At 60.3% G+C, this 47,880-nt stretch carries 40 protein-coding genes and 1 riboswitch; of the genes, 8 read left to right on the forward strand and 32 right to left on the reverse strand.

What is annotated here, in order from left to right; translation table 11 throughout:
* Positions 1-1,428 (forward strand): AhpA/YtjB family protein (locus tag ACIOWE_RS22770; protein ID WP_401396116.1); only part of this gene is annotated, 1,428 nt, incomplete at its 5' end.
* A gap of 233 nt (positions 1,429-1,661) precedes the next feature.
* On the opposite strand, the gene ACIOWE_RS22775 is transcribed toward ACIOWE_RS22770, so the two are convergent.
* The 9 genes from ACIOWE_RS22775 to ACIOWE_RS22815 form a co-directional block, all read right to left on the reverse strand.
* Complete coding sequence (locus ACIOWE_RS22775; protein WP_166218747.1) at positions 1,662-2,372, reverse strand: membrane integrity-associated transporter subunit PqiC; 711 nt, start codon at positions 2,370-2,372, stop codon at positions 1,662-1,664.
* Between the two features lie 177 nt (positions 2,373-2,549).
* A complete protein-coding gene (gene parC, locus ACIOWE_RS22780; protein WP_201235807.1) occupies positions 2,550-4,814 on the reverse strand; it encodes a DNA topoisomerase IV subunit A in 2,265 nt (754 codons plus the stop codon).
* Between the two features lie 7 nt (positions 4,815-4,821).
* Complete coding sequence (locus ACIOWE_RS22785; protein WP_007915776.1) at positions 4,822-5,346, reverse strand: TIGR02281 family clan AA aspartic protease; 525 nt, start codon at positions 5,344-5,346, stop codon at positions 4,822-4,824.
* Positions 5,343-6,332, reverse strand: a complete 990-nt coding sequence (locus tag ACIOWE_RS22790) for an esterase-like activity of phytase family protein (protein WP_401396119.1) — start codon at positions 6,330-6,332, stop codon at positions 5,343-5,345. Before ACIOWE_RS22790 ends, ACIOWE_RS22785 begins: the two co-directional genes overlap by 4 nt.
* The gene (gene parE, locus ACIOWE_RS22795; RefSeq protein WP_103304642.1) at positions 6,332-8,239 is read right to left on the reverse strand and encodes a DNA topoisomerase IV subunit B; all 1,908 of its coding nucleotides are present in this window, start codon (positions 8,237-8,239) and stop codon (positions 6,332-6,334) included. The genes ACIOWE_RS22790 and parE overlap by 1 nt, the downstream gene beginning before the upstream one ends.
* Positions 8,240-8,280: 41 nt before the next feature.
* Complete coding sequence (locus ACIOWE_RS22800; RefSeq protein WP_401396122.1) at positions 8,281-8,889, reverse strand: YqiA/YcfP family alpha/beta fold hydrolase; 609 nt, start codon at positions 8,887-8,889, stop codon at positions 8,281-8,283.
* A gap of 158 nt (positions 8,890-9,047) precedes the next feature.
* On the reverse strand, positions 9,048-9,863 hold the full coding sequence (gene cpdA, locus ACIOWE_RS22805) for a 3',5'-cyclic-AMP phosphodiesterase (protein WP_401396124.1): 816 nt from the start codon (positions 9,861-9,863) through the stop codon (positions 9,048-9,050).
* A 99-nt stretch (positions 9,864-9,962) separates the two neighbouring features.
* Positions 9,963-10,415: a DUF1249 domain-containing protein gene (locus ACIOWE_RS22810; protein WP_053116744.1), complete on the reverse strand. Its 453-nt coding sequence runs from the start codon at positions 10,413-10,415 to the stop codon at positions 9,963-9,965.
* A complete protein-coding gene (locus tag ACIOWE_RS22815) occupies positions 10,406-11,023 on the reverse strand; it encodes an NUDIX domain-containing protein (RefSeq protein ID WP_166218737.1) in 618 nt (205 codons plus the stop codon). Before ACIOWE_RS22815 ends, ACIOWE_RS22810 begins: the two co-directional genes overlap by 10 nt.
* Positions 11,024-11,251: 228 nt before the next feature.
* Between ACIOWE_RS22815 and ACIOWE_RS22820 the strand changes: the two genes are divergently transcribed.
* Positions 11,252-11,998 (forward strand): RsiV family protein, encoded by a 747-nt coding sequence (locus ACIOWE_RS22820; RefSeq protein ID WP_401396127.1) that lies wholly within the window; start codon positions 11,252-11,254, stop codon positions 11,996-11,998.
* Here ACIOWE_RS22820 and cytX read toward each other — a convergent pair.
* Entirely contained in the window at positions 11,967-13,259 is a 1,293-nt protein-coding gene (cytX, locus tag ACIOWE_RS22825; RefSeq protein WP_401396130.1) for a putative hydroxymethylpyrimidine transporter CytX, read from the reverse strand. The genes ACIOWE_RS22820 and cytX overlap by 32 nt on opposite strands.
* Before the next feature lie 140 nt (positions 13,260-13,399).
* Positions 13,400-15,289, reverse strand: coding sequence for a phosphomethylpyrimidine synthase ThiC (thiC, locus tag ACIOWE_RS22830; protein ID WP_401396133.1), 1,890 nt, complete (start codon positions 15,287-15,289; stop codon positions 13,400-13,402).
* Positions 15,290-15,435: 146 nt separating this feature from the next.
* A riboswitch (TPP riboswitch) is annotated at positions 15,436-15,541 on the reverse strand.
* 206 nt (positions 15,542-15,747) lie between these two features.
* On the opposite strand from thiC, the gene ACIOWE_RS22835 reads away from it, so the two are divergent.
* Entirely contained in the window at positions 15,748-17,181 is a 1,434-nt protein-coding gene (locus ACIOWE_RS22835) for a TolC family outer membrane protein (RefSeq protein ID WP_401396136.1), read from the forward strand.
* A 191-nt stretch (positions 17,182-17,372) separates the two neighbouring features.
* Here the strand turns inward: ACIOWE_RS22835 and waaA are convergent, their stop codons facing one another.
* A complete protein-coding gene (gene waaA, locus ACIOWE_RS22840) occupies positions 17,373-18,647 on the reverse strand; it encodes a lipid IV(A) 3-deoxy-D-manno-octulosonic acid transferase (RefSeq protein ID WP_401396139.1) in 1,275 nt (424 codons plus the stop codon).
* 11 nt (positions 18,648-18,658) lie between these two features.
* Positions 18,659-19,561, reverse strand: a complete 903-nt coding sequence (locus ACIOWE_RS22845) for a LysR family transcriptional regulator (RefSeq protein WP_401396202.1) — start codon at positions 19,559-19,561, stop codon at positions 18,659-18,661.
* Between the two features lie 102 nt (positions 19,562-19,663).
* On the opposite strand from ACIOWE_RS22845, the gene ACIOWE_RS22850 reads away from it, so the two are divergent.
* The 4 genes from ACIOWE_RS22850 (at position 19,664) to ACIOWE_RS22865 (ending at position 23,177) form a co-directional block, all read left to right on the forward strand.
* Positions 19,664-19,996 (forward strand): multidrug efflux SMR transporter, encoded by a 333-nt coding sequence (locus tag ACIOWE_RS22850; RefSeq protein WP_103304632.1) that lies wholly within the window; start codon positions 19,664-19,666, stop codon positions 19,994-19,996.
* A 199-nt stretch (positions 19,997-20,195) separates the two neighbouring features.
* Positions 20,196-21,371 carry an NAD(P)/FAD-dependent oxidoreductase gene (locus ACIOWE_RS22855; protein WP_401396142.1) on the forward strand — a complete coding sequence of 392 codons (1,176 nt, stop codon included), beginning with the start codon at positions 20,196-20,198 and terminating at the stop codon, positions 21,369-21,371.
* Positions 21,368-22,180, forward strand: a complete 813-nt coding sequence (locus tag ACIOWE_RS22860) for an aldo/keto reductase (protein ID WP_401396145.1) — start codon at positions 21,368-21,370, stop codon at positions 22,178-22,180. Before ACIOWE_RS22855 ends, ACIOWE_RS22860 begins: the two co-directional genes overlap by 4 nt.
* Positions 22,181-22,211: 31 nt before the next feature.
* Positions 22,212-23,177 (forward strand): metal ABC transporter ATPase, encoded by a 966-nt coding sequence (locus ACIOWE_RS22865; protein WP_401396148.1) that lies wholly within the window; start codon positions 22,212-22,214, stop codon positions 23,175-23,177.
* 4 nt (positions 23,178-23,181) lie between these two features.
* Here ACIOWE_RS22865 and ACIOWE_RS22870 read toward each other — a convergent pair whose 3' ends face one another.
* The 7 genes from ACIOWE_RS22870 to msbA all read right to left on the reverse strand — a co-directional run bounded on the left by ACIOWE_RS22870 (position 23,182) and on the right by msbA (position 31,428).
* On the reverse strand, positions 23,182-23,982 hold the full coding sequence (locus ACIOWE_RS22870) for a hypothetical protein (protein ID WP_401396151.1): 801 nt from the start codon (positions 23,980-23,982) through the stop codon (positions 23,182-23,184).
* Positions 23,983-24,034: 52 nt separating this feature from the next.
* On the reverse strand, positions 24,035-24,721 hold the full coding sequence (locus ACIOWE_RS22875) for a hypothetical protein (RefSeq protein WP_401396154.1): 687 nt from the start codon (positions 24,719-24,721) through the stop codon (positions 24,035-24,037).
* Positions 24,722-25,696: a glycosyltransferase gene (locus ACIOWE_RS22880; protein ID WP_401396157.1), complete on the reverse strand. Its 975-nt coding sequence runs from the start codon at positions 25,694-25,696 to the stop codon at positions 24,722-24,724. It abuts the gene before it with no gap.
* Between the two features lie 130 nt (positions 25,697-25,826).
* The gene (gene hldE, locus ACIOWE_RS22885; RefSeq protein WP_401396160.1) at positions 25,827-27,248 is read right to left on the reverse strand and encodes a bifunctional D-glycero-beta-D-manno-heptose-7-phosphate kinase/D-glycero-beta-D-manno-heptose 1-phosphate adenylyltransferase HldE; all 1,422 of its coding nucleotides are present in this window, start codon (positions 27,246-27,248) and stop codon (positions 25,827-25,829) included.
* Positions 27,249-27,312: 64 nt separating this feature from the next.
* The gene (locus tag ACIOWE_RS22890; protein ID WP_401396163.1) at positions 27,313-28,713 is read right to left on the reverse strand and encodes a PIG-L deacetylase family protein; all 1,401 of its coding nucleotides are present in this window, start codon (positions 28,711-28,713) and stop codon (positions 27,313-27,315) included.
* A 4-nt stretch (positions 28,714-28,717) separates the two neighbouring features.
* Positions 28,718-29,614 (reverse strand): GNAT family N-acetyltransferase, encoded by an 897-nt coding sequence (locus tag ACIOWE_RS22895; protein ID WP_401396166.1) that lies wholly within the window; start codon positions 29,612-29,614, stop codon positions 28,718-28,720.
* Complete coding sequence (msbA, locus tag ACIOWE_RS22900) at positions 29,608-31,428, reverse strand: lipid A export permease/ATP-binding protein MsbA (RefSeq protein ID WP_201235829.1); 1,821 nt, start codon at positions 31,426-31,428, stop codon at positions 29,608-29,610. The genes ACIOWE_RS22895 and msbA overlap by 7 nt, the downstream gene beginning before the upstream one ends.
* A 125-nt stretch (positions 31,429-31,553) precedes the next feature.
* On the opposite strand from msbA, the gene ACIOWE_RS22905 reads away from it, so the two are divergent.
* Positions 31,554-32,207 carry a toluene tolerance protein gene (locus tag ACIOWE_RS22905; protein ID WP_401396169.1) on the forward strand — a complete coding sequence of 218 codons (654 nt, stop codon included), beginning with the start codon at positions 31,554-31,556 and terminating at the stop codon, positions 32,205-32,207.
* Positions 32,208-32,210: 3 nt separating this feature from the next.
* On the opposite strand, the gene ACIOWE_RS22910 is transcribed toward ACIOWE_RS22905, so the two are convergent.
* The 12 genes from ACIOWE_RS22910 to glnE form a co-directional block, all read right to left on the reverse strand.
* Entirely contained in the window at positions 32,211-33,671 is a 1,461-nt protein-coding gene (locus ACIOWE_RS22910) for a hypothetical protein (protein ID WP_401396172.1), read from the reverse strand.
* 54 nt (positions 33,672-33,725) lie between these two features.
* Positions 33,726-34,634, reverse strand: a complete 909-nt coding sequence (locus ACIOWE_RS22915) for a glycosyltransferase family 2 protein (RefSeq protein WP_401396175.1) — start codon at positions 34,632-34,634, stop codon at positions 33,726-33,728.
* Positions 34,627-36,381, reverse strand: coding sequence for a carbamoyltransferase (locus ACIOWE_RS22920; protein ID WP_401396178.1), 1,755 nt, complete (start codon positions 36,379-36,381; stop codon positions 34,627-34,629). The genes ACIOWE_RS22915 and ACIOWE_RS22920 overlap by 8 nt, the downstream gene beginning before the upstream one ends.
* Before the next feature lie 172 nt (positions 36,382-36,553).
* The gene (locus ACIOWE_RS22925; RefSeq protein ID WP_201232254.1) at positions 36,554-36,889 is read right to left on the reverse strand and encodes a YceK/YidQ family lipoprotein; all 336 of its coding nucleotides are present in this window, start codon (positions 36,887-36,889) and stop codon (positions 36,554-36,556) included.
* Positions 36,890-37,143: 254 nt separating this feature from the next.
* The gene (locus tag ACIOWE_RS22930; protein WP_401396181.1) at positions 37,144-38,595 is read right to left on the reverse strand and encodes a lipopolysaccharide kinase InaA family protein; all 1,452 of its coding nucleotides are present in this window, start codon (positions 38,593-38,595) and stop codon (positions 37,144-37,146) included.
* Positions 38,595-39,347: a lipopolysaccharide kinase InaA family protein gene (locus ACIOWE_RS22935; protein ID WP_401396184.1), complete on the reverse strand. Its 753-nt coding sequence runs from the start codon at positions 39,345-39,347 to the stop codon at positions 38,595-38,597. The genes ACIOWE_RS22930 and ACIOWE_RS22935 overlap by 1 nt, the downstream gene beginning before the upstream one ends.
* On the reverse strand, positions 39,344-40,078 hold the full coding sequence (locus tag ACIOWE_RS22940; RefSeq protein WP_401396186.1) for a lipopolysaccharide kinase InaA family protein: 735 nt from the start codon (positions 40,076-40,078) through the stop codon (positions 39,344-39,346). The genes ACIOWE_RS22935 and ACIOWE_RS22940 overlap by 4 nt, the downstream gene beginning before the upstream one ends.
* On the reverse strand, positions 40,078-40,884 hold the full coding sequence (gene rfaP, locus ACIOWE_RS22945) for a lipopolysaccharide core heptose(I) kinase RfaP (RefSeq protein ID WP_401396188.1): 807 nt from the start codon (positions 40,882-40,884) through the stop codon (positions 40,078-40,080). Before rfaP ends, ACIOWE_RS22940 begins: the two co-directional genes overlap by 1 nt.
* Positions 40,884-42,005, reverse strand: coding sequence for a glycosyltransferase family 4 protein (locus tag ACIOWE_RS22950; protein WP_401396191.1), 1,122 nt, complete (start codon positions 42,003-42,005; stop codon positions 40,884-40,886). The genes rfaP and ACIOWE_RS22950 overlap by 1 nt, the downstream gene beginning before the upstream one ends.
* Positions 42,005-43,066: a lipopolysaccharide heptosyltransferase I gene (gene waaC, locus ACIOWE_RS22955; RefSeq protein ID WP_401396194.1), complete on the reverse strand. Its 1,062-nt coding sequence runs from the start codon at positions 43,064-43,066 to the stop codon at positions 42,005-42,007. Before waaC ends, ACIOWE_RS22950 begins: the two co-directional genes overlap by 1 nt.
* 1 nt (position 43,067) lies before the next feature.
* The gene (gene waaF, locus ACIOWE_RS22960) at positions 43,068-44,102 is read right to left on the reverse strand and encodes a lipopolysaccharide heptosyltransferase II (protein WP_401396196.1); all 1,035 of its coding nucleotides are present in this window, start codon (positions 44,100-44,102) and stop codon (positions 43,068-43,070) included.
* A gap of 462 nt (positions 44,103-44,564) precedes the next feature.
* Positions 44,565-47,504 carry a bifunctional [glutamate--ammonia ligase]-adenylyl-L-tyrosine phosphorylase/[glutamate--ammonia-ligase] adenylyltransferase gene (glnE, locus tag ACIOWE_RS22965; RefSeq protein WP_401396199.1) on the reverse strand — a complete coding sequence of 980 codons (2,940 nt, stop codon included), beginning with the start codon at positions 47,502-47,504 and terminating at the stop codon, positions 44,565-44,567.
* Positions 47,505-47,880: the final 376 nt, after the last annotated feature.

The raw sequence follows: 47,880 nt of genomic DNA on the forward strand, positions 1-47,880 counted from the left end.
ATTGCATTGCGCATTGCCAGCCATAACGTGATCCTGGTCGCTCTGGCCCTGGTGATCTATGCCGGCGTGATGGGTTTGCAATTCAAGCAGGCCATGCACGAGCAGGCCGATGCGCTGGGCGAAAGCCTGACCACGCAGACCGCCACTTCCGCTACGGAGCTGCTGGTGTCCAACGACATCCTCAGCCTCAACGTGCTGCTCAATAACCTGACCAAGAACAAATTGGTGGCCCACGCGGCGATCTATAGCGTGGATAACCGCATCCTCGCCGAATCCGGTCAGCGCCCCAAGCACAGCCTGTTGGGCGAAGCCGAAGGCATGTACGAGAGCAAGATCACTTTCCAGGACGTGACCGCCGGGCAACTGCGCATCAGCCTCGACATGGATCAGTTCCAGCAGCCGATGACCATCAGCCTGCAAAGCATGGGCATTTTGAGTGCGATTCTGTTGGCGCTGTCGCTGGCCTTGAGTCTGCGTATGGGCCGTTACCTGTCGACGCCGTTGCTGCAGTTGCGCGTCTGGTTGCGCCGGATCGACGAACACACGCCGGGTATAGACCGTCAGGATGAAATCGGCGATCTGGCTCGTCAGCTGCACGCCAACTACGCGCCGGAACCTGCACCTGTAGCGGAACCCGAGTTCGAAGACGAGGACGACGAGCCCGAGTTCGAAGTGCGCAACCTGCGTGATCCGAGCTTCGACGAGACTCGTCCGCTGGCTGCGCAAAAGCCCGCACCACGCCATGTGGTCAGCACCGTCGAGGACGATGAGGACGATGACGCGTTCGCCGATCTGCGTGACGAATCGCTTGCTGAAACCGCGCAACCGGTGATTCGCAAAGCGACGCCAAGCGTGCCACAACACACCGCGGTGCTGGCGGTGCAACTGGGTTCGCAAGAGCAACTGCGCCGCTTGCCTAAAGCGCGACTGGACGAATTGCAGGAACGCTATCGTGACTGCCTCGAACAAGCCGCTTCGCTGTATCAGGGCGAAATCGAAACCCTGAACGACGGCAGCACATTGATGCTGTTCCACACTGAAGACTGCGGTGACGACTACCTGACCAACGCCATCTGCTGCGGCGAGTTGCTGCGGGCGCTGGGCCATCAGTTGCAGATTGAAGTGGCGGACAGCGGTATTACCCTGCAATTGCAGCTGGGTCTGACCCTGGGTGATGAGTTGTTCGGTCTGAGCCAGATTGATCTGCTGCTGACCGATTCGGCCCAGGATGCACTGGCCCTGTCGCAGCACAGCCGCAATCTGCTGCTGGTTGAGCGCAAGATCAGTGATGACGCGCTGATTCGCCAGCGTGCGCGGATCCGCCCGATCGCCAGCCCTGAAGGTGCCTGCTGTGTAGAGCGCTTGATGGAGCCTTACCCGTCGATGCTCGAACGGCAACTGGCGCGGATGCATGAGCGCCGGGCGTAAGCCTCAGGCCTGAAACATCGAAGCCCGCAGACGAGTGATTGTCTGCGGGCTTTTTTGTTGCCTGTGCCATCCCCTTCGCGAGCAGGCTCGCTCCCACACTTGATCAGCAACGCCCACATTCCCTGTGGGAGCGAGCCTGCTCGCGAAGGCGTCAGCACCGGCCACAAAGATCACCAGCCCACAGACACAACAAAGCCCGCACAAGGCGGGCTCTGTCTTGACTCGATCCAGGCTTAGAAGCGGAACACTTCCATATCCGTACGAATTGGTGATGCCATCGGAATCTTCGGCTGCTTCTCGGCTTCTGCCGCTGGCGCCGCCGGTTTCGGTGCCGCTTTACGCGGTGCCTCGGCCACTGGTGGCTGATTGGCCAACGGTTTCAGCGCAACCGACAGTTGCTCGGCCAGACGCTGCAACAGAATCCCTTGCGCCTGAACCTGCGAGGCCGTGCTGCCGGCGTGCAGTTCCTGCAGGTGAATGATGCGGTTGTCGCGCACCTGACCACGACGGTCGATCAAACGCCACTGCGCATCGAGAATCGCCGGTTGTTTTACACCGGAGTCCAGACGCGTGATGGTCAGCAATACCTGCACGTCCGGGGTAAACCCGGTTGTAGCCGGAGCCAGTACCACGCGCTGGCTGTCCAGATGACCGGCAACCTGACGCATCAACAACTGATCGATATCCGACGAAAGGCTGCCCGCCCAACGACCATCTGTCGCCGCTTGCAGACTGCCGTCCGGTTGACGTTGCAGCAAAGTCTCACGTTGCAGGTAATCGGCTACGACTACCGGGCCTAACAAAACCGCCATGCCTGCGCTTTGCGCAGGCTGAACCGGACTTCCGCTGTCCAGTTGATACAGCGACACCGGCTGGTGAACGCTGCAACCCGCCAGGCCCAAAACGCCGGCGAGCAGGAAAATAAGGGGGCGCAGAGCAGTCATCATCCCGTCCAGGTGGCCGCCACAAGGCTGACCACAGTGAAAATACTCAATAAATATGAAGAACGCTCGGCCACGCCGGCGCTTGGAAAGGCCATATCATCCGTGAATATGCGTTCCGACTCCAGCGCCAAAGCGCCGATCTACGCGTTAAATCGTAGATACGGCGCTCTAGGACGCCTAATTGAGGTTTTCGACGAGCAGCGCATCGACCCGCTGGAAGCCACGCGGCAACTTGTTGCCACGACGCCCACGCTCACCCTTGTAGTGTTCGAGGTCGTCGGCTTTCAGTGACAGGGTCCGTTTCCCGGCTTGAAGCACCAAAGTGGCGCCTTCCGGAAGCACGGCGATGTCCGTGACATATTCTTCGCGACTGGCCACGCGCTCACCGGAAATACCGATGATCTTGTTGCCTTTGCCCTTCCCTAATTGTGGCAGATCGCTGATTTTGAAGATCAGCAGGCGACCCTCGGTCGTGACCGAGGCCAGCCAATTCTGCTCACGATCGACCACCGGACGCGGCGCAATAACCTTGGCGTTGTTCGGCAGGCTCAACAGGGCTTTACCGGCCTTGTTCTTGGCTTGCAGGTCTTCGCCTTTGACGACGAAACCGTAACCGGCGTCGGACGCGATCACGTACAACGCATCGTCTTCAGGCATCAGCACGCATTCGAAGGTCGCGCCCGGTGGCGGTGTCAGACGACCAGTCAACGGTTCGCCCTGGCCACGAGCCGACGGCAGCGTATGCGCGGCGACCGAATAGCTGCGGCCGGTGGAGTCAATAACCACGGCAGACTGGTTGGAACGCCCCGCCGCCGAGGTCTTGAAGCCATCGCCGGCCTTGTACGACAGGCCAGTGGCGTCGATCTCATGGCCCTTGGCCGAACGGATCCAGCCTTTTTCCGACAGTACTACGGTGACTTTCTCGTTCGGCAGCAGATCGTGTTCGGTCAGCGCCTTGGCTTCGGTACGCTCGACGATAGGCGAGCGACGGTCGTCGCCATAGGTTTCGGCGTCTTTCAGCAGTTCGGTGCGCACCAGCTTCTTCAGCTTGGCTTCGCTGCCCAGCAGGGCTTGCAGCTTGGCTTGTTCCTTGAGCAGTTCGTCCTGCTCGTCGCGCAGCTTCATCTCTTCCAGTCGCGCCAACTGCCGCAGACGGGTGTCGAGGATGTAGTCGGCCTGGATTTCGCTAAGGGCGAAGCGCTCGATCAGCTTGGCTTTCGGGTGTTCCTCGGTGCGGATGATGTGGATCACTTCATCCAGGTTGAGGTAGGCGATCAGCAAACCGTCCAACAGGTGCAGACGACGCTCGACCTTGTCGAGGCGGAATTGCAGGCGGCGACGCACGGTCTGCACGCGGAATTCCAGCCATTCGACCAGCAAGGCACGGAGGTTTTTCAGCTGCGGCTTACCGTCCAGACCGATGATGTTGACGTTGACCCGGTAGGTCGACTCCAGCTCGGTGCTGGCGAACAGGTGCTGCATCAGCGCTTCGTGATCAACACGGCTGTTGACCGGAATGATCACGATGCGGCACGGGTTTTCGTGGTCGGATTCGTCGCGCAGGTCAGCGATCTGCGGGGCTTTCGACGGTTTCGCCTGCATCAGCGCGGCGATCTGTTCCAGCACTTTCGCGCCGGACACCTGATGCGGCAGCGCGGTGACGATGATGTCGCCATCCTCGACGTGGTACACGGCGCGCATGCGCACCGAGCCCTTGCCGGTTTCGTACATTTTCAGCAGGTCGGCACGCGGCGTGATGATTTCCGCTTCGGTCGGATAATCCGGGCCTTGAATGTGTTCGCAGAGCTGCTCGACCGTGGCTTTCGGCTCATCGAGCAAGCGTACGCAAGCGGTGGCAACTTCACGCAGGTTGTGCGGCGGCACGTCGGTGGCCATGCCCACGGCGATACCGGTGGTGCCGTTGAGCAGAATGTTCGGCAGGCGCGCCGGCAGAACCAGCGGTTCCTGCAGGGTGCCGTCGAAGTTCGGGCCCCAGTCGGCAGTGCCCTGGCCCAGTTCGCTGAGCAGCACTTCGGAATAGCGCGACAAGCGTGCTTCGGTATAACGCATGGCGGCGAAGGACTTCGGATCGTCCGGCGCACCCCAGTTACCCTGGCCATCGACCAGCGTGTAGCGATAGCTGAATGGCTGGGCCATCAGCACCATCGCTTCGTAGCACGCCGAGTCGCCGTGCGGGTGGAACTTGCCGAGCACGTCACCGACGGTACGCGCCGATTTCTTGTGCTTGGAATCGGCGTCCAGCCCCAGCTCGCTCATCGCATAAATGATGCGACGCTGTACCGGTTTCAGGCCGTCGCCGATATGCGGCAAAGCACGGTCCATAATCACGTACATGGAGTAGTTGAGGTAGGCACTTTCGGTGAAGTCAGCCAGCGAGCGGCGTTCTACACCGTCCAGGCTGAGATCAAGGGGATTGCTCATGCAGGCCTCATCGGTTCGTTGTCTGGCGCAGCAGCATGGTGCCACCGCGCTGAGTAAATTCAAGTTTGTTCAGGGCGCTCATGCCGAGCAGCACCTGGTCACCATGCAGCCCCGGCGCCACCAGTGCACGGACATCCCGCAGCACGATGTCGCCCAGTTGCAGGCGGTCAATCTTCGTCCGATAGCCCTGGCTCAGGCCATTGGCCGTGCTCAAGGTCACACCGAAGCCTTCTTCCAGCTTCAAACGCTTGGCCAGATCCGCCGGGATCGCCACATCGGTTGCGCCAGTATCGAGCATGAACTCGACCGGCTCGCCGTTGATCTGGCCGCTGGCGACAAAATGCCCTTGGGCATTGCCGGCCAGCTTCACTTCGATAAACCCTTCGCCCTGCTCCGAACTGACCACCACGTTCGGATTCTGCTGGCGCTGTTCCCACTGGCCAAAAAACCGCGTGGCCAGAAACAGAGCTGCGCACCAGGCCAGAATCATCAGCACCCGCCCGGCGCGTTTGCCCGGTGGCTGCTGGCTCACGGCTTGGCGCTCCAACCGCCGTCCGGCGCGGCAAAGCGCCAGACGATCGGGCGCTTTTCGCCGTCGGCGCGGACGCCGTCGTTGTTGTCGATGCCGATCCACGCGCCCTGCGCATCCACCACCAGCGCTTCTGCCAGGCCGAAGGCCTGTGAATACTGGCGCTGAGGCTGCAAGGCATCTTGTGCATACGACCAGCATTGCTCGACCTTGGCAGTCACTGCATCGCGGCGGCAGATCTGAAAGGCATTGCGCTCAAGGGTAAACAGCTTGCCGTTGAACAGCGACAGATCAGCGAAGTCGCGGGTGACGGCACGGGCCTTGGGAAACTGCGGCGGCTGCATTTCGACCCCGGCTTCGCTGAGCAGCACGCAGGCGCCCTCACAATCCCAGACCGTTTGTTGCCGCTTGATCTTCAGCAGGCCACGGCGCTCACGCTCGGCAGCCAGCCACAGCTGATCGCCCGCCGGGTTGATCGCCAGCCCTTCGAACAAGGCGTTGAAGTGCAGCAACATGCCACTGGCACGAGCCTCCTTCACCAGCATCGGCGAAATCTTCAACCACGCCGCCGGGCCTTGTGGCGGCACTTGCAGCACCGCAGCATGCGCCTCGCTGACAATGTAGCGATTGCCGGCGTTGTCGCAGGTGATGCCTTCGAAATCCAGATCACCGCCACGAATAAACGACGCCGCCCAGGTGCGCGAACTCAGCCCCCACGGCAAGCCGCTGTCCGGCACTGGCGGCACGTCGATGTGCACGGTTTGGGCCTGCCAGACCTGATCAGCGGTATTAAGCCGATAGATCTGGTCATCGTCGCGGTCGGACACTGTCCACAACTCATTACCGCACAGCGCCAGCCCCGACAGGTTGCCGCCGCGCATGCCGTCGACCGGATGCTCGGAGAGCAGGCGCAATTCCTGTAACGGCTCGGCCGAGACTGTCATCGCACTCAGCAGCAACGCACCTGCCAGGGCCCAGCCAAACCGCATCAGGCCAGCACCTCGGCGAGGTTGCCCTTGGATTCGAGCCAGGTCTTGCGGTCACCGGCGCGTTTCTTCGCCAGCAGCATGTCCATCATTTCCGAGGTTTCGGCGAAGTCTTCGCCCAGCGTCAGTTGCACCAGACGCCGAGTGTTCGGGTCCATGGTGGTTTCACGCAGTTGTGGCGGGTTCATTTCACCCAGACCTTTGAATCGGGTGACCTGTGGTTTGCCGCGTTTCTTTTCGGCCACCAGACGGTCGAGAATCCCGTCGCGCTCGGCTTCGTCGAGGGCGTAGTAGATCTCTTTGCCGAGGTCGATGCGGTACAGCGGCGGCATCGCGACGTAGACGTGACCGGCATCCACCAACGGGCGGAAATGCTGGACGAACAACGCGCACAGCAGGGTTGCGATGTGCAAACCGTCGGAGTCGGCGTCGGCGAGGATGCAGATCTTGCCGTAGCGCAGCTGGCTCATGTCTGCGGCGCCCGGATCGACACCGATGGCCACGGCGATGTTGTGCACTTCCTGACTGGCGAGCACTTCACTGCCGTCGACTTCCCAGGTGTTGAGGATCTTGCCGCGCAACGGCAGGATCGCCTGGAACTCCTTGTCCCGCGCTTGTTTGGCGGAACCACCGGCGGAATCACCTTCGACCAGAAACAGCTCGGAACGCATCGGGTCCTGCCCGGCGCAGTCAGCCAGTTTGCCCGGCAGCGCCGGCCCCTGAGTAACGCGTTTACGCTCGACTTTCTTGCTCGCCTTGAGGCGACGGCCGGCGTTGTTGATCGCCAGTTCGGCCAGCGCCAGACCGGTTTCCGGGTTGGCGTTGAGCCACAGGCTGAAGGCGTCCTTGACCACACCGGAAACAAACGCTGCCGCTTCACGGGACGACAGACGCTCTTTGGTCTGGCCGGAGAATTGCGGTTCTTGCATCTTCATCGACAGGACGAAAGCGATGCGCTCCCAGACATCTTCCGGCGCCAGCTTCACGCCGCGCGGCAGCAGGCTGCGGAATTCACAGAACTCGCGCATCGCGTCGAGCAGGCCCTGACGCAAACCGTTGACGTGGGTACCGCCCTGCGCCGTCGGGATCAGGTTGACGTAGCTTTCCTGCACCGCGTCGCCGCCTTCCGGCAGCCACAACAGCGCCCAGTCGACCGCTTCCTTGTTACCGGCGAAGGCACCGCAGAACGGCTCGTTCGGCAGGCGTTCGAATTCGCTGACGGCGTCGACCAGATAGGAGCGCAGGCCGTCTTCGTAATGCCACTCGACTTTCTCGCCGGTGCCTTTGTCTTCGAAGCTGACCAACAGACCCGGACACAGAACGGCCTTGGCCTTGAGTACGTGCTTGAGGCGGCTGATGGAGAATTTCGGCGAATCGAAATATTTCGGATCCGGCGCGAAGTACACGCTGGTGCCGGTGTTGCGCTTGCCGACAGTGCCGACGATTTCCAGCTCGGAGGCCTTGAAACCGTCGTTGAAGGTCATCTGGTATTCGTTGCCGTCACGCTTGACGCGTACCCGGACTTCGGTCGACAAGGCGTTGACCACAGAAATACCCACGCCGTGCAGACCGCCGGAGAACTGGTAGTTCTTGTTGGAAAACTTGCCACCCGCGTGCAGCTTGGTGAGGATCAGCTCAACGCCCGACACGCCCTCTTCCGGGTGGATGTCGACCGGCATGCCACGGCCGTCGTCGCTGACTTCCAGCGAGTGGTCGGCGTGCAGGATGACCTGTACCGATTTGGCGTGGCCGGCCAGGGCTTCGTCGACGCTGTTGTCGATGACTTCCTGGGCAAGGTGGTTCGGCCGACTGGTGTCGGTGTACATGCCGGGGCGTTTGCGCACCGGGTCGAGGCCCGAGAGGACTTCGATGGCGTCGGCGTTATAAGAGCTAGCGCTGGGAGTGGCCATAGGGTCTCGTCGTCAGTCATTCATGAAATAGGGGCAAGACTTCACAGTGCGGTGAAATCGATTGCCTGATACAAATCGGCGCCAATGCCGGCAAAACTCAACAACCCCGGCAATTGTCCGGTAAATCCCTGAAAGCTATGGTCGCCGCCGGCCTGAATGCGCAAGGCACAGGCCCGGTAATACTGCTGGGCGAGGCGATAGTCCAGTGTTTCATCGCCGGTCTGCAACCAGACCTGATAACGCTGCGCATCCTGGGGCGCCGGCACTTCCAGTTCGGCCAGAGCCGTCACATGGTCGTGGGTCAATTCCCAGGTCTCATCGGTATACAGGTTTTTCTGCGTGCCCAGATAACCGTCGAACATCCGGTGCGGACTGACGGCCGGGTTGACCAACAGGGCTTTCAGGCCATGCCGCTCGGCCAGGTGAGTCGCATAGTAGCCGCCGAGTGAGCTTCCCACCAGCAGCGGGCTGCCCAGTTCGGCAATCGCTTGTTCCAACTGACCGATGGCTTCACGCGGGTGATGATGCAGTGCCGGGACACGCAGTTGATCGCTCAAACCCAGCTGTTTCATCACCTCGACCAGCTGACAGGCCTTTTTCGAGGCCGGTGCGCTGTTGAAGCCGTGGATATAGAGGATCGAACCGGACATTTGAGCTCCCTGAGTGTCGGCGAAAGATAGCGGAGTTTACAGGGAGTCATCGAATTCGTGGGTGTTTGTAAGGACGCCTTCGCGAGCAGGCTCGCTCCCACAGGTGTTCGCGTTCCAATGTGGGAGTGAGCCTGCTCGCGAAGGCCGCGACTCGGTATTCAGTAACCGTTGGAGCCGTAATCGACGGTGAACTCGAAGTCGGTGACGCGCTCGACGCCGGTTTCGAGCCGACCATCGGGCAACAGCCGCAACCAGCGATAACCCGGTGATTGCTCACCGACCTTGAAGTCTTCACTGTTTGGTTCGAACTGAATACATGTCGAAGGTGAGGCCATCAGGCGCACGCCATTGCGTTCGCGATCAATCTCCTGATGCACATGCCCCCACAACACCGCCCGTGCCTGTGGAAAACGATCCAGCACTTCGAAAAACGCCTCGGGATTGCGCAAGCCTATCGGTTCCGCCCAGGCACAACCCACCGGTACCGGATGATGGTGGAAGCACACCAGATGATGGCGCTCCGGCGCTTCGCTCAGCGAGCGGGCCAGCAGTTGCAATTGATCGTCCTGAAGATAACCCGGCACTGAACCCGGTACGGCCGAGTCCAGCAGGGTCACGCGCCAGTTGCCGACATCAACGACCGACTCCAGCAGCGCACTCTGCACCGCCGCCGCCGCCATGACCTGTGGTTCGTCGTGATTGCCGGGAATCCAGCGCGCCGGCGCATCGATCTGCGCGCTCATATCACGAAACTGCTGATACGACTCCAGTGTGCCGTCCTGGGAAAGATCCCCGGTGGCCAGCATCAGATCGATCTGCGGCTGCTGCTTGAGCACCAGCTCAATGACCTTTTGCAGGCTCTCGCGGGTGTTCATGCCCAGCAGCGTGCCGTCCGCCTCAGCGAACAGATGGCTGTCGGACAACTGCACCAGCAACGCCGGATCGGCGGTGGTCAACATGGATACGCTTGGCAAGGCGTTCTCCCAGGGCAAAGGCACGGATTCGGTTGAATGGCGCAATTATGCTGGGGGATGAGTGAAAGGGGAAACCGGCGAACCGGACGCAGTTCACAACTAGCGTACGACTTCGTACTCGTGCCCCAACGCCAGGCAATGACTCAGCCATTCCCCCAGGAACAGATTGAGCTGAGCTTTTTCATCGGGCTGATGCATCGCGGCGTTCGGGTAAGGATAGATGCCGCGAAAGCGTCGTGCATGCTCGGCGCTGACCACTTCGGCCATGCGTGCATCGTGATAGACCTGAACTTCCAGTTGCGGCACCGGCAGCCACGGCAGGCTGTGTTCCTGGCGCACTTGCAAGGTGGTGGTGTACGGACAGGTCTGCAGGACTTCAAGGGCCAGCACGCCGAGCATTTGCTCACCCTGAGTCACGGCGATGCGCCGCGCCTCGGGGTCGTTGCGCATGTCCGGCACCAGTCGCATCAGGCGCGCATAGTTGGCCTCGCAGGCGGCTTGCAGCCCGGCGAGGTCAACCCGATAACGATCGCGCAGCTTGTTTACGACCATAACCCCCTCACTTCGGCGCGGTTCAGCGCCAGCCATTGCAAGGCGATGATGCTCGCCGCGTTGGCAATGCGTCCGTCGCGTACGGCCTGCAAGGCATCTTCGAAGGCCCAGACCGTGACGCGGATATCTTCTGCCTCTTCCTCCAGCCCATGCAGGCCGCCAACCCCTTCAGTGCTGCAACGCCCCAGATACAAATGCACGAACTCGTTGCTGCCGCCCGGCGACGGGAAATATTTGGTCATCGGCCACAAGGCCTTGATGTCCAGCCCAGCTTCCTCCTGCGCTTCGCGGTGAGCAACTTCTTCCGGCACTTCTGCCTTGTCGATCAGACCGGCGACCAGTTCGACCAGCCACGGGTTGTCAGTCTTGCCCATGGCGCCCACACGGAACTGCTCGATCAGCACCACTTCGTCGCGCTGCGGATCGTAAGGCAGCATGCAGACGGCATCATGACGCACGAACACTTCGCGATTGATCTCCCGACTCATGCCGCCGGCAAACAACTCGTGGCGCAGGTGCAAACGGTCGAGCTTGTAGAAGCCCTCGTAGCAGCGCTCGCGCTTTACGACATCGACGGTGGTCGGCGTGGAGTTGGCAAAATCAGTCATGAGCATCCTCGTTTACGGCGAATCCATTACGAGGTTCCCTGTGTTACCGGCAACCTCGACTTCGCGCCATCCTAACGCGCCCGCACCATTTGATGCAGCCCCTTTACCGTCAGCGGGATGGACGGTGGAGGCGAAACCCACTCTAATTAGCTTAGTGGCGAACTGACTGCTTCTGCGAGAGTCGAAGCGGATATCTTTTTGCCTTCCCCTGCTTTCGAAAGGACGCCCATGTCGCTTTTCAAAATTGCCTCCGTGGCCGCCATCGCCCTGACTCTGGGCGCCTGCGCCAGCCTGTTCCAGCCCAACTACCGCACGCCGCTGGAGACCACCCGCGATGCGTGGGAACAGCTGAAACCCGGCTGTTCCAACCCTGATTGTCCACTGGTGAACATCGATACGTTACGCTTCCCGGCGGAACCGGCCCTGGACGGGATTATCGAAAAGCGTCTGCTGCAAATGACCCGCACCGAGAAAAACGCGCCGGTCGCACCGACCCTGGCGGCCTATCGCGAGCAGTTCCTGGCCACTGCCGGCCCGCGCAACAGCAGCTACCTGCAAGCGAAAGTACGCGAGCAGCATGACGGCTTGGTGATCATCGAGTTGTCGAGCTACCTCGACACCGGCGGTGCCCATGGCACACCGGGTCGTGGCTTCATCAACTATTCGCGCCAGCAGCACAAAGTGCTGAACCTGTCCGACATGCTGCTGCCGGGTCAGGAAGACGCGTTCTGGAAGGCTGCGCAAGTGGCGCATAACAGCTGGTTGATCAGCACCAAGCTCGATCAGGAACCGGAGTTCGTCAAGAACTGGCCGTTCGTGAAAACCCAGAACGTGGCACTGACCTACGGCGGCGTGATCCTCAAGTACGACGTGACCACCATCGCGCCTTACGCGCTGGGCCACGTCGAACTGAAGATTCCTTATCCACGCCTGAACGGCATCCTCAAGCCCGAGCTGTTTCCCGGCCGTAACTGAAGGCCCGACCCAGCACGAACTGCAACAACCCTGCCAGCACCAGCGCCGGCAGGGTTGCGCCGACATCCGGATACAGATTCGCCAGCAAGTGGTAGGTGCTCACGCCACCCAGCCACGCCAACAGCGCCGGCCAGCGCAATGCGGCTGAAGCGACCTGAGCGCTGCGTTTGCGCAGAATGAAGTGATCCACCAGCACCACGCCAAACAGCGGCGCAAACACCGAGCCGATCAGCAGCAGGAAATTCTGGTACTGCGCCAATGGCGCCAGCAATGCGATCAGCGTGCAGATCACGCCGATGGCCAAGGCCAAGTGCTCGACTTTGAAGCGCAACAGAATCCCGCTGGACACCGCTGCCGAGTGAATGTCGGCGAAGGCGTTTTCCGACTCATCGAGCAGAATCAACAGCAGCGGAATGCCTAGCCCGGCGCCGGCCAGGGCCAGCAGCAATGCATTGACTTCACCGCTCGGCGCGAACGCCAGGGTGTAGGCAACGCCAAGGCTCATCAGCCAGAAATTACCGATAAAGAAGCCGATCGCGGTGCCACCGAAAACGTTTTTCGCGCGCTTGCCGAAACGCGAGTAGTCGGCGATCAGCGGCAGCCACGACAGCGGCATCGCGATAGCAATGTCGAAGCCCACGGCGAACGGCATCGAACCATCACCGGCCTGCGCCCACAGCGCCGCCAGATCAGCCTTGGCGAACAGGTTCCAGGTCAGCCAGATGCACGCGCCGAGCAACAACCAGATCCCCCACTTGCGCAGGATCTTGCGGACGAATGTCAGCGGCCCGCTCACGGCAAGCAAGGTCGCCAGCGTGCCGAAAAACAAGGTCCACAATAGCGGGTATGCCCACAACGAGTGCTCGCCGAAAGCGCGCGTGCCCAGCAGGCTGGCGGCGTCGCGCATGACGATGATTTCGAAGGAGCCCCAGCCGATCAGTTGCAGCAGATTGAGCAGCGCCGGCAGGCTCGCGCCTTTGCGGCCGAGGCTGAGTTTGAGGGCAGCCATCGACGACAGACCGGTGTCGCTGCCGATCACGCCGACAGCGGCCAGCAGCAGCACGCCGACCAACGTGCCGAGAAAGATTGCCAGCAACGAGCCGGACAGGCCCAGACCCGGCGCGAGCAATGCGCCAGTCTGCAAGACCATCAGGCCGATGCCGAGAGAGAACCACAGGGAAAACAGATCGCGACCGCCGAATACACGCTTGTCGGCGGGCACGGCGAGGTCGGGGGAATAGGTGCTGGGTTGAATGCTCAAGGGTGTTATCTCAGAGGGACATTTGTTGTTGTGTTGACCGCATTCGCGAGCAGGCTCGCTCCCACAGGAGAATGCATTCCAATGTGGGAGCGAGCCTGCTCGCGAAGGGGCCCTTGCAGGCCCCACCTTCTCAGGTCAGATCAAACCTTTTTGTACAGCTGACTGCCTTCCTTCTTGAACCGCTCGGCCTGTTCCGCCAGGCCCTGGGCGACGTCCACGTCGACCGCGTCGATCCGCTGGTTGGCCGCATATTCGCGGACTTCCTGAGTGATCTTCATCGAGCAGAATTTCGGCCCGCACATCGAACAGAAGTGCGCGACCTTCGCCGAATCCTTCGGCAGGGTTTCATCGTGATACGAACGGGCGGTGTCCGGGTCCAGACCGAGGTTGAACTGATCTTCCCAACGGAATTCGAAACGCGCCTTGCTCAAGGCGTTGTCGCGAATCTGTGCGCCTGGATGGCCCTTCGCAAGGTCGGCAGCGTGAGCGGCGATCTTGTACGTGATGATCCCGGTCTTCACGTCATCCTTGTTCGGCAGGCCCAAGTGCTCTTTCGGCGTCACGTAGCAGAGCATCGCGCAACCGAACCAGCCGATCATCGCCGCACCGATACCGGAGGTGATGTGGTCGTAACCCGGTGCGATGTCGGTGGTCAGCGGACCGAGGGTGTAGAACGGCGCCTCGTCGCAGCACTCCAGCTGCTTGTCCATGTTCTCTTTGATCAACTGCATCGGCACGTGGCCAGGGCCTTCGATCATGCACTGCACGTCGTGCTTCCAGGCGATCTTGGTCAGCTCGCCAAGGGTTTCCAGTTCGCCGAACTGCGCTTCGTCGTTGGCGTCGGCAATCGAGCCCGGACGCAGGCCGTCGCCCAGCGAGAAGCTGACGTCGTAGGCCTTCATGATTTCGCAGATTTCGTCGAAGTGGGTGTAAAGGAAGTTCTCTTTGTGGTGCGCCAGGCACCACTTGGCCATGATCGAACCGCCACGGGAAACAATGCCGGTCACGCGTTTGGCAGTCAGCGGCACATAGCGCAGCAACACGCCAGCATGGATGGTGAAGTAGTCGACACCTTGTTCAGCCTGCTCGATCAGCGTGTCGCGGAACAGCTCCCAAGTCAGGTCTTCAGCGACGCCGTTGACCTTCTCCAGCGCCTGATAAATCGGCACGGTGCCGATCGGCACTGGCGAGTTGCGGATGATCCACTCGCGGGTTTCGTGAATGTGTTTACCGGTGGACAAGTCCATCACGGTGTCCGAACCCCAGCGAATGCCCCAGGTCAGTTTCGCCACTTCTTCTTCGATGGACGAACCCAGCGCACTGTTGCCGATGTTGCCGTTGATCTTCACCAGGAAGTTGCGGCCGATGATCATCGGTTCCAGTTCGACGTGGTTGATGTTGGCCGGAATGATCGCGCGACCACGGGCGATTTCTTCGCGGACGAATTCGGCAGTGATTTCTTTCGGAATGCTTGCGCCGAAGCTGTGGCCGGCGTGTTGCTGGTTCAACAGGCCAGCAGCGCGAGCCTCTTGCAGCTTCATGTTTTCGCGGATGGCGACGTATTCCATCTCGGCGGTGATGATGCCTTGGCGCGCGTAGTGCATCTGGCTGACGTTGGCCCCGGCCTTGGCGCGGCGCGGGTTGTTGACGTGGGCGAAACGCAGTTTGGTCAGCTCGGCATCGGCCAGACGCTGCTGGCCGAAGTTCGAGCTCAGGCCCGGCAGGCGCTCGGTGTCGCCACGGTCGTCGATCCACGCCGAACGCACATCGCCGAGACCTTTACGCACATCGATCACGACGTTGGGGTCGGTGTAAGGGCCGGAGGTGTCGTAGACGGTGACCGGCGCGTTGATTTCGCCACCGAAGTCGGTCGGGGTCACATCAAGGGTGATTTCGCGCATTGGCACGCGGATGTCCGGACGAGAGCCCTGAACGTAGATTTTTTGCGAACGGGTGAACGGCTTGACCGATTGCTCGTCGACCTTGGCCGAGTCACTCAGGTTGATCGCGTTTTTTGATTTTGTAGTCATCACGGGCTCTCCAGACAGCATCCAGGCAGTGGATTGTCGGAGCAGAACCTGAAAGGCACGGACGCACCAGGACTGGTGCTGTGCATCGTCGTCGAGCGTTCGATTGTCGAACAATTTCCCGGACGAAGCACAAGAGGACTCGCCGGGTGACGAGAAATCTTGTTCCCTACGCAGGCGCTAACCTGATCAGGTTCAACGGGATCCGAAATTATTCGATCTCAGCCTCATAGCAAGGCACCCCGACAAGAACCCGGCCAGTCTAGACACAACCGGCAAAGAACGCCAACACCGCGGCAAACACCATGATGAATGGCGCAATTGGCAGGACTTGCAGGATTGTTGCCGCCGCAATGCACAACTACACTCGCCTAGCCCCGCTGCGCCTTGACGCTGCGGGGGCCGCGCCGTAGCCTTGGCGCGCACATTATTTCCATAATATTCATGCTAGGGATCGCCTCATGCTGCGCAAACTTTCACTGGCTCTTGCCGTGTCTTGTGCGTCCAACGCAATGGCCTGGGCAGCAGAAGCGCCCTTGTCGACCAAAACCGATCTGGTCAGCGTCTATCAGGAAGCGGTCGACAACAACGCCGATCTGGCCGCCGCCCGCGCCCAGTACGGCGCCCAGAAAGAAGTGGTGCCACAGGCCCGAGCCGGTTTGCTGCCGAATCTGTCCGGCGGCGCCGAAGTTGCCGACGTGCGCACGTCGATCGACCAGCCTTCGGCTATCGCCAATCGCAGCGCTCACTCGTATCAGGCCACGCTGGCGCAACCGTTGTTTCGCGCTGATCGCTGGTTCCAGTATCAAGCCGCCAAGGACGTCAACGAGCAGGCCGCACTGCAACTGTCGGCGACCGAACAGAACCTGATCCTGCAATCGGCCGAAGACTACTTCAATGTGCTGCGCAGCCAGGACAACCTGGCCTCGACCAAGGCAGAAGAAGCCGCGTTCAAGCGCCAGCTCGACCAGTCCAACGAGCGTTTCGATGTCGGCCTGTCGGACAAGACCGATGTGCTGCAATCGCAGGCCAGTTACGACACCGCGCGGGCCAACCGGATCGTCGCCCAGCGCCAGGTCGATGATGCGTTCGAAGCACTGATCACCCTGACCAACCGCCAGTACAACGCGATTCAGGGCATCGTTCACACGTTGCCGATCCTGCCGCCAGCGCCGAACGACGCCAAGGCGTGGGTCGATACGGCGGCGAAACAGAACCTCAATCTGCTGGCCAGCAACTTCGCCGTCAGCTCGGCCGAACAGACCCTGAAGCAGCGCAAGGCCGGCCACTTGCCGACCCTCGACGCCGTGGCCAAATACGAAAAAGGCGACAACGATGCGCTCGGTTTCGCCAACCCGAATGCCTTCGGCACGCCGTACCGTGGCAACGTCGAACAAAGCACGCTGGGTCTGCAACTGAACATCCCCATCTACAGCGGCGGGCTGACCAGTTCGCAAGTGCGCCAGTCGTATGAACAACTGAACCAGAGCGAACAGCAGCGCGAATCCCTGCGTCGGCAGATCGTCGAAAACACCCGCAACCTGCACCGGGCGGTGAATACCGATGTCGAGCAGGTGCAGGCCCGCCGGCAGTCGATCATCTCCAACCAGAGCGCAGTGGAAGCCACGGAAATCGGTTATCAGGTCGGTACGCGCAACATCGTCGACGTGCTCGATGCGCAGCGTCAGCTGTACACCTCGGTGCGCAACTACAACAACACCCGCTATGACTACATCCTCGACAACCTGCGCTTGAAGCAGGCGGCGGGGACGTTGAACCCGGGGGACTTGCAGGATCTGACGCGATATCTGAAAGCTGACTACAACCCGGACAAGGACTTCCTGCCACCGGATCTGGCCAAGGCAGCCGAGGCGCAGCTCAAGGCACGGCCTTAAAAGCAAAAACCCGCGAGCGCGGCCAGATAATTTGGCTGATCTACGCGGGCTCTGTGGCGAGGGAGCTTGCTCCCGCTCGGCTGCATAGCAGTCGCAAACCTGCCAATCAGGTGTGCCTGAAAGAATGCTGGGGAGAGCTTCGCCCTCCAGCGGGAGCAAGCTCCCTCGCCACAGTGTTTTGTGTATACAGACTATTTGATCAACCGGCCCAAGCCATCCAGCAAGCGCTGCAGAGCGCCCTGATTGCGGCGCATCACCGCCAGCCCGGCTTCGGCCATGCGCTGCGCATCACGCGGCAACTCAAACAAGCGCTGCACTTCCACCGCCAGCCCTTCGGCATCATCCACCTCGGCCAACGCCCCGGCTTCGCGCAATTGCGCGGCGATGTCGAGGAAGTTGAACAAGTGCGGACCACTCAACACCGGTTTCGCCAGCGCGGCAGGTTCCAGCAGATTGTGCCCGCCGTTCGCCACCAGGCTACCGCCAACAAATGCGCTGTCAGCCAAGGCATAGAGAAACAGCAACTCGCCCATGGTGTCGCCGAGCAGCACTGAGGTTTGCGCATCGACATTGGCGCCGGTGGAGCGACGCACCGTGGCAAAACCTTCGCGTTGGCACAACTCAAACACCGAGTTGAAACGCTCCGGATGACGCGGCACCAGAATCAACAGCGCATTCGGATAGTTCGCGAGCAAGCGACGATGGGCGTCCAGTACCACCTCGTCCTCGCCTTCGTGGGTGCTCGCGGCGATCCACACCGGACGCTCCAGCGCCTGCCATTGGCCACGCAAATCAGCGGCTCGTTGCAGAAGCTGCGGGTCGATCGTCAGATCGAACTTGATCGAGCCGGTGACCTCGACTGTCTCGGCTCGTGCGCCCAGATCACGGAAGCGCTGCGCTTCCGCCTCGGTCTGCACGGCAAAAAAACTCATCTCGGCGAGCATCGGCGCGGTCAGTTTGCTGAAGCGGCCGTAACCCTTGGCCGAGCGTTCGGACAATCGGCCGTTGGCCAGCGCCACGGGAATCCCGCGCTTGGCGCATTGGTGAATGTGGTTAGGCCACAATTCGGTTTCCATGATCACCGCGAGCTTGGGCTGCACTCGATCAAGAAAACGCGCCGCCGCACAAGGCAAGTCGTACGGCAGGTAGCAATGCTGGATGCGCGGCTCATTGGCGAACAGTGCATGAATGCGCTCCGAACCGGTCGGGGTCATGCAGGTCACGGTGATCGGCAGCGTCGGATAACGTTGCAGCAAGACGCGGATCATTGGCGCGGCAGCGATGCTTTCGCCCACCGACACCGCGTGCACCCAGATGCCGCCGGGTTGCAGCGGTGGCATCCCGTAGGAAAAACGCTCGCCAATCCGCTTGGCATACGCCGGTGCCTTGCGCGAGCGCAGCCACAGCCGAATCGCCACCAATGGCAGCCCCAGGTAAAACAGCGCGGTGTAGAGAGTTCTATTCATGGCGGCGGAGTTTATCGACTTTTGTCGCCGATCGCCCGCAAGTGCACGGCAAAACGTTCGGCCAGCCAACGCGCTGCCGGCCCTAACGGCTCGTCGCGACGCCAGACCAGTTCCACCACCAGCGCCGGCGGCGTCCATTCGCTGTCCAGCTCCACCATCAGGCCGTGATACGCCGAGTACTGCACGACATGACGTGGCAGCCACGCCCAGCCAAGATCACGCACCAGCCATTCGGCCATCACGTAAAAACTGTCGGCACGCCACACCTGCGGGCTGGCCGGCTCGTTGCCGGGATAAACGCTGGTTTGCGTCGACATCAACAACTGCCGATGTTGCGCCAGTTGCTCACAAGTGACGTAGGACTGCGACGCCAACGGATGATTGATACCGCAGACCGTGACCATTTCCACGCTGCCGAGCACCCGCCGCTCCAGCGCTTCGGGGATTTCGTCGTGATAGAACAACAGCCCGAGATCGGCGCGGCGCTCGACCAGTTTGCGTGCGACCTCGCCTTGAGCCGCGCTGGTCAATTGCACTTCCAGGCTGGGAAACTGCTCGGCCAGCGCGCCAAAACTTTCCACCAGCGCCTGATAGGGCATCGCCTCATCCTGCGCCACACGCAACTGCGCTTCCTGCCCGCGCATCATTGCCATGGCCCGACCGTTGAGGCGCTCGCATTGGCGAAGCACTTCCCGGGCTTCTTCAAGCAACGCCTCCCCCGTTTCGGTGAGGCTCGGCTGACGGCCACTGCTACGCTCGAACAGGCTGACCCCGAGATCGTCTTCGAGCAGGGCGATGGCGCTGCTGATCGCCGATTGTGCCTTGCGCTGCCGGCGCGCTACGGCGGAAAACGAGCGCAGTTCGGCGACGTCGACGAACACCCGTAGCTGATCGAGATTCCATTGCATGTTGATTCACCAACCCATCTCTAGAACAGATAGGTAATGACTTTACCGCATCTGCGCAAGCACTAGAATGCCCATCACAGAAAGCAACGTTTCACTTGAGGATTGAACATGAACGCCTACGTCTATCTGGCCATTGCCATTTGCGCCGAAGTGATAGCCACCGTTTCGATGAAAGCGGTCAAGGGCATCAGCACGCCATTGCCGCTGATTCTGGTGATCGTCGGCTACGGCATCGCCTTCTGGATGCTGACGCTGGTGGTGCGCACCGTGCCGGTGGGCGTTGCCTATGCGGTGTGGGCCGGCATGGGTATCGTCATGGTCAGCGTGGCGGCGCTGTTTATCTATGGGCAGAAACTGGATATCCCGGCGATGCTCGGGATGGCGCTGATTGTCCTCGGCGTAGTCGTCATCCAGCTCTTCTCGAAAACCGCCGGCCATTAAAGCCAACCCCAATCCCTGTAGGAGCGAGCCTGCTCGCGAAGAGGGCGTGTCAATCGACAACAATGTTGCCTGACACACCGCATTCGCGAGCAGGCTCGCTCCCACATCGGTTTTGCGTCAGCCCTGTTGATCATCGACAAATCCGCCTCTTTCCCGAGTCTGTATACTGCGCCCTCGTCTTGAACACTGAGGTCGTTGCATGCCATCCGTTATTTCCACCGACGTTCTGATTGTCGGCGCAGGTGTCGCCGGCCTCTGGCTAAACGCGCGTCTGCGCCGCCAGGGTTTTTCGACCGTGCTGGTGGAAAGCGCCAGCCTCGGTGGCGGGCAGAGCGTGAAGTCCCAAGGCATCATCCACGGCGGCGCCAAGTATGCGCTGCACGGTGCGCTGACCGGCGCCTCGGAAGCCATCGCCGACATGCCGCGCCGCTGGCGTGAAGCGCTGGCCGGTAACGGTGAGCTGGACCTGTCCGGCGTGCGCCTGCTCTCCGAAGCGCATTACCTGTGGTCGCCGGGCACCCTCGCCGGCAACCTCACCAGCTTCTTTGCCAGCAAAGCCGTGCGTGGCCGTGTCGATCAGGTCAAGGGCGATCAGTTGCCACCGGCCCTGCAGGACAAACGTTTCAAGGGCAAGGTCTATCGCCTCGCGGAACTGGTGGTCGATGTGCCGAGCCTGATTCAACGCCTGGCCGATCTGGCTGGCGACAGCTTGCTTGCCGGGCAAACCATCGAGCCGCTGCTGGAAGCGGGCGTGCTGGTCGGCCTGAAAGTCGACGGCCGCGAGATCCGCGCACAGCGCATCGTCCTCAGTGCCGGCGCCGGCACGGCCGAGTTGCTCGAGCACCTGGGCCTGAGCCGGCCGGCCATGCAGCGCCGGCCACTGCACATGATCATCGCCAAAGGCCCGGGCCTCAAACCGCTCTACGCCCACTGCCTGGGCGGCGGCACCAAACCGCGCATCACCGTCACCACGCACCCGGCGGCGGACGGCCAATGGGTCTGGTACATGGGCGGCGACATCGCCGAAAGTGAAGGCGTAAACCGCGAGCCCGCCGAGCAGATCGCCACCGCGCAAAAGGAAATCGCGCAGTTGCTGCCGTGGATCGACCTCAGCACCACGCAATGGGCGACCTTGCGCGTCGACCGTGCCGAGCCGTTGCAAACCGGCCTGACGCGCCCGGACAACGCCTTCCTCGCTGAAGAGGGCCGCTTGCTGGTCGGCTGGCCGACCAAACTGGCACTGGCGCCGGACTTTGCTGACCGCGTGATGGCCTCCCTGGAACGCGACGGCATCCAGCCGCAAGCCAACGAACCATTGCCTCCCCTGCCAAAACCACCGCTGGGCGTACCGGCCTGGGAGCAACTGCTGCCATGAGCCTGCCAACCCTGCACGACTTGCACCGCCCGCTGGGCAGCACCGGCCTGAAGGTTTCGCCACTGGGACTGGGCACGGTCAAGCTCGGCCGTGATCAAGGCGTGAAATACCCCAATGGTTTTCAGATCCCTGACGACGAGGCGGCGCGCATGCTGCTCCGGCAAGCGCAGGATTTGGGCATCAACCTGATCGACACCGCGCCGGCCTATGGCCGCAGCGAAGAGCGCCTCGGCCCGCTGCTGCGCGACCAGCGTCAGGACTGGGTGATCGTCAGCAAGGTCGGCGAAGAATTTTCCGATGGCTTGTCGCGCCACGACTTCAGCGCCGCCCATACGCGGATGTCGGTGGAGCGCAGCCTGCAACGTCTTGAAACCGATTTTATCGACCTGGTCCTGGTCCATTCAGACGGCAACGACCTGGCGATCCTTGAGCACGAAGAGGTTTACGCCACACTCGCGGCGCTCAAGGCTGAAGGCAAGATTCGCGGCTTCGGTTTCTCCGGCAAAACCGTCGAAGGTGGCCTGAAAGCACTGGAGCAGGGCGACTGCGCGATGGTCACCTACAACCTGAACGAACAGAACGAGAAGGCAGTCATTGACTATGCTGCTGCCCACGGCAAAGCCATTCTGGTGAAAAAAGCCCTGGCCAGCGGTCACGTTTGCCTGAGCCCCGGCGTGGACCCGGTGCGTGCCAGCTTCGAATTGCTGTTTGCCCAGCCGGGCGTAGCCAGTGCTATTGTCGGGACGATCAATCCGCTGCACCTCGCCCATAACGTTGCGACCGTTGCCCAGGTCCTTCGTGGTCACTGACGCCGCCCCGCGGCCTTAAGCAGGAGCCGATATGCCGCGCACGCTCATCAGAAAGAACCCGAGCAACTTCAAGACTCTGCCGCTGTTCGTCGAAGCAACCCCCGAAGGCCTGACCTATCAGAGCGTCGGCATGCCGCTGAACTTCGCGCAGACCTTGCAGCGACGCAAACCGGTGAGTGTCGCGGATGCCGAGCGCTTTTCGCTGGAGCTGGCGAATCTCGGGGTCTCGGTGCGCCTGACCCTGCATTGGCAGAATCGCGATTACTGGGTGCTGGTGCGGCAGCGGCGGCAGGATCGTGGCGACGTGGTGCTTAAACTGATTTCCGGTTACGTACCGGCCCACGAATTGAATATCCCGCTGCACACGGCCATCCAGGAAATCGCCGAAGAGTGCTTGCTGGAAACCCCGGAAGGCTGGCTCGGCGGGCGTTTCAACGACACATGGCTGCCAGCGCCCTACTCATCTGCGCTGCATTACCGCGAAGCCCTGCCGTTTCGGCTGACACCGTTGTCGGGCTCGGCTCGGCCAATTCGTTGCGCCAACCTGCAATTGCTGGAACGGCCACGAGCCTATGTGCATTTGCCGACCGCGTCGCTGCAATTGATCTACGACCTGCGCCTGGACGTGCCCAAAGAAGCCAAATCCCTGAGCCTGTTCCATGTCGACGAGCGCCTGGAAGGTGATCAACTGGTGGCACGACTCGACCGTAAACGCCCTGACCTCTATCTGATGCCACTCAAGGACGGCGCACCGCTGGCCGAGCTCTTTACCCTCAAGCGCGACAAACTCGTGCCGGCCAGCACCCGCGGACTTTACCTCGCAGAGAGCTTCGCGACCCAGCAGGGCTGGGTCGTGCGCGAAGAGCGGATTCGCTGGAAGGACTGGCTGGTGCAACAGGGCCTGCAACCGGCAAAGGCCCCACGCCAAGGGCTCAAACAGTTGAGCATCAAGGCGTTGCGCATGGTTGGCATTGGCAAGAAACGCGCGAGCAAATAGCCGCCTAGCGCCGACGATCCAGCCACGTGCGCAAAGTCGCGAAGAAATGGAAATAGCGGTTTTCGCGCTTGCCCATGCCACGCTTGGGCGAGAACGACTCTTCGGCAAATGCACCGGTAATGCGCACCCGTGATGCTTGAGTCGGCAGTGTGCAAATCTTCGCATCGACCTGCTGCAATACGTATTTGAGCAAACGCTCGGAGTGCAGCTTTCTTCCCGTTGCCTTGCAGAACTCGAAGATGCGTTCGATCCGCTTGCCGTAGGCGACGTAAGTGTCACGCCCGCATATGGCAAAGCGGTCATTCAGCCCGCCCCACCACTGCCAGTCCGGAATGTAGGCATTGTGCCGCCGGGCCTCTGGATGATTGAACACATAAGCAGGCAGCGGGTTGTGGAAGAAATTGTCCGGCCGCACGAACACCACGAAATCCGGATCGAAAGCCTCGATCATCGTCGTCACGGTATGCAGTGAGTTGAGCTGATAGATCAGGTTACGCAGCGACGCGAAGTCATCGGCCCAGGTGTCTCCCTGTGCCTTGACCTGCTCGAAATCCCAGCGCTCCAGCACGCCTTCGGTTGACGTCAGCGTCCCGCTCATCGATTCGAACGGCTGATAGTTGTCCGCCGCCAGCTCACCTTTTTCGCCGGAGCGCGAGTTCTGCACTTCATCGATTTTGTACAGGTGATAAAAACACTTTACGTCGCTGCCCGCCGGCAACTGCGCCAAGACGTTTTGTTCGATGGACGGAAAGCAAATCGGCGAGTTTCTCGGAATCCCGAAAAATGCCACGGCAATTTTCAACACTCAACAGCACCTTTTGAAAGTAGTTCGTGCCAAGCCGGCAACACGTTATCGCTTATTGCTGGCGGAACAGCTTTTGCCACCAGCGACGGGGTTGCAGCGGCACCACGATGACATCCGACTGCTGCAACCAGTTGCGCTCGTAATCCCAGGCGTGACCACCCCACAGCTTGCCGGCTTCGTTGGAAAACCCCAGGGTCATCAGTTGATAGGTATAACCGGGTTGAGCACGCAACCAGTCGAGCACCACCAGCGTGTTGAAACCGGTCGTGGGCCCGACGTAACGCTTGCCTCCCGGCCGGTCGACCGGATAGTTCCACAGCGGCGGCAACGGGATGCGATCCCAGTACATCGCCACCCGTGGTAACGGGCACATCGGTGCTGCGCAACCGACCAGCAGAGTGAAACAACGCTCGCTCGCCTGATTGATCAGTCGCTGTACGTCTGCCCCGTAAGGCAGACCGAAAAAATACGCATCCGGGGCGTTGTAGCCATGCACAAAGACATTCACGCTTTGCGCGTTGAGCAGCGGTGCCTTGATGCAGGTATTGAAACTGACGACGACGTCATCGACGCCAATGTTCAGCGCCGCAACATCCGCCGCCGTGATCGCCGGGTTGTTGGCAATCAGGATGACCCGCGCTGCGCGACTCAGGCACTCGCGCAACGCCTCGGGCAACGCGCCCAACACAGACTGGTCACCACCGGGCAGCGCATCCAGCGCCATGTGTTCGTCCATCATTCAGACCGGTACCTTCATCCCGTGACGCAGCTTCACCCAGAACCGCGTGAACGCCGACGGCGGCTGCCATGGGCGCATCTCGCGCTGGATTTCAGTGGCGAGGGTCTGGCCAACCCGAGCGAATGAATAGCGGCTCTGTGCAAAGGCCTGACCATTGCTGGCGATGCGATCTGCCAACTCAAGGTTGTCCTGCAACAGTTTGATCTTTTCCACCGCTTCGTCTTCGCTGCGATAAAACACGGTGTTGTGCATGTCTTCGAAACCGAGCAACCGGTCTTCTTCGCCCTGGCTCCAGGCCAGCAGCACACAACCGCAGGCCATGGCTTCGAAGTTCTTGATCATGAACTCGTTCATGCCGATATCGGCACTGACAAAGATCCTGATGCGATTGAGCGTTTCGAGATACTCAGAGCCCGACTTCGTACGCGTCACCAACATCCCGGTTCGCTTCGACAGCGATTCGAGCAGTGCTTTGCGTTCGGCATATTCAGTACTTTTCAGGCTGCCGAGAAAACCGATGGGAATGTCCCGCTCGGTGCCAATGTTGCTCAGCATCTGCTCGTCGTAACCCTTGGAAACGAACACCGTGTCGATACCTTCAGCAAGCATCTTGCGCGCGACCACCGCACCGGACACCAGCGCCCGGCAACTCGGCAAGCGGCTATAGAGGCGCGAATACACGCCCCGATACTTACTCGCAGGCATGTAGTTCTGGTAGGCGTCGTGTTCGAGAAAAATCAGCCCGGGAATGCACTTGAGCACCCGCAATTGCGGGGCCAGGCGCTTGACCCGGGAGAAGATCACCACGCGATCGAAAGTCTGGTAATCGACCGAGGCAAGAAATGGCCCGAGATTCATCTGTTGCTGTTTGCTCAGACGGTGGATGACACATTCATCACAGTTCTGCTGCACGATGTCGTAGAGCCGATCGAGAATGACCCGCTGCTCGTCCATCACCAGGAGCATGACTTTCATAGGTTAATTGACCACGCGACGTAGGCAGGCAAGCGCATCGGATTCAAACCTGCCAACATCAACGGAAACGGTTAGATCCCCAAGGCAAAATCCGTTCACACGCAGTACACAACGGTAAAAATTCATCTGATCAACGACTGCGGATTTTTTCGACAATCGCAGTTGTCGAGCTGTTTTCCACCAGTCCCAGCACTTTCACGGTGCCGCCATAAGCCGTCACGATATCGGCGCCGACCACTTGGTCGATCCCGTAATCGCCGCCCTTGACCAACACGTCCGGCTTGACCTCGCGCAGCAGGTTTTCCGGTGTGCCTTCAGCAAAGCTGATGACCCAGTCCACAGCCCCGAGCCCGGCCAGCACCGCCATGCGCCGGTCAACACTGTTGATCGGGCGCCCCGGCCCTTTCAAACGGCTGACGGAGGCATCGTCGTTGACCGCGACGATCAGACGATCGCCCTGGGCTCGCGCCTGCTCCAGATAAGTCACGTGGCCGGCATGCAGGATGTCGAAGCAACCATTGGTGAAGACGATCTTCTCGTTGTGCGCGCGGGCATCGGCCACTGCCAGCAGCAACTGCTCGAGGCCCAGCACACCGCGCTCGGAGCCTTCTTCGCGCTGAATGGCGCGACGCAGTTCCGGGGCGCTGATGGCTGCGGTACCGAGCTTGCCGACGACGATGCCGGCGGCGAGATTGGCCAGCGCCACGGCGTGCGGAAGCTCTTCGCCGGCGGCAATGGCCGCGGCCAGAGTCGAAATCACGGTGTCACCGGCGCCGGTGACATCGAACACTTCCCGGGCACGGGCCGGCAGGTGCAGCGCCGGATGATCCGGGCGCAGCAGGGTCATACCGTGCTCGCCTCGGGTCACCAGCAGCGCACCGAGCTCGAGATCGTGCATCAGGGTTGCGCCCTTGCTCACCAGTTCGTGCTCATCGGCGCAACCGCCAACGATGGCTTCGAACTCGCTTAGGTTCGGGGTGATCAGGCTGGCGCCACGGTAGATCGAGAAGTCCTTGCCTTTCGGGTCGGCCAGCACCGGAATGTTTTTCGCCCGGGCAGCCTGGATCAGCGCCTGATGGTTCTTCAGGGCACCCTTGCCGTAGTCGGACAACACCAGCACTTTGATGCCTTCGAGCAGATCGTCGACCTGCGAGCCAAGGGCCAGGGCGTCGGTGGCAAACGGTTCTTCAAAGTCGATACGCAGCAGTTGCTGGTGCCGGCTCATGACCCGCAGCTTGACGATGGTTGGCTGGTGCGCGATGCGCTGGAACAGGGCACGAACGCCCGCGCCTTTGAGACTGTTGCTCAGGCTGTCGGCGGCTTCGTCATCACCGGTCACACCGACCAGGGACGCCGGCGCGCCCAGCGCGGCAATGTTCAAGGCAACGTTCGCGGCACCGCCCGGACGGTCTTCGATTTGCTCGACCTTAACGACCGGCACCGGCGCCTCAGGGGAAATCCGTGAGGTTCCGCCATGCCAGTAGCGGTCGAGCATGACATCGCCGACTACCAAGACTGGGGCTTGATCGAAACGCGGCATGGACAACTTCATGGAGCAACCCACATACAAAATGAACAGGGGCGCGATATTAACACAGGGTAAAGCGCCGTCCGCTTCAATCTGAAAGGTCGCGCACCCAGAACAATTCGTGGCGCCGGACAGCCTTGCGGAAAAATTCGTTACTGCCCGTGACAGGCCAGCGGCGCCCTGCCAATCCCTGCTGGATCCAGCGGCGCAATTGCCGCTTGAACACTTGGCCGCCCTGCAAATCGTGCTCCATAGCCAGCGCCATGGCCTTGTCCAGTTGCACGTCAGCTGACAGCAGCGGGCTCCACAAACGATCCGCCGGCAACGGCTCGACGGCCGGCGGCAGCGCGATACCGGTACCGGCCGGCCCCATCGGCCAGCGGTCGTTGTCATGCAGGTGATTGGCGTACATCAGCAGGGTCGTCGGCTTCCAGCTACTGCGGCCAACGGCCTCAATCAGCGCCTGAGTAGCGGCGACGTGATCACTATGCGGGTCCAGTTCGGGATGCGGTGTCACCAGCACTTCTGGACGATAGTGCTCCAGCAGGGCCGTCAGGTCGCCGACCAGATTCTGCCAGGTCGGCTGACCGTCAATGTCACCAGGCAAGGTCAGCGGGTTGTGGCGGCGAACGCTGCGCACATCGTTTTCCTGCGATTCGCGTGAGCCAAACGCCTGGGTCGGCTCGGCGGCCATTGCCGGCAATTGCAGGCAGTAGTAACCCAACTGCACGCAACAATCTGCCGACACACCACCCCATAGGGGAATCACCAGACTGTCCCAACTGCGCAAGCGCCCCTTCAAGCGCGCGGCTGCGGCTTGATCGAGGCCCAGAAGCTGGAAGTCTTCGGCCTCGATTTCACCCTGGGTGAGGGTGACGATACTGACTTCTTCGCTACGGCTGTAAAGTCCGAATGCCGCAAGCTCCGCATCATCGGCGTGGGGCGCAATGACCATCACGCGCTGACGGCTGTAGTCAGGGTTGGCCATCACCCAGAGGGTTCCCGAGGCCCCCGTCGCGCAATATCGGCCGCGCAGCGCCAGTGTGCCTTGAGCCAATGCGTCTGCCTGCCCGGAAAGATTGAGAAAGCGCCGCCCTTTGACCCCGCGTTCGAAGTCCTGACGATCATCGCCCACCTGAACATGAGGATCGAGCCAGCGCCCCAGCCAATTGGCCTTCAACTCAAGTTCGAGTACCAGCGTCTCGCCCGGCGCCAGCGGTTCGCTCAAACGCACCACGCCGCCGTCCAGACTCACCGCCTGACGCGCCGCGTCCGCTGGAAACACGTATTGATAATCGTCGCTGGGCCGATAGAACAGATGATCGGCAAACCACGCTTCGTGGGCGACCCAGGCCAGCACCAGCAACAGCGGCACCAACCACCAGACGATCAACACCCCGATCACCAACAGCACCAGCAGAAAGGCAACGAGGAACAGACGCTTGCTGCGGCGATGGGCCTTGAGAAGCTGTTGCTTGCGAGCGCTCATGGGTTCAGACCTTGTAGACCGGCACCGTGTGGCACCAGCGATCCTTGTACTCACGGTCGGCACGACCGAATGAATAACGCAGCGGCTTGCCCAGCGCCTGCGCGTCAGCCCAGGCCTGCTGGGTGTTGACGAAACTCAAGACGCTGCCGGGGCTGAACTCGCGACTCTGCGGGTCGACGCCACCGTTGATGTACTCCAGCGACACCCATTGCGGCGCCTCGACACGGTACAGAACCTGAATCGCCACCGGCGCCGATTCAAGCATGGCAACAGAACCGGTCATGAACTCGCGCAACAACGTGAAGACCTCAACGAGCCCGGCCTTGCCTGGCACCGCAAAGCCCCAGCGACGCTCGAACAGATCGCCATATGCCTGCGCTTGCTCTGCCGGAGAAAACTCCGCCATCGGTACCAGCGCCCCACCCGCCTCCTCCAGCAAACGCTGTTCGCGACGCTGGTTGTAGCGAAACTTTTTCGAATACTCTTCCGGCAACCGGGCCAGGGCCAGGCCCTCCGGTTGCGTTTTCAAGGTACTGATCTGCTCGGCATTGAGCTGGGAAACATAGGCCATGCGCTGGCGAACCGGCACGACGACATCCGGCGCGATCGGCAGGATGATTTCCGCATTGCCCATGTCGAGCAAGCCGCGCTTGCCTTCACGCTTGAGGACTTCCTTGGACAAGGCCACGTGCCGGCCCCAGCAAGGGATCGCGGCAACCACCTCACCATCAACGATCCAGCCAAGATAGCGCAGCTCGATCCCGACGAATGTCGACAGTCGCTCGACCACCTCGGGATGCGTCGCAAAGCTGCCACCGAAACGCCGCCAGGCTTGAGCGTAGGCGTCCCGGTCAATGTCGGTCCAGCCACGTTCACGAAAGCTGCGAAACACCGTCAGCATACGTTGGTCACGTGGGCCGGCTGCAGCTCGTCACCCTCTTCAAACTCTTTGGCATGCAGGCGGGAGTAATAGCCGTTCTGCTCCAGCAGTTGTGTGTGGGTGCCGCGCTCGACGATCCGGCCTTCGTCCATGACCAGAATCAGATCGGCCTTCTCGATCGTGCTCAAGCGGTGCGCGATCACCAGCGTCGTGCGGTTCTGCACGACATGATCCAGCGCTGCCTGAATATGCCGCTCCGACTCGGTATCCAGTGCAGAAGTGGCCTCATCGAGAATCAGCAGTGGCGCATCCTTGAGCAGGGCCCGAGCGATGGCAATGCGCTGACGCTGGCCACCGGAGAGCAGCACACCGTTCTCGCCGACCATGGTTTCATAGCCCTGCGGCATCTTGACGATGAACTCGTCGGCATAGGCCTCGGAAGCCGCGCGTTTGACTTCCTCGAAAGGCGCGCCGGCCAGATCGCCATAGGCGATGTTGTTGGTCACGGTATCGTTGAACAACGTCACCGCCTGGGTCACCAGCGCAATCTGGCGACGCAGGCTGCGCAGGGTGAAATCCTGCACTTCTACGCCATCGAGCAGAATCTGCCCGTGTTCATGCTGATAAAAACGCGGAATCAGCCCGGCCAGGGTGGACTTGCCGCTACCGGAGCGGCCGACCAGAGCGACCATTTGCCCAGGTTCGACGACAAAACTGATGTCGTTGAGCACCTTTTTGTCGGTGTCCGGGTACTGGAAGCTCAGATTGCGCACCTCCAGTCGGCCGTCAAGGCGATCGCGCTCGACCGTGCCTTGATCGACTTCTGCTGGCTCATCGAGCTGCTCGAAAATACTCTCGGCACCGGCCACACCTTTCTGAATGGTCGAGCTGACTTCGGAGAGTTGGCGAATAGGCTTTGGCAACAGGCCAGCCATGGTGATGTAAGCCACCAGATCGCCCGGCGATGCATCACCGCGAAGGTACAGCACAAGGAACATGACCACGGCCATGGCGCTGTACGTCACCAGCTGCAGCATCGGCGTGTAGACCGCGCCGGTCTTGGTCATCGTCAGTTGCTTGTCGGTGTTGCTCTGGCTGGCGTCGCGAAAGCGGTCTTTTTCGTAGACTTCGCCGCCGAAACTGCGCACAACACGGTAACCATGAATCGTCTCGGAGGCGACGTGGGTGACGTTGCCCATCGACACCTGGATCTTTTTGCTTTGCTTGCGGAATTTCTTGCTGGTGCTGTTCACCATGATGCCGATGACCGGCAGGATGGCCACCATCACCAGCGTGAGTTTCCAGTTCATCCACAACAGGGTGCAGAACAGGAAAATCACGGTCATGCCTTCACGGATGACCACTTTGATCGCATCAGTCGCAGCGCCGGTGACCATTGTCACGTTGAACGTGATTCGGGAAATCAGATGCCCGGAGTTGTTCTTGTCAAAGAACCGGTTGGGCAACTCCAGCAACTTGTTGAACAGCACCACCCGCAGGTCATGCACCAGGCCCAGGGAAACCCGGGCCAGGAAGAAGTTGCCAAGATACGAACCCACGCCCTGCAACAGTGCAATGAACACGATCATCAGCGGCACGGTTTCGAGCAATTGCAACTTGCCCAGATAAGGGTTGCCAGGAAACAGGCTGGCCTCAGGGTTGGCCAGGCCATCAACAAAGTACTTGAGGATGTAAGCGAGCATCGGTTGAGTCGATGCGAAGATCAGAAACCCGACGATGCTGAGAAGGAAGAGACCGGCGTAAGGCCGCACGTAAGCCAAAAGGCGGAAATAGATCGCCAGCGTTGACTGGGCTTTCGGTTCAGGACTGCTCATGGTGATCCGCACAATTCAGTGAGGCGGGGATGATATCACACGCATTTTTCCCCCGATAAACATGACTGCAAGCCAGCCTTTGACCAAGTCGGTTAAGATACCCCGCTAATGATGGGGAGCCAGACATGCAATCGATTGACCACAGCACTTACGAGGCACTGCGCGAAGGTGCACACGTATTGGAAGCCGACGGTTCCGGCGACAAGGTGCTCAGATTGGCCGATGGACGCATGCTCAAGCTGTTCCGTCGCAAGCGGCTGCTCAGTTCAGCGCTGTTCTATCCCTATGCGCAGCGCTTTGCCGACAACACCCGGGCACTGGAGCAGCGCGGCATTCTCTGTCCGACCGTAATCGCGGTGTATCGCATTCCGAGCATCGAGCGCGATGGCGTCTATTACAGCCCGCTGGCCGGCGATACCGTGCGCCAGTTGCAAGACAGCAGCAAAGGGAATGATTCGTTGAGGTTCCAACTGGGCGGATATTTCGCTCAATTGCACGAAAAAGGCGTGTATTTTCGATCGCTGCACTTCGGCAATGTCGTGCTCACACCCGACCATCAACTGGGCCTGATCGACATCGCCGACCTGCGCTGCCAGAGACGCGCACTCAGCGACAGCAAACGCCTGCGCAACTTCGCTCACTTGCTGCGCTATAAAGAAGACCGTCAATGGTTGCTGGGCCAGGACGCTGGCGACACCTTTATCGAAGGCTACCGGCAGGCCCTGCCGAGCAACCGGCAAGCGCCACTGATCTCGCGCCTGCGTCCGCTACTGGGTTGAACCTTAGCGGCCGATGACCACCACCGTCGCACCTTTGCGATTGGAGAAGTGCTCGAGGATGCGCAGTTTGTGCGCCTCCAGCCATTCCTTCAGCCAGGGTTCGTCACCCTTTGCCTCAACCACGAAATAGCGATAGTCGCCGGCATGGGCCGCAGACATCGCCTCTTCCTGGGTCAGAACGGGCAACACGTATCCGCGACCGGCGTAATAGCTGATCCGCCCATCCTCGAAGTACGTCGGTGCACCCGGCTCGACATGGGAGGACATCCAGCGCCCGGCCTCGACATAGTGGGTCTTGCCAGCCCCGGTGGAGATGACGTTCGACAGCATCACCAGTAAGCCCACGATAACCAGCCACTTGCCCCAGCGCGGGAACTCGCGAACAAACGCCGCCAGCCCCAGCGCCAGCACAGGCACAACCAACAGGCTCAAGAAACTCAGATACCGGGTATTCATGAACTGTTGCTTGAGAAAGAACAGCACCAGCACCACCAGATACAGCAGCGCCGCCCAGGCAAAAGGGCGATAGTCGCGCCAGTAGATACCCAGCACCCCCCAGTTCCGGCGCAGGATGAACGGCACCGCAAAAGGCCCCATCAATTTCACAAAGCTGATGGCAATGGCCGCCAGAATGCCGAAGAAAATGATCCTGCCAGCCTCATCCTGTGAGTATTTATTGATGAGCGAATTGGCAAATTGATCGCACAGCATCTGAAACGAGGACAGCACGCTATGGGGCGCAATCATGTCCAGATAAATCATCACGCGCGTCGACAGGAGCACACCTGACACCGAGACGACCAACAAGCCCAAAATCGGCAGTAACGAGAACTGAAGGAACTGCACACGCCGGGTCGATGACCACAGGTTAGGCAATTGCCACAGTGCCAGGGCTGGCACCAGCAGCAAGGCTTCCAGTCGGAACAACGCCGCTGCGACGATAGCCAGATGGATCAGCGCTGCACGCAACCAGCCGCCGCGAGCCTGCCAGCGCAACGCAAGCCACAGCGCCAGCGTGCAGAAAAACCAGAAACCGCATTCACGGATAATGTCATTTCGAAAGGCATTGACCGCTGGCATTGCCAGCACCACCAGACACGCCCAGCGGGTGACGTGCGCAGAACGCTGACGTACGCAGTCCACCATCAATGCACTGGTGCCGGCGAAGAACAGACCACACCAAAGATAGGCGCTCAGTTCCAAGGGCAAATGCAGGATGAGATGCGTGCCGGCGAGCAGAAAGGAAAACCAGGGCCAGTCGAAAGTTGCCCAAGCCACATTGGGGCCGTGCTCGGTAACTTGTTGCGCAATATCGATGTACAGCGCGGCATCTCGCCCGACTGTCGCGGTACCCATGACCGCAATCAGCGATAACAGCACACTGCCCAGGAAAGCCAGCCATACCGGGTATTCATCGATGATTCTGGAGACTCGAGTTGCTACTTTAACGCCCGTACCTTTCACCCAGCCACCTCAATGACACTCGTTACGTGGTACGCGCATAGTTTCGCGGACCGCTTACCGAAACAACAACCGCAAAGCCTTGCGAGTGTAAGACCAGCGCGAAAACGTGCGCCAGTCGGCACGCAACGCCTGAAAATAAAAGCCTTTAGCCAACGCGTATTCGCCGTGGGAATAGCAGTCGCGAAACAGCGACAGGCAGCGTTGCGCCAGAAATGCCTGACGCAAATCCTGCATCTCTGCCGGCATACGCCGACTTGAAAAAACTTCGCTGACGACCTGCTCGGTGCCCGCAGCAAGACTTTGGCGCAAATCGTGGCGCATGCTGTCGGCATGCTTGTAGATCAATGCCAGAGGCTGATCGAGAACAGTGCAAGGGAAACGCGCCAGCACCTGGGCAAACACCGGCAGGTCTTCGACGTTGCGTAAATGCTCCGGGTAATTACCCGCAGAGAATACATCGCGATGCATCGCGCAGGCACCATTGGAAATCGATACGGTCTTGTCCAGCAGATAACCCTGCAAACGCTGACGGGGAGTCGAATGCAACGGCTTGGCCGCCTGCAAGCTGCGTCTGCCGTCAGCGAACACTGACCAGTGCGCACCGATGACCATCAGGCTCTGAGGATTGCTGGCAATGTGTTGCGACAGCGCAGCCAAAGCGCCGGGTGCCATTTCGTCATCGGAATCAAGGAAAACCAGGTACTGCCCGGTCGTCTCTTCAAGCCCCCGATTTCGCACTGAGGACAGCCCGCCATTGCTTTTGCGCAACGCACGAAAACGCCCGCCATGCTTGAGCAGAAGCGTCTCTACTACCTCGGGCGTTTCGTCCGTCGACCCATCGTCGATGACCAAAAGATCTGCCGTCGCATCATCCAGCTGCGCCAATACCGACTCCACTGCACGAGGCAGGGTTCGCGCATAGTTGTAAGCAGGAATCACGACGCTGATCAGTGTTTCAGTCAAGTCCGTATCCTTTCACACCCTCTTTTACGACCAGAATATCTTCCATGATCAAGTATTCCAGATCGGAACCGAAAAACATGTTCAGCGCGTCAGTCGGCGAGCAGATCATCGGCTCTCCACGACGGTTGAGCGATGTGTTCAGCGACACGCCGTTGCCGGTCAGGTTTTCCAGCGCTTTCATCATGTCGTAGTAACGCGGATTGTACTCGCGCTTGAGCACCTGGGCCCGGGAAGTGCCATCTTCGTGGACGACTTCCGGCACGCGGGTTTTCCACTCTTCAGCCACTTCGAAAGTGAAGGTCATGAATGGCGCCGGGTGATCGATCTTGATCATCTGTGGCGCGACGGTATCGAGCATCGACGGGCAGAAAGGCCTCCAGCGCTCGCGGAACTTGATCTGGTGGTTGATACGATCAGCCACACCGGCCACGCTCGGGCAGCCAATGATGGAGCGGCCGCCCAGTGCGCGCGGACCGAACTCCATGCGTCCCTGGAACCAGGCCACCGGATTGCCTTCAACCATGATTTGGGCAATCTGCTCCGGCATGTTGTCGAGCTTGCGCCAGGCCGGTTTGTTCTCGTGACGGGCACAAGCAGCGATCACATCTTCGTTGCTGTACGACGGGCCGAGGTAGACGTGTTCCATCTTCTCGACCGGCACGCCACGGGCGTGGGACACATAAGCCGCGGCACCGACCGCGGTACCGGCATCGCCGGACGCCGGTTGCACAAATAGCTCTTTGACGTCGTCGCGAGCGATGATTTTCTGGTTGAGCTTGACGTTCAACGCACAGCCGCCAGCGTAGGCCAGCTTGCCGGTTTCCTTGAGCACATCGCCCAGATAGTGGTCGATCATCTGCAGCGCAATTTTTTCGAACAGCGCTTGAATGCTTGCGGCGTAGTGGATGTAAGGCTCGTCGGCGATGTCGCCTTCGCGCTTCGGACCCAGCCATTCGATCAGCTTCGGTGAGAAGTAGTAACCCTTGCCCTTCTCCTTGTAGCGACGCAGACCGATCACGTTGGCGTAGTCAGTGTTGATCACCAGTTCGCCGTTTTCAAACGAAGCCAGACGCGAGAAATCGTATTTGCTGGCGTCGCCGTACGGCGCCATGCCCATGACTTTGAACTCACCGTCGAGCATATCGAAACCGAGAAACTCGGTGATCGCGCCGTACAGGCCGCCGAGGGAGTCCGGATCGAAGAATTCCTTGATCTTGTGGATCTTGCCGTTTTCGCCATAACCGAAGAAGGTCGTGGCGTACTCGCCCTTGCCGTCGATACCGAGGATCGCGGTTTTTTCTTTGAAACCCGAGCAGTGGTAAGCGCTGGAAGCGTGGGCCAGATGGTGTTCAACCGGTTCGATCTTGATCTTCTTCGGATCAAAACCCAATTGCTCCAGGCACCAGACGATCTTGTTGCGATAGCGCTTGTAACGACGGTTGCCCATCAGGATCGCGTCGAGTGCGCGATCCGGGGCGTACCAGTAACGCTTGGCGTACTGCCAGCGGGCCTTGCCGAACAGACTGATCGGTGCGAACGGGATCGCTACTACGTCAACGTCGGACGGTTTGATACCGGCCTGCTCAAGACAGAACTTCGCCGACTCGTAGGGCATGCGGTTTTTTGCATGCTTATCGCGTACGAAGCGCTCTTCCTCAGCCGCCGCCACCAGCTTGCCGTCGATGTACAAGGCCGCTGAAGGATCATGGCTAAGGGCGCCGGACAGGCCAAGAATCGTCAATGCCACAGGGGTCTAGCCTCTTTAGTCTGCATGCAGGCGCAATGCGCCTTGAAAATTGATGTGCCCTCGCCAAGGGCGAGGAACAGCTAAAGGGCGGGATTATAGCGTAAACATGAGGGGAATTACCCTGTGCGAATTGCCCCAGGGCGAATGGATCCGATAAACCTTGCCTGCGGGTTCAATAACCGCTCTTGCGCCAGTAAATACCGAGATTGCCGTCAGTCGCCTGACGATAAATCGAATAGGGCAGCACAATCGTGTCGGCCACACCTGACAATGGCAGATCAAGCAAGACGAACGGCACCAGGAATCCACTGGGATCTGGCGGTGCGTTCAGTACGCAGAAGTCGTAGGCCAGACCGCTGTAAACACGCGGAATGGATTGGCAGTAGGTTTTTTGCTTGCGCATGTCCCGGGCGACATCGGCATCATCCTGCAACACAGTCAGGACACTGCCACAGCCTGATAAACCCCATGAAAAAACGCCCAGCATCACAGCCTTTTTGATCATCAAAAGTTGCCCTCCATTGTCGTCAGGCAAACTAGCATTGGGACTGAAGCGGGCAAAGTTCATGGCTTCTGATGAAGCTGTAGGACAATTCAGTGGATCTTGTCCTCTATTTACAAGGCAGGGAGTTCTCATCGCTAAATGCCGCACAGCATCCATGTAGAAGCTGCGGCACGCTGCGATCTTTTGATCTCGAAAAACAGAATCAAAAGATCGCAGCCTCGTTTCACTCGACAGCTCCTACAGAGGATCTGAAGGATTCAGGCAGCGCTGAAGATATCTTTCGGCAAGCGTTGATCGATTACTTGGTACAGAGCGCTGCTCTGCGGCCAGTTACGCATGAACCGCGCACGATCCCGCGCATAAGCACCTGAAAAGGTGTTCACCGAGCTGTGCTGGCACATCGAATCGAGATCGATCAGCGCCCAGCGGTCGTTCTGCCAGAACAGGTTATGGCCCTTGAAGTCGCCATGACTGATGCGCTCGGCAATCAACCGCGCAAACAATTGATCCAGCGCCTGCAACTCCGCTTCCGGCGCATCGCCATTTTCAACGTACGGCGCAAAGCGTTCGATGATGTCCGGCCCCGACAGGAACTCGGTGACCAGATACGCACGGCTGCGCAGCCACAAAAAGCGCTTTTCCAGCACCGCCAACGGCTTGGGCGTGGCGATGCCGAGAAATGCCAGGCGATTGCCTTCACGCCACGAATGCCAGGCACGACTCGGGCGCCAGAAACGCTTGAGCCAATGGGCGAAGCCCTTGATGTTGTAGCGTTTGATCACCAGCGCGCGCCCCTCCACGTCGACCTTGCCGACGCTCGCGGCGCCGCCGGTCTTGTAGAGATGCCCCTTGTCCAGCAACTGATCGGCCTGCTCCAGCACCGGCAGCATCGCCGTCTCTTCCTCACGACGGATTGCCTGAAGGCCAAACGCACCACGCCGAACGCTGAACAGCGTACATTCGCGACCGACCTTGATCAGGTAATCCTTCAGACGCCAGCGGCGCACCTTGTCGATCTGTTTCTGCAAGGCTTCCAGCGGCAGCGCGTGCTCGCTGTTACTCAGCAAGTAATACACCAGCAGTTCTTCGGTGAACGGTTCAAGCGCCTTGGGTAACTGGGCGAAAAACACACCGAGATTTTCCAGGACTTTCTGCCGTGACAACGGCTGTCCGGCGGTTTCGACACAAATGCCCGCACCGTCGATCAAATACAACTGTCCGCTGTGACGCAACAGATTGTCCAGGTGCAGGTCCTCCTGCCAAAGCCCTTTACCGTGCAACTGGCCAATCGCACCCAGCGCCTCGGCCAGCACCGCGGATTGCTCATCCGCCAACATCGGCAGCGCCTCGACTTTCGTCCAGGCGTCGCCAAGGCTTTCAGCGCCCTCAAGAAAATCGAACAACAGCCAGCCGCCCTCACCGTTCTTCAGACCATCAGCCAGCAACATCGGAGTCGTCAGGCCTTGAGCCGCCAGCAAGCGCACGCCCTCCAGCTCTCGCTGAAAGTGCCGGGCCGCCTTGCTGCCGACCAGCAATTTGGCCAGCACCGGGCGCCCACGCCAGACGCCGGCACCGACGTAGCGCTGCCCCGGCAAGACACGCAACAGGCTCAGCAACTGCAAGTCGGCAGTGCCGGCCGCATCGGCCAGCGTTATTGTCAGTGGCAGTTGCGGAGTACGCCCGGCAGCGGCCAGCTCGGACAATTGCATCAGCGGGTCTCCTTGTGACTACGGCGCGCGGTCAGCCGGGCGAGCCAGCTGTCGAGCAACGAGCTGTCGGTCGGCTGGTCGAGATAAGCCGCGAGCAATTCACGCAACTGCGCCTCGCTCCACTCCGGAGCCCGGCGTTGCAGCGGCTCCAGATCCTTGATCCGGTCACGCATGCCGAACAACAGTGGCCGGGTTTTTTCCAGGTCGATCAATTGCGCCTGATACCCGTCACCGCTGGCCTGCAGAAAAATGTGTTTTGGATAGAAACAGCCATGCACCTGACGCACGCCATGCAGACGCCGCGCAAGCAACCCGCAAGCTTTGAGAATCGCCGATTGCTGTGCAGGGCCGAGCTGTGGCCAGCGAGCCAGTAGCGACTCCAGATCGCTCCAGCCATCCAGCGCGCGCGTCAACAGGATAGCCCTGACCTCGCCATCGACTTTGCGCTCGCCAAAAAATGCTGCTTGCAGCGCGGGGATGCCGAGCTTGCGATAGCGACTGATATTGCGAAACTCGCGAGCAAAGCTCGGCTCGCCAAACGGCGCGTGCAAGGTGCGGGTCAGGTAATTGCTCTGGCGCTTGAGGTAGTACCCCTGGCCTTCCAGATCCAGACGAAAGACGCTGCTCCAGCCGCCACGGGCGGTATTGGGTTCGTCCACCGCCTCAAGCTGTTTGGCCCACAGCGCGTCAAAAGTGCCCAGACCGTGACGCTCGAGCAGCGCACGGTCTTCTTCGGCCAGAAAATCAGTCATTCACGTCCCTCGAAAAATCTCACCACGTGCCGAATCCGTTTCTTGTCGGCCACATTCAGCCGATCGCACTGGCGGTATTGCATATAGAAACGCAGGCGCTGGGTATTGGACAGGTGATATTTGGCAAGCTTGTCGAGACAGGCCAGATCCTTGGTGATCCGATACTTCAGCCAAAAGCCTCGCCAGAACTCGCCGTTGGGGCAATCGATGAGAAACACGCGCGCCTGATCGTCGATCAACAGGTTGCGCCATTTCAGATCATTATGGGTAAAGCGCTGATCATGCATCGTTCGGGTGTAACCCGCCAACTGCCGGCTGATGCCATCGACCCAGGCGCGATCCTTGAGTTTGGGATCCTTACGCTCGGCGAAAGCCGCAAGGTCTTCGGTATGCGGCAGTTCTCGGGTGATCATCGCCCCACGATCGTACGCCGCGCCGCGTCGCTCCAAGCCCCAGGCCACCACTTCAGCGGTGGGAATGCCCCACTTGGCGAAGCGTTTGAGGTTTTGCCACTCCATCTTCACTCGCGGCTTGCCGAGGTAACGGCGCAAGCCCTTGCCGGCACCGACGTAGCGCTTGACGTAATAGTTGATGCCGTTGCGCTGCACGCGAATGACTTCGGACAACGGATCGCGGGTCAGCCGCTCGCCTTGCAGGGCGAACACTGCTTCGAGGCTGCCGAAGTCTTCGGCGAGATCGCTGTACTGCGGCTCAAGAGTCCAACCCGCCATCAGAGCGCATCCCCGTAACGCTGCTTGCGCGCATAGAGCTTGTTGGCCTTACCTTCCAGCCAGCTCAGCAGCGGCGCTTCTTCAGCCAGAATCTGGCGCAGCGGTTGCTGGAAATAGCCTTTGAGGAATCGTAGTTTGTCGCGACGGGTCAGACCGATGTCCAGCGCGGAAAAGTACAGCGCCGCCAAATCCTTGTTGCGCCAGCGCTGAGTGATCTTCGGGCGGGTCTGGGCGCGGTGCAGATCGATCACCGAGAGCTTGAAATCCTGCGGCGTGACCGGTTTGTCGGTGTGCAGCAGAAAGTGGCAGATGTAGCAGTCGCGGTGGTTGACTCCGGCGCGGTGCATCATGCCAGTCATGCGCGCCACCTCAGCAATCAGCGCGCGCTTGAGCGTAGGCTCAGGCGGCTGCTTGACCCAGTCGATGCTGAAATCTTCAAGGCTGATGGTCGGCGCCAGTTCTTCGGTGACGATGAATGAATGCTGATCCGCCGGATTGCTGCCCTTTTCGCCATATGCCACGGCGGTCATGGTCGGCACGCCGACTTCCTGCAAACGCTGGATCGCTTTCCACTCCTGACCCGCACCGAGTACCGGCAGCTTGGCGGTCAGCAAGTTCTTGAAGATTTCGCCCCAGCCGATGCCACGGTGAATCTTCACGAAGAAACCGTTGCCATCGACTTCCGTACGCAGCGTCCGGCGGGCTTCCAGCTCGCGGTAAACCTCGCCCTGCAAGCCCTCGACTTCGGCGAACGGGTCGCGTCCGGCCCAAAGGCTCTTGAATGGTTCAGCCAGCATCAACTTCATTAAGCGTGCTCCGCCAGAATCACATCGGCCGCGTGCTGCGGCATGCTGTAAAGGTCGGCCGTCTCGGCGAAGGCCAGACCGTTGCGGCTCCAGGCCGCGCGTGCGGCATCGTCCTTCAACATGTCGGTCAGGTATTGCGTCAGCTGCGCTTGATCAAACGGCTCGTCCAGCACTCGCCCGGCATCCGCCTCGGCAATGTAGTGGGCGTAACCGCAGACCGCGCTGACCAGCACCGGCAGACCGGCGACCAAGGCTTCGAGCAACACCGTACCGGTGTTTTCGTTGTAGGCCGGGTGGATCAACAGGTCGGCGCCGAGCAGGAACCGCGGAATATCGCTGCGGCCCTTGAGGAACGTTACGTTGTCGCCCAAACCCAAAGTCGCGCTCTGCATCTGGAACAATTTGGGGTCATCCTGGCCGATTACAAACAGCCGGGTGCGTTTCTTCAAATCCGCAGGCAGTGCCGCCAGCGCTTTCAGGCTGCGATCAACGCCTTTGGTCTTGAACCCGGAGCCGATCTGCACCAGCAGCAGATCATCGTCCTTGAGGTTGAATTCGGCGCGGAAACCGGCGCGAATTTCATCGGCATCCGCCGGGCGGCGACGGTCCTGGGCAATGCCTGGCGGCAGCAGGTGGAAGCGCTCCAACGGGGTGTCGTAATGTTTGATGAACAGCGGCTGCTGCACTTCGGAAATCATCAGCACTTCGGTTTTCGCGTCTTTGGCGAACACCGCGCGCTCATATTCGGCGAAGTGGCGATAGCGGCCCCAGCGACGGTACAGCGAGTGGCGCAGGTTTTGCGCCTTGTCTTCGAAGCAACCGTCGGCGGCGTAGTAGACGTCCAGCCCCGGCATCTTGTTGAAGCCGATCAGGCGATCCACCGGACGCCTGGCCAGATCCGCTGCCATCCACGCGCTGAGTTTTTCATTGCGACGATGATTGAAGAACGCCTTGACCGGTGCCACCAGCACTTCGAAACCGGGCGGTACGTCACCTTCCCAGATCAGTGTGTAAACGCGGACCTGGTGGCCGCGCTTCTGGCATTCGAGGGCGATGCGCATGAAGTCGCGCTGCAAGCCACCGAACGGGAAATATTTGTACAGGACGAATGCCAATTGCATCAGCGCAGCTCCTCAGCCATTAACAACGTGCTCAGTCGGCTGGCGACACGCTCGGGGTTCAGACGCGTGAAGCACAGGGGCTGTTCACGCTTCAGGTCAAACTGACGGGCATCCTGCGCGGTCGGTTGATAGGTACATTTCTTTTGCAGGCAAGGCGCGCACGGGAAGTCGCTGGCCAGATGAATCTGCAGTTTGCCGTAAGCGCCAGTCAGGCCCGGGTTGGTCGGGCCGAACAGCGAAATGGTCGGCACATCCAGCGCGGCGGCCAAGTGGCCGAGACCGGTATCCACCGCCACGCAGGCCTGCGCGCCGGCAAGGACTTTGCCGACGCCAGCCAGATTCAGTTTCGGCAAGACTTCGGCGTGTTTGAAGCCTGCGGCGATACGCTCGGCGCGAGCCTTCTCTTGCGGATTGCCCCACGGCAGTTTGACGCCGACGCCGAGGTATCCGACGCGCTCGGTCAGTTCGCGCCAGTAGCTTTCCGGCCAGTGTTTGGTGTCCCACGTGGTGCCATGCAGGAACACCACAAAGGCGTTCTTGCGCGGCAATTCAACCAGACGCTCGACATTGAGACCGTAGTCGCCCAGACCTTTCGGCAGGTCGTAACCCAGCGCAATGGCGAACAACTGACGCACGCGTTCGACAGCGTGCTGACCACGGGCCACGGCCAGTTTGCGGTCGTAGAAACGCGCCGCCATCGGTTCGCGGGCGGAGCCCTTGTCGAGGCCGGCCACCGGGGCTTTGACGTAACGGGTCAGCCAAGCGCTTTTCAGCAGCCCCTGGGCGTCGATCACCAAGTCGTATTTATTGGTGCGAACGCTTTGTTTGAAGCGTTTCCACTCGCCGCTGGTGATGGTTTGCCAGAGGTTTTTGCGCCAGCGACGGATCGCCACCGGAATCACTTTGTCGACGGCCGGGTGCCAGGTCGGAATCTCGGCGAAGCCTTCTTCCACCACCCAGTCGAACTTGATCCCTGGGATCGCCCGGGCCGCGTCGGTCAGCGCCGGCAACGCGTGAATCACGTCGCCCAGCGATGAAGTCTTGATCAGCAATACCCGCAACTTAATGAACCTCGACCACAGAGCCCTGCAATTTCTGCAAGGCATCGTTGACCGCGTCCGGCATCAGCTGGCGCAGGCAGTTGTAATGGCCGAAGCGACAGGTTCGGTCGAAGCACGGGCTGCAATCGAGGCCCAGACGCACGACTTCGACGTGTTCGGCCAACGGCGGCGTGAAACCCGGCGAAGTCGAGCCGTACACCGCCACCAACGGGCGGTTCAGCGCAGCGGCGACGTGCATCAGGCCGGAGTCGTTGGAGACGACGGAATCGGCGCAGGACATCAGGTCGATGGCTTCGGCCAACGAAGTGCCGCCGCTGAGGTTGACCGACTCTTCACGCAGACCAGGAATCAGGCGCGCGCGGATGTCTTCGCCCACCGCGTGATCGTTCTTCGAACCGAACAGCCAGACCTGCCAGCCTTCGCGGATGCGCGCTTCGGCGACTTTGGCGTAATGCTCGGACGGCCAGCGCTTGGATTCACCGAACTCGGCGCCGGGGCACAGGGCCAACACCGGGCGATCGAGGGTCAGGCCGAACTTGGCCAGCGCGGCCTCGCGGGTGATCGGGTCGATTTGCAGGCTCGGGCGCGGATAGGGTTTCGGCAGCTCGGCGTTCGGCTCGTAAGCCAGAGCCATGAACCGCTCGATCATCAGCGGATAACGCTCTTTGTCGAGGGTGCGCACGTCGTTGAGCAGACCGTAGCGGAATTCGCCGCGCCAGCCCGTGCGTTTCGGGATGCCGGCAAAGAACGGCACCAGCGCCGACTTCAGCGAGTTAGGCAACAGGATCGCCTGGTCGTACTGGCCACGCAGGGACTTGCCGATGCGTCGACGGGTCGCCAATTCCAGCGCGCCATGGCCGAGCGGAAAGCTCAAGGCCTTGCGCACTTCAGGCATGCGCTCAAGGATCGGCCGACTCCACTCGGGGGCCAACACGTCGATTTCGCATTGCGGGTGGCGTTGCTTGAGACACTGAAACAGTGTCTGCGCCATCACCATGTCACCGACCCAACTGGGCCCAACGATCAGAATATTCATGTGGTTTCCAAAAACGAACCGGGGAGGCATTTACGCCTCCCCGCCTCGAGAATTCTACAAACACTGTAGATCTACTGCGGGAGCGGGCTTGCTCGCGATGGGGTTTTCACATTCAACATTATTGTCGTCTGATACTCCGCTATCGCTGGCAAGCCAGCTCCCACAGGGTTTTGCATTCGGCCCAACATCTGCGACTCAGCGCAGATCTACTGTAGGAGTGAGCCTGCTCGCGATGGGGTCGTTCTTCAACATTGATGTTGTCTGATACTCCGCTATCGCGGGCAAGCTCGCTCCTACAGGGTTTTGCATTCGGTCCAACATCTGCGACTCAACGCAGATCTACTTGTAGGAGTGAGCCTGCTCGCGATGGGGCCGTTCATCCAACATTGATGTTGTCTGATACTCCGCTATCGCGAGCAGGCTCACTCCTACAGGGCTTCGCATCAGCCACAAATCTGTGGATCAGCTTAGCCCCAACTCCTTCCAGATCCGCAAAACCTGTCGCCGTTCTTCGACAAACTGGTCGCCTGCAATCACCCCGGCGTCCTTCTGCAAGGCCTGCCGGTGGGCGGCGGAGCGGTAGGCTTTATAGGCCTCGCGCAACAGACTGGCATCTTCGGCAGGCATCAGCCCTTCGTGTTCCAGCTCTTCCAGAATGCGGATGTTATCGGTCCAGCGCAGCAACGGCGGGTGGCTTGGCGACCACGCCAGAGCCGCGTATTGCACCATAAATTCAATATCGACGATACCTCCGGCGTCCTGCTTGAGATCGAACGGCGCCGTGGCGTCGAAGGCATTTGCCGCCGTACCCGCCGCAGTGCTCTTGCTGCCGAGGTTGTCGCGCATCTTCGCGCGCATCTCGCTGACTTCCTGTTGCAGCTTGGCCAGATCCCGCGCCTTGCCCAATACCTGAGCGCGGACTTTCTCGAACGCCTGACCAACATCCTGGCTGCCGACCAGCACCCGCGCACGCACCAGCGCCTGATGCTCCCACGTCCATGCTTCATTTTCTTGATAGCGGGCGAATGCACCGAGCGAGCTGACCAGCAACCCCGATGCACCGGACGGCCGCAGGCGCATATCCACTTCATAGAGCTGGCCGGAGTTGGTCTGCGCGGTCAGCAAGTGAATGATCCGCTGCCCCAGCCGGGTGAAAAACTGCGCGCCATCAATCGGCTTCGCCCCGTCGGTTTCCGCCTGCGGATCACCGTCGTGGATAAACACCAGATCCAGATCCGAACCATGCCCCAACTCGATCCCGCCAACTTTGCCGTAACCGACAATGATGAAGCCGGGATCGCACAAGGTGCCGTCGGTGCGCAGCGGCGTGCCGTATTTGGCGACGGTCTGGCGCCAGGCCAGGGCCAGCACCTGTTCGAGAATCGCCTCGGCCAGCCAGGTCAGGTAATCGCTGACCTTCATCAACGGCAGACTGCCGGCGATTTCCGAAGCGGCGACGCGCAAGCGGTGCGCCAGTTTGAAATGGCGCAGAGCCTCCATTTGTTGTTCGAGGTCGTCCTCGGGAATCCGCGTCAGGCGCTCGCGCAATTCGGCAGCGAGTTCCGGCGCCAATGGCGGCTTGAACAGACGCCCTTCGTTAAGCAATTCGTCGAGCAGCAGCGGAAAACGGGTGATTTGTTCGGCGATCCACGGGCTCGCCGCGCACAGCGTCAACAAACGGCGCAGCGCTCCGGGGTTTTCCGTCAACAAGACTAAATAAGCCGAACGCCGGGCGACCGCCTCAACCAGCGGCAACACCCGTTCAAGAACCAGATCCGGGTTGTCATGCTCGACCGCTTGCGCAAGCAGGCGCGGGATAAACGCATCGAGACGTTCACGGCCCAAACGCTGCATCGCGCGCAACTGCGGACTGTTGCGCAAACCGGCCAGTGCTCTTAAGGCCTTGGGCGCGTCGGCAAAGCCGCCCTCCTCCAACTGCCGGCATGCAGCCTCTTCGTCCTGCGCCTCTTCCCACAGCGGCAGCCACTCACCGCCGACCACCACTTCGCTTTCGGTGCCTTCGTCCTCATCGGGATCGGCGATCACCTGCGCAAAGTGCCAGGCCACGCGGCCGCGCCAGAACATCAGTTTTTCGTGGAAAGCTTCCCAGTCGGCGAAACCGAGCATGAAGGCGATGCGCGCCTGATCCTGAGCGCCGTCCGGGAGCATTTGGGTCTGGCGATCGGCTATGGCCTGAATCGCGTGTTCGGTGTAACGAAGAAATTCGTAGCCTTCGCGCAACTCGCTGATCACCGCCGGCGGCAGATAACCCTGCCCTTCCAGCGTGCTCAACACCTTTAATAGAGGGCGCTGCTGCAGGCTCAAGTCGCGCCCGCCGTGGATCAACTGAAAAGCCTGGGCAATAAACTCGACTTCGCGGATGCCTCCGGAGCCGAGCTTGATGTTGTCGGCCATGCCTTTACGGCGGACTTCCTGCTGGATCAGTTGCTTCATGGTGCGCAGCGCTTCGATGGCCGAGAAGTCCAGGTAACGCCGATAGACGAACGGGCGCAGCATCTCCTGCAATTGCGCGCCAGCAACCTGATCGCCGGCCACCACCCGCGACTTGATCATCGCGTAGCGTTCCCAGTCTCGGCCCTGATCCTGGTAATACTGCTCCAGCGCATTGAAGCTCAGCACCAGCGCGCCGGACGAGCCGTACGGCCGCAAGCGCATGTCGACGCGAAACACAAAGCCGTCGACGGTCATCGGATCGAGAGCCTTGATCAGGCGTTGACCGAGGCGGATGAAGAATTCCTGATTATCCAGCGCACGTTTCACGCCGACGGTTTCGCCGCCTTCGGGGTAGGCGAAGATCAGATCGATGTCGGAAGACAGGTTCAACTCGACCGCGCCAAGCTTGCCCATGCCGAGAACAACCATTTGCTGTGGCAGGCCGCTGCGCCGGCCAGTCGGCGTGCCGAACTGTTGGCAATGGCGGCTGTACAGCCATTGATAGGCCTGGTCGATGGTCGCGTCGGCCATGTCCGAGAGGTCGCGGCAGGTCTGCACCAGATCGGCCTGACGGGTCAGGTCACGCCAGATGATGCGCACCTGATGCCGGGTGCGCTGACGGCGCAGTACGCGACCGAGTTCATCTTCGCTTTCGGCGGCGTTCACCACAGCGGCAATCTGCGCGCAGAGTTCACCCGCTGCAAACGGCCGGTCCAGCTCGCCGGACTGCACCAGCGACAGCAACATCAAAGGGTCACGAACGCTCTGTTCAATGACAAACTCGCTGGCGGCGGTGACGCGGGCGAATTGCGCCCAGCGCTCTGGCGTCCAGGTGGAGAAGCCGTGATCGTCTTCAAGCGCGGCGACGGCCGTACGGAACGACTGCTCGGATCGGCTGACCAACGGCAGGAGAATGGCAGGCAGTTCGGCAAGCACGGGCAGGGTCATGGTCTATCCTTGATCGGCGTGTAAAGGGCCGCATGTAGTGAATGATGAAAACCCGCTACGTGAAGGACTGTCGAACAAAAGTTAGAAATAGCTGAAATTTCTTCTTCTTTAGCACCCAGCATCAAACTTTCACCTTTTTCGAATGGTAATCGACCAACCTTAACGATTATTCTCACAACGCAGTCAGAGGCCACAAGCCTTTCATCTGTAGTTTTACTACTCGTCTATACATTCGAAAGGCTGAAATGCCGGAAGATTTGTAGTAAAACTACACGCCGCCGGAACAACCTGTCGGCAATCCAAGAATTTTTAATTGTCTTCCGACAAGGACTGTCGTAAAGTCACTCAAGGTATTCTGGTATGCTTTCTTCTGTTT

This window comes from Pseudomonas sp. NPDC087598 (genome assembly GCF_044743525.1).
Classification (GTDB): Bacteria; Pseudomonadota; Gammaproteobacteria; order Pseudomonadales; family Pseudomonadaceae; genus Aquipseudomonas.

Excerpts from the sequence above, each read along its gene's own strand:
- ACIOWE_RS22775 (WP_166218747.1), bottom strand. The coding sequence starts at position 2,372 with ATGACTGCTCTGCGCCCCCTTATTTTCCTGCTCGCCGGCGTTTTGGGC.
- parC (WP_201235807.1), bottom strand. The coding sequence starts at position 4,814 with ATGAGCAATCCCCTTGATCTCAGCCTGGACGGTGTAGAACGCCGCTCG.
- ACIOWE_RS22790 (WP_401396119.1), bottom strand. The coding sequence starts at position 6,332 with ATGCGGTTTGGCTGGGCCCTGGCAGGTGCGTTGCTGCTGAGTGCGATG.
- parE (WP_103304642.1), bottom strand. The coding sequence starts at position 8,239 with ATGGCCACTCCCAGCGCTAGCTCTTATAACGCCGACGCCATCGAAGTC.
- ACIOWE_RS22800 (WP_401396122.1), bottom strand. The coding sequence starts at position 8,889 with ATGTCCGGTTCGATCCTCTATATCCACGGCTTCAACAGCGCACCGGCC.
- ACIOWE_RS22810 (WP_053116744.1), bottom strand. The coding sequence starts at position 10,415 with ATGGTCGTAAACAAGCTGCGCGATCGTTATCGGGTTGACCTCGCCGGG.
- ACIOWE_RS22815 (WP_166218737.1), bottom strand. The coding sequence starts at position 11,023 with ATGACTGATTTTGCCAACTCCACGCCGACCACCGTCGATGTCGTAAAG.
- ACIOWE_RS22820 (WP_401396127.1), top strand. The coding sequence starts at position 11,252 with ATGTCGCTTTTCAAAATTGCCTCCGTGGCCGCCATCGCCCTGACTCTG.
- thiC (WP_401396133.1), bottom strand. The coding sequence starts at position 15,289 with ATGACTACAAAATCAAAAAACGCGATCAACCTGAGTGACTCGGCCAAG.
- ACIOWE_RS22835 (WP_401396136.1), top strand. The coding sequence starts at position 15,748 with ATGCTGCGCAAACTTTCACTGGCTCTTGCCGTGTCTTGTGCGTCCAAC.
- waaA (WP_401396139.1), bottom strand. The coding sequence starts at position 18,647 with ATGAATAGAACTCTCTACACCGCGCTGTTTTACCTGGGGCTGCCATTG.
- ACIOWE_RS22850 (WP_103304632.1), top strand. The coding sequence starts at position 19,664 with ATGAACGCCTACGTCTATCTGGCCATTGCCATTTGCGCCGAAGTGATA.
- ACIOWE_RS22855 (WP_401396142.1), top strand. The coding sequence starts at position 20,196 with ATGCCATCCGTTATTTCCACCGACGTTCTGATTGTCGGCGCAGGTGTC.
- ACIOWE_RS22860 (WP_401396145.1), top strand. The coding sequence starts at position 21,368 with ATGAGCCTGCCAACCCTGCACGACTTGCACCGCCCGCTGGGCAGCACC.
- ACIOWE_RS22865 (WP_401396148.1), top strand. The coding sequence starts at position 22,212 with ATGCCGCGCACGCTCATCAGAAAGAACCCGAGCAACTTCAAGACTCTG.
- ACIOWE_RS22875 (WP_401396154.1), bottom strand. The coding sequence starts at position 24,721 with ATGATGGACGAACACATGGCGCTGGATGCGCTGCCCGGTGGTGACCAG.
- ACIOWE_RS22880 (WP_401396157.1), bottom strand. The coding sequence starts at position 25,696 with ATGAAAGTCATGCTCCTGGTGATGGACGAGCAGCGGGTCATTCTCGAT.
- hldE (WP_401396160.1), bottom strand. The coding sequence starts at position 27,248 with ATGAAGTTGTCCATGCCGCGTTTCGATCAAGCCCCAGTCTTGGTAGTC.
- ACIOWE_RS22890 (WP_401396163.1), bottom strand. The coding sequence starts at position 28,713 with ATGAGCGCTCGCAAGCAACAGCTTCTCAAGGCCCATCGCCGCAGCAAG.
- ACIOWE_RS22895 (WP_401396166.1), bottom strand. The coding sequence starts at position 29,614 with ATGCTGACGGTGTTTCGCAGCTTTCGTGAACGTGGCTGGACCGACATT.
- msbA (WP_201235829.1), bottom strand. The coding sequence starts at position 31,428 with ATGAGCAGTCCTGAACCGAAAGCCCAGTCAACGCTGGCGATCTATTTC.
- ACIOWE_RS22905 (WP_401396169.1), top strand. The coding sequence starts at position 31,554 with ATGCAATCGATTGACCACAGCACTTACGAGGCACTGCGCGAAGGTGCA.
- ACIOWE_RS22930 (WP_401396181.1), bottom strand. The coding sequence starts at position 38,595 with ATGCAATTGTCCGAGCTGGCCGCTGCCGGGCGTACTCCGCAACTGCCA.
- ACIOWE_RS22935 (WP_401396184.1), bottom strand. The coding sequence starts at position 39,347 with ATGACTGATTTTCTGGCCGAAGAAGACCGTGCGCTGCTCGAGCGTCAC.
- ACIOWE_RS22940 (WP_401396186.1), bottom strand. The coding sequence starts at position 40,078 with ATGGCGGGTTGGACTCTTGAGCCGCAGTACAGCGATCTCGCCGAAGAC.
- rfaP (WP_401396188.1), bottom strand. The coding sequence starts at position 40,884 with ATGAAGTTGATGCTGGCTGAACCATTCAAGAGCCTTTGGGCCGGACGC.
- ACIOWE_RS22950 (WP_401396191.1), bottom strand. The coding sequence starts at position 42,005 with ATGCAATTGGCATTCGTCCTGTACAAATATTTCCCGTTCGGTGGCTTG.
- waaF (WP_401396196.1), bottom strand. The coding sequence starts at position 44,102 with ATGAATATTCTGATCGTTGGGCCCAGTTGGGTCGGTGACATGGTGATG.
- glnE (WP_401396199.1), bottom strand. The coding sequence starts at position 47,504 with ATGACCCTGCCCGTGCTTGCCGAACTGCCTGCCATTCTCCTGCCGTTG.